Raw genomic sequence first — 57,671 nt, 5'->3', positions numbered from 1 at the left:
GGCCGCCGCATCCCCGACGACGTGGCGCTCATCGGCTACGACGACTCGGCCATAGCCCGCCACATGGATCCGCCCCTCACCAGCGTCCGCCAGCCCATCGAGGAGATGGGCCGCGCGATGATCGACCTGCTCCTCGGCGAGATCGCGGACCGCCGTCCGGCGATCTCCCGGGGCCTGGAGAAGCGACAGCTGGTGCTGCCGGCGGAACTGGTGGTGCGGGCGTCGTCGTAGGGCGCCCGGCTTTGTGGGGGCTTCCTGGGGAACGTCTGGCCTGCGGCTTCTGTCCTCCCGGCGCGGCCGGGTAGGGCAGGCTGGTGTCCATGGTCCTGCACCCCTTGCTCGGAGTCGATGAAGTGCCTGCCGTGGAACCGTACTTGGGCCGGGTGGGCGAGGTGTTCAGGGTGTTCGGGGATCAGGACTCGGGGTGTGTGTCGTACGGGGTGCGGCTGCTCGACGGCGCCCGGTGGTTCGTCAAGGAGGCGGTCGACGAACGCGGCCGCCGTTCACTCGACCGAGGATGGGCGTTTCACCGGGCCGTACGGCACACGGCGATCGTGCCGCAGGTCCACCGGATCGCCGTGCGCGGTGGCTGGGCGGTGGTCATGCCCTGGCGCTCGGGCGAGGTGCTGTACCACGCCATCGTGGGCGGACCGCGTGACCGTACGAGCCCCGGCAGCCCGATGTCCCGCTTCCGGTCCCTGCCCACCGCCGCCGTGCTGCGCGCCTTCGGCCGGGTCCTCGACGCGCACCTCGCCGTGGAGGCCGCCGGCCATGTCGCCGTCGACTTCTACGACGGCGCGCTGCTCTACGACTTCACCGCCGGCGCGGTCCATCTCATCGACCTCGACGAGTACCGGCCCGGCCCCTTCGTCCTCGACGACGAACGTCTGCCGGGCTCACGTCGCTTCATGGCCCCCGAGGAGTTCGTCCGCGGTGCCGTCATCGACACCCGTACGACCGTGTTCACCCTCGGCCGCGCCGCTCGGCTCCTGCTCGACGCGGGGGACGAGGAGCGCGCCTGGCGCGGGACCGGGCGGCAGCTGGCGGTCGTCGAACGAGCCACGTTTCCCGCCCCGGACGACCGCTTCGCCGACGTGCACCGCTTCGCGGCCGCCTGGCGCGCGGCCTGCGGGACCGGGGAGCGGTGAGGTCACCGTCGTACCGTCAGCTCCCAGCGGAGCTCGCCGTCCTGGAGGGTGCCGGTCGGGGAGAGTCCCGCCGCGGCGGCGACGGCGGCGGACGCGTGGTGGGCGGGGTGGACATGGGCGATCACCGTGCGGACGCCGAACGCGCCGGTCACCAGCGGGACCAGCGACCGCGCGGCCTCCGTCGCGTACCCCCGTCCCTGCCAGGGCGTGCCCACCACCCAGGCGACCTCGGCGGCCTCGCCCGAGACGGTCGCCTGGACGGTCCCGACCAGACACCCCTCCGTGCGCGCCCTGAGCACCCAGTTGCACCAGACGACGGCGGGGTCGGGAGAACCCGCGACGAGCCGTTCGTACCGTGACCGCAGTGCACCGGGAGAGGCCGGCGCCCCGCCGATGTAGGTGTGCAGCGCCGGATCGGACAGCACCTCGGCCATCTCCTCGGCGTGCTCGACCCGCAGCGGCACGAGATCGAGCCGAGAGGTACTGGCCCGGAGCGGCGCGACGGGGGAGTCGTGGTCCTCGGCCTTCACCGCACCTCCGTTCGCCCGCCGATCGCGGACCGATGGTCTCCTGGAACGCAATCAGCCGGTGACCTGTTCAACAGGTCACCGGCTGATTACTCAGGGTGAGTGACGGGACTTGAACCCGCGGCCACCTGGACCACAACCAGGTGCTCTACCAACTGAGCTACACCCACCGCGTCCGGTCTTCGGGATTTCCCTGACCGGCCGAGAAAAAGTGTACAGGGTCTGAAGGGGTGCTCGCGCACGCCTTTTTCCGGGGCCCACCAGGGCCCCGTGAAAGGCCTATTCGGCGGGCAGGACGTGCTTCGCCGCGATGGTGCGTGCGGTGTCCGAGTCGGGGCCGGGCTGCGGGACGAAGATCGCCTCGCGGTAGTAGCGGAGTTCGGCGATGGACTCGCGGATGTCGGCCAGCGCGCGGTGGTTGCCGTTCTTCTCCGGACTGTTGAAGTAGGCCCGCGGGTACCAGCGGCGGGCCAGCTCCTTGACGGAGGAGACGTCCACGATGCGGTAGTGGAGATAGTCCTCGAGCGTCGCCATGTCGCGCAGCAGGAAGCCGCGGTCCGTGCCGACGGAGTTCCCGCACAGCGGGGCCTTGCCCGGCTCCTTGACGTGCTCACGTACGTAGGAGAGGACCTGCTCCTCGGCGTCCGCCAGGGTCGTACCCCCGGCGAGCTCCTCCAGGAGACCGGAGGCCGTGTGCATCTGGCGCACCACGTCCGGCATCGTCTCCAGGGCCGCGTCCGGCGGGCGGATCACGATGTCCACACCTTCGCCGAGCACGTTCAGCTCCGAGTCGGTGACCAGTGCGGCCACTTCGATGAGCGCGTCATCCGACAGCGAGAGTCCGGTCATCTCGCAGTCGATCCACACCATGCGATCGTTCATGTGTCTCACCCTACGGCCCGCCCCGGTCGGGTGGACCCGCCCGTGCGCCCGCCGGGTCGGCGGATCGCGCCGGGGCCGGGCCCACGTGCGAAGAGGCCCGCACCCGAAGGTGCGGGCCCCGCGCGTCTTCCTGTCGCCCTGCTACGGCGCGCTGCGCTGCCCGGGCAGGCCGAGCCTGCCCGCGGCGTACAGCTCCGGGCGCTCCCGCATCGCCTCCGCGGAGAGCGACGCCGCCGCGGTGCGGCGGGTCTGCATCGGGACCGGGCCCGGGTGCTCGTGGTGCACCGACGGTGGCGGTCCGGCGTGGCCCGTCGGTCCGTCCGGCTCCGAGGAGCGGTCGGCCTGTGGCCTGCGGGCGCGGTACGCCGCCCGGTACGCCGCCGGGGACGAACCCAGCTGACGCCGGAAGTGACCCCGCAGCGCCACCGGCGAACGGAAGCCGCAGCGGCCCGCGACCTCGTCGACCGAGTAGTCGGAGGTCTCCAGGAGGCGTTGCGCCTGCAGGACGCGCTGAGTGATCAGCCACTGCAGGGGAGCGCTTCCGGTGAGCGAGCGGAACCGGCGGTCGAAGGTGCGGCGGCTCATGTAGGCGCGAGCCGCCAGTGTCTCGACGTCGAACTGCTCGTGGAGATGCTCCAGCGCCCAGGCGACGACCTCCGCGAGGGGGTCGGCGCCGATCTCCTCCGGCAGCGACCGGTCGAGATAGCGCTCCTGGCCTCCGCTGCGCCGCGGCGGGACCACCAGGCGCCGGGCGAGAGCGCCGGCCGCCTCGTTGCCGTGGTCCGTCCGCACGATGTGGAGACAGAGATCGATTCCGGCCGCCGTACCCGCCGATGTCAGGACGTCGCCGTCGTCCACGAAGAGCTCGCGGGGGTCGACGTGCACCGACGGATAGCGTTTGGCCAGCGTCGGCGCGTACATCCAGTGGGTGGTCGCCGGACGGCCGTCCAGTAAGCCGGCCGCGGCGAGCACGAAGGCGCCGGTGCACAGCCCGACTATGCGGGCGCCTTCCTCATGGGCACGGCGCAGTGCGTCGAGCGCCTCCTCCGGTGGTGGCGAGGTGATCGACCGCCAGGCGGGCACGACGACCGTGCCTGCCCTGGAGATCGCTTCCAGGCCGTGTGGTGCGGTGAGTTCCAGGCCCCCTGTGGTCCGCAGCGGGCCTTCCTCGCCGGCACACACCAAAAGGCGGTAGCGCGGCACGCCGGCGTCCTGGCGGTCAATCCCGAACACCGACAACGGTATGGAACTCTCGAAAATGGGGCCGCCGCTGAACAGCAGCACCGCGACGATCTCCTTGCGGCGTCGCCCGGACAGCTTCCGGGCCGCGGCTTCCGGCGCGGCAGTGGAGTCGTGGCTCATCCTGCTAAGCCCCCCTCGGTGGTCGCGGCTCCTCGGTTGTGTCGCTCCTGCACGTTTCCCCTCGGTCCTGCACGAGTCCCCCGCCGTAAGACAAGATCGAATCTACTGTGTCCCGTGGCGCCAAGGTGACCAGTTCGGTACTCCGCAGAATGTCGACATGGCAACTTGGCGTGAAGCATTCGATCACGAAGCGTTGCACTCGTGGGCCGTGCAGGGAAGTGCGCCTCGTGGCAGTGGCCAATCCACGTAGGGTGTGCGCGCCCTCCGTACCCCTTTCAGTGCAGGTGGAACGGGGGTTGGGGGGTCGTTCGAGCAAGGGATGCGCCACATCCAGAAGTTGGCTGAAAAGAAGCGTAAGCGTGCGCGCAAACCGGTCAGTCGACCGGCTTGTTCCCCGTACTGTGCCGACCGCCACGGTGAACTCCCGCGCCGCTTGCGCCGCGTGGGTCGGCCCCCGCCCCCGCTCCCGCTCCACTCCCGCGCCGGGCGGCTCCCTGGCCGGTCCTCCCGTGCCGTCCGCGCTGCTGCGGCGCCCGCTGCCGCACGCGCGGGCGGGACGCGTCCCGCTGCTCCTCGGCCAGGAGCGCCGCGCCCCGCTCGGACCGGCGCAGCAGGACCAGGCAGGCCCCGGTCACGGCCGCGAGACCGAGGGCCGTGCCGGCCGCGCCGGCGAGCGAGGTGCCGTACCAGAGGAGGACCACCGGGACCAGGACACAGCTGAACGCCGCCCAGCGGACCACATCGCTCACCGTGTCCGTCGCCGGCGGTGCCGGGGGACGCGATCCGGGGCGCGATCCGGACGGGGGCGTCGCGGGGGCGGCGGGGGAGGCCGAGGGAGCGGTGGAACGGGGGGCGTTGTCGGGTCCGGGCACGTGCTGCTCCCTGGTACTCACGTGCTGCTCCCTGGTGCTCCGGTGTTCTCCATGCTCTCCATGGCGGTGGCCGCGACCGGTTCAACGCGTGTTCGACCGGCCGGTCACTGCCCGGCCGGTGGTGGGTCTGTCCGGAAGAGGCGCGCGGGACCCCGTACGGCGATGGAAGTCCGGCCGCTGGTTGAACCCTGTGCAAACCGCCTGTACGGGGCAGCAACCATTGCGTTACGGGCGCCCTCTCGTGCATGCTCCCTGGAACGCCGTACAAGGCGCGCAGGATCTGGGCAGAGGAGGAGTGCCGCCGTACCCTTGGGGGTATGGGGTTGGGAAGATGTTTCCCAGACACAGCTCTGCCGATCGTTGTCGTCCCCACCACGAGGATCCAAACGCCGAGACACCCATGGCCGGTCACGAATTCTTCGATAACGCGGACCGCAAGCGCCCGCTCGCCGATCCCACGGCGGCCGAGCCCCTGGCGGCGGAAGAACCCCGCCAGCCCTGCGATCCCGCCTTCAAGCACGGCGTCGTCGTCGGTTTCGACGGTTCGACGTCCAGCGAGCGTGCCCTCGCCTACGCGATCGGGATGGCCCACCGCTCCGGCTCGGGCCTGATCATCGTCCATGTGGCCAACCGGTTGCCCACCACGGTGTGGGCGGGCTGTGAGCCGCCGGTCTTCGTCGACGTTCCCGACCACCGCACCGAGGTGCTGGGGCTGGAGCTCGCCTGCGCCGAATACCTCTCCGAGGTGCCCTGGATCCTGGTCGAGCGCGGCGGTGACATCTGCCACGAACTCGAAGAGGTGGGCCGGGAGTACGAGGCGGACGCGATCGTCGTCGGCTCCACGCACGGCATCGTCGGGCGCATCTTCGGCTCGGTCGCGGGCCGGCTGGCCAAGCGCGCCAAGCGCCCTGTCGTCGTCATTCCGTAGCGCGCGCCCGTCCCCGGTGGGACGAGCCCCTGGAACGGACGGCCTTCTGTGTGCGGTGAGTGAACCTACCCGCGCGTAGAGGTGTTTGTGCCTTTGTGAAGGGCATATACGGGACGCCGGTCCTTCAGCGGCGACCGGTACGACACAGGACGACCGCACAGCATGAAGGGAGCCCGCCGTGGACAACGACGTCTCTGCGGGAAGCACCACCACGATCGTCGGCCGACTCGCGCTCGGCGTCACCCTGCTGGCCTTCGGCCTCGGGTACACCGACCTGATCGACGGCGTGACGGCGGCCGACGCCGTATCACTGGCCCACTACGTAGGCGGCGTTGCGCTGTTCGTCGCCGGACTGCTCGCGTTCCGCGACCGTGACCCGGCCACCGGTACGGCCTTCACGGGTCTCGGCGCCCTCTGGTTCACCTGGGCCGTCTCGGCCGGTGGCCAGGTCTCCGACAACGCGGCGGGACTCTTCCTGCTGCTCTTCGCGCTCGTCGTCCTGTCGCTCGCCCTCGCGGGTGGCGACCTGCTCGGCCAGGGCACCTACGGGCTGTTCTTCGTCTCCCTGCTGCTCCTCGCCATCGGCCGGTTCGCGGACAACGCCGAACTCGCCAAGGCGGGCGGCTGGTTCGCCGTCGCGGCGGGCGCGGTCGCCTGGTACGCGGCGACGGCGGCTCTCGCCCACTGGCCCACGGCACTTCCACGACGCGCCGCCGGCCGGGGAGTGACGGCCACCGGCTGACATCGGCGCGGGCCGGAGTATTGGGCGGCTCCGGCCCTTCACGAACGATCCCCGTGCGCGGGTGGCGCGCACGGGGATCGTTCATGTCCGTTCAGTGGCAAGGGACTTGCCGGACGGGCTGCTACTCGACGGTGACCGACTTGGCCAGGTTGCGCGGCTTGTCGATGTCCCGGCCGAGCGCCAACGCCGTGTGGTAGGCGAGGAGCTGGAGCGGGATGCCCATCAGGATCGGGTCCAGCTCGTCCTCGTTCTTCGGGACGACGATCGTCTGGTCGGCCTTCTCCTGGTGCTGGTGCGCGACCGCGAGAATCTGGCCGCTGCGGGCCTTGATCTCCTCGAGGGCGGCGCGGTTCTTCTCCAGCAGGTCGTCGTCGGGGACGATCGCGACCGTGGGCAGCGCGGGCTCGATGAGCGCCAGCGGCCCGTGCTTGAGCTCCGAGGCCGGGTAGGCCTCGGCGTGGATGTACGAGACCTCCTTCAGCTTCAGGGAGGCCTCACGGGCCACCGGGTAGCCCCGGACACGGCCGATGAAGAGCATCGAGCGGGCCTCGGCGTACTGCGCGGCCAGCTTCTTGATCTCGTCCTCCTGCTCCAGGATCTCGGCGATCTGGGCGGGGAGCTTGCGCAGGCCCTCGATGATCCGCTTGCCGTCGCGGACCGACAGGTCGCGGGTGCGGCCGAGGTGCAGGGCGAGCAGCGCGAAGGCGACGGTGGTGTTGGTGAAGCACTTCGTCGAGACGACGCAGACCTCGGGGCCCGCGTGGACGTACATGCCGCCGTCCGCCTCACGGGCGATCGCCGAACCGACGACGTTGACCACGCCGAGGACCCGCGCGCCCTTGCGCTTGAGCTCCTGCACGGCGGCGAGGACGTCGTACGTCTCACCGGACTGGGAGACGGCGATGTACAGGGTGTCGGGGTCGACGACCGCGTTGCGGTAGCGGAACTCGGAGGCCGGCTCGGCGTCCGCGGGGATGCGGGCCAGCTCCTCGATCATCTGGGCGCCGATCATGCCCGCGTGGTACGAGGTGCCGCAGCCGAGGATCTTCACGCGGCGCACGGCGCGCGCCTCGCGGGCGTCCAGGTTCAGGCCACCGAGGTGGACCGTCGAGAACCGGTCGTCGATGCGGCCGCGCAGCACGCGGTCCACGGCCTCGACCTGCTCGTGGATCTCCTTGTGCATGTACGTGTCGTGGCCGCCCATGTCGTACGACGCCGCCTCCCACTCCACGGTGGTCGGCTCGGACGTCGTACGGGTGCCCTCGGTGGTGTACGTCCGGAAGTCGTCGGCCTTGAGCGTGGCCATCTCGCCGTCGTCCAGCGTGACTATCTGGCGGGTGTGGGTGACGAGCGCGGCGATGTCCGAGGCGACGAACATCTCCTTCTCGCCGATGCCGAGCACGACGGGGGAGCCGTTTCGCGCCACCACGATGCGGTCGGGGAAGTCGGCGTGCATGACCGCGATGCCGTAGGTGCCCTCTATGACGCGCAGCGCCTCGCGGACCTTGTCCTCCAGCTTCTCCTGCTGGGAGCGGGCGACGAGGTGGGTGAGGACCTCGGTGTCGGTCTCGGAGAGGAACTCGACGCCGTCGGCCTCGAGCTTCTTCCGCAGGTCGGAGGCGTTGTCGATGATGCCGTTGTGGACGACCGCGACCTTGTTGTCGCCGGACATGTGGGGGTGCGCGTTCACGTCGGAGGGGGCGCCGTGCGTGGCCCAGCGGGTGTGCGCGATGCCGGTGGTGCCGGCGAAGCGCTTGGGGACCTTGGCCTCCAGGTCCCGGACCCGGCCCTTGGCCTTGACCATCTTCAGGCCGGCCGACTTCGGGGACGTCACCACTATGCCCGCCGAGTCGTAGCCGCGGTACTCCAGGCGCTGAAGGCCTTCGAGGAGCAGCGGTGCCACGTCACGCCTGCCGATGTATCCGACGATTCCGCACATATACGTAAGGTTCCTCAGCCGTAGACGATGCGGCGCAGCTGCCTGAGCGAGAGCTCCGGCGGTGCGACCGCGCGGTATTTCAGGTCCGCCTCGATCCGTTCGAAGATCGACGCGTTCACCAGGCCCTGGGCCTGGAGTTCGCGGTGGCGGCGACGGACGTACTCCTCGGTCGTCTCGTCGAAGTAGGCGAGCACGTCCTGGACCACTCGCAGCGCCTCGCCCCGGTTCAGGGGGGTAGACCGCATCAAATGATCAACAAGTTCGTCGTGCACCCGTTGATCCTGGGGTACCGGAAGGCGATTCGCAAGAATCCTGCCCGATATCGGGCACGTGCGTGTTGAATCTCTTATGGGTCGCTGTTTGCAAGCTGTCCATCCGGTGTCTTGCCGCGCGTCGATTGCCCGGAGCAACTTCTGGAGCCATGGACACTCCACGCATGGGCGTACCCGAGCGGCTCGCCGAGAAGATGAGCATGGCCGAGCAGCACGAGTACCTCCGCGCCACGTTCTCGCGGCGCAACATGATCAGAGGCGGCGCCGTGACCATCGGTGCCGTCGCCGGCGGCGCCTTCGTGCCCGGCGTCGCACAGGCCGCCCTCCCGGCGCGGCGGACCTCCGCCCCGGCCTCGGCGGAGAAGGTCGACGGCGCCCTCGTCGCCCCCTTCGGCCGCCACCTCGCCTTCGGCAACGACCCGCGCACCGAGATGACCGTCTCCTGGCAGGTGCCGGCCGCGGTCGCCAAGCCCTACATCCGCATCGGCGCCCACCCCTGGGACCTCTCCCGCAAGATCGACGCCGAGGTCCGCACCCTGTACACCCCGGCCGGCGTGGGCGCGAGCGGCGACCACACCCAGTACTACCTGCACGCCAAGCTCACCCACCTGCGCCCCGGCAGGACCTACTACTACGGCGTCGGCCACGCGGGCTTCGACCCCGCCGCGCCCCATCTCCTGGGCACGCTCGGCACGTTCACCACGGCGCCCTCGCGCGCCGAGCCGTTCACCTTCACCGCCTTCGGCGACGAGGGTGTCGGCTACCACGGCCTCGCCAACGACGCCCTGCTGCTCGCCCAGAACCCCGCCTTCCACCTGCACGCCGGCGACATCGCGTACGCGGACCCGGCCGGCCAGGGCAAGACCGCCGACACCGGCTTCGACTCGCGCATCTGGGACCAGTTCCTCGCCCAGACCGAGACCGTCGCCAAGCAGGTGCCGTGGATGCCGGCGTACGGCAACCACGACATGGAGGCCTGGTACTCGCCCAACGGCTACGGCGGCGAGGAAGCCCGCTGGACGCTGCCGGACAACGGCCCCGACAAGGCCAGCCTGCCCGGCGTCTACTCCTTCGTCCACGGAAACACGGCGGTCATCTCGCTGGACGCCAACGACATCTCCTTCGAGATTCCGGCCAACCTCGGCATCTCCGGCGGCACCCAGACGACCTGGCTGGAGACCCAGCTCAAGAAGTACCGCGCCTCGAAGGACGTCGACTTCATCGTCGTCTTCTTCCACCACTGCGCGTACTGCACCTCCACGGCGCACGCCTCGGAGGGGGGCGTGCGACAGGAGTGGGTGCCGCTGTTCGAGAAGTACACCGTCGACCTGGTGATCAACGGCCACAACCACCAGTACGAGCGCACCGACGTCATCAAGAACAACGCGGTCACCAAGAAGCTGCCGATCGGCGGCACGGCGTACCCCGAGACCGACGGCGTCGTCTACGTGACGGCGGGCGCGGCCGGCCGCAGCCTCTACGCGTTCAGCGCCCCGCAGTCCTACGAGGGCCACGAGAACGAGGTCGAGTCCGTCGCCTCCTTCGTCAACCTCAAGGACGGCAGGCAGAACGAGACGGTCACCTGGTCGCGCGTGCGCTACCTCGACTACTCGTTCCTGCGCGTCGACGTCACCCCGGCCCCGAAGGGCCGCCTGGCCACGCTGAAGGTCCGCGGCATCGCCGAGACCGGTGAAGAGGTCGACCACTTCACGGTGGCGCGCCGGGCCAAGTAGGTCCCGGCTCCGCGGTACGCCCGGAAGGCGGGGCGTACCGCCTCCCTGGCCGGCGGCCGGCTCCCCCGAGCGGCGGTCCTCGAACGCGCCCGTTCCTACAGGCGCTTGAGGACCGCCTGCTTGGCCAGGGTGAACTCCTCGTCGGTCAGGACACCTTCTCTGTGCAGCTCGCCGAGTTCGCGCAGCCTGCGCAGCAGGGCGTCGTGGTCGGCCTCGGACGACGGCCCCGGGACCGCCGCCCGGGCCGGCTCCTCGGCCGGCGGCCGGTCCTCCACCGCCGCGGCCGGATGCGGCAGCCGCGCCTGCACGGCCGCCGCGACCAGCGCCATCAGTGGGTCCTTCTTGAAGCCCCACAGCTCCACGGAGTTGGGGTCGTACTTCGCCGGCGCCTTGGTCTCGGCGCCGCGCACGACGAAGCGCAGACAGCCGTTCTCCAGGCCGGCCGCCGGATGCCACTCGACGGCCGTGATGTCGCCGAGGGCGAGCGTGCGGGCGCCCGCCGCCGACTTCGCGTCCTCCGTCTTCCAGTTCCACTCCAGGCGTACGCGCTCGCCGTCGAAGCTCGCCGTGCCGTCACCGGCGGAGGCGGACAGCGGCACCGCCGGACCGGGGAGCAGGAAGCCGTCGACCGGGTCGGACGGCACCTGGTCGAGAAGGAGCGCGCTCCGCACCTCGTCCACGAAGTACTCGGCGACACCGAAACGGTCGGCCTCCACCGTGAGCTGGTACGGGTCGTTCGGCTCCGCGAGCCTGCCGCCCGTCGCCTGGAGCAGCGGATCGGCGCCGTCGCGCAGCCGGAGCCTGAGCCGCCCGGCCTTCCTGCCCTGCTCCAGCGAGACACTCGCCAACGCGCCGAGAGGCACGGTCAGTTCACCCAGTGCCTTGCGCAGCAGGCCGACGTTCTTGTCCCGCCCGGGGGTCAGTCGCAGAGCGTCGCCGTCGAAGATCCACGTGCCGTCCCGCTGGATGATTTCCGCCATGAGAGGGATTGTTTCACCGCGTCTGCGGGAGAGTGGTCTCGACCAATTCGAAGGGCACGGCGAAGGGCATGGCCAAGGGCAGGCCGCGGGCCTCCGCCGGCCACCGAAGGGAGCGCATGTGAGACAGCACCACAGAACGCCCCGCCTTCTCGGTACGCTGCTGCTCGTGGCGGCAGCCGGTATCTCCCTCGTCGGCGCGGCACCGCCCGCCGCGACCGTCACTCCGCTGGGCCGCGTCGTTCCGGCCCCCGCCTCGGTCGACCCGGGCGGGTCCCCGTACCGCATCACCGGTGACACCCGCATCCGCGTCGACGACTCGCGCGAGGCCCGCACGGTCGGCGCGTACCTCGCGGACATCCTGCGGCCCTCCACCGGCTACCGGCTTCCCGTCACCTCGCGGGGCGGGGGAGCGATCCGGCTCCGGCTCGGCGGCAAGGGACTGGGCACCGAGGGCTACCGCCTCGACAGCGGCCGGTCGGGCGTCACCATCACGGCCGGACGCCCCGCGGGCCTCTTCCACGGCGTCCAGACCCTGCGTCAGCTGCTGCCCGCCGCCGTCGAGAAGAAGTCCGTGCAGCCGGGGCCGTGGCTGATCGCCGGCGGCACCATCACGGACACCCCGCGCTACGGCTACCGCGGCGCCATGCTCGACGTCTCCCGGCACTTCTTCACCGTCCCCCAGGTCAAGCACTACATCGACGAACTGGCGCTCTACAAGGTCAACAAGCTGCATCTGCACCTGAGCGACGACCAGGGCTGGCGCATCGCCGTCGACGCCTGGCCGCGGCTGACGGCCCACGGCGGCTCCACCCAGGTCGGCGGCGGACAGGGCGGGTTCTACACCAAGGCCGACTACCGGGAGATCGTCCGGTACGCCGCCTCGCGCTATCTGGAGGTCGTCCCGGAGATCGACATGCCCGGACACACCAACGCCGCCCTCGCCTCGTACGCCGAGCTGAACTGCGACGGCGTCGCCCCGCCGCTCTACACCGGCACCGAGGTCGGCTTCTCCTCGCTGTGCGTGAACAAGCCGCTGACGTACGACTTCGTGGACGACGTGATCCGCGAGCTGGCCGCGATCACCCCGGGTGAATACCTCCACATCGGTGGCGACGAGGCCCACTCCACCAGCCACGCCGACTACGTGACCTTCATGGACAAGGTGCAGCCCGTCGTCGCCAAGTACGGCAAGAAGGTGATCGGCTGGCACCAGCTGACCGGGACCACCCCGGCGAAGGGCGCCATCGCGCAGTACTGGGGCCTCGACGACACCGGTGCCGAGGAGAAGGCGCAGGTCGCCCGGGCCGCGCGGAACGGGACCGGGCTCGTGCTGTCGCCCGCCGACCGGCTGTACCTCGACATGAAGTACACCGCCGACACCCCGCTCGGCCAGGACTGGGCCGGGCTCGTGGAGGTGCGCCGGGCCTACGACTGGGACCCGGGCGCCTACCTTCCGGGAGTGCCCGCGTCGGCCGTCAGGGGCGTCGAGGCGCCGCTGTGGACGGAGACGATCGTGACCTCCGCCGACATCGACGTCATGGCCTTCCCGAGGCTGCCCGGGGCCGCCGAACTCGGCTGGTCGCCCGCGTCCACGCACGACTGGGACACCTACAAGGTGCGGCTCGCCGCCCAGGGACCGCGCTGGGACGCCCTGGGGATCGGCTACTACCGCTCGCCCCAGGTCCCCTGGCCCGCGAGCTAGCCGGACCTGCCGACGGGCGCCCCGGAGGACCGTCTCCGGGGCGCCCGCCCGTCCTGGGGGGCTCCGGGGGCGTGTCCGCACCTCCCCGGAACCCGGTGCTCAGAACCCGGCGATCGGGTTCTTCAGCGTGCCGATCAGCTGGAGCGCTCCCGACGGGTCCGCCAGGTCCACCATCTGCCGGTTGTCGCGCAGCTGCAGCCGGTTGAGGCAGGACAGCGCGAACTCGGGCGCGAACATGTCGTACTGACGGAACTTGTCCTCGAGTTCGGGAGTCGCCTCCTGGTACGCGCGCACCGACTCGGCGACCGTCCGCCAGAACTCCTCCTCGCCGAGGATGCCCTCGTCCGCCAACTGGGCGGCCAGGAAGCGGAAGAAGCAGTCGAAGACGTCCGTGAAGATGGACAGCAGCTTCGTGTCCTCGGGGACCTCGACCCGGATCCGCTCGACCGCGGGCGGCAGCACCGCCTGCGGGTCCATGACCGCGATCTCCTCGGCGATGTCCTTGTAGACCGCCCGCCGCACCGCGCCGTCCTTGAGGACGAGGATGACGTTCTCGCCGTGCGGCATGTAGACGAGGTCGTACGCGTAGAAGCTGTGCAGGAGCGGGGTGAGGTAGGCGCGCAGATAGTCGCGCAGCCACTCGACCGGCGTCTGCCCCGACCGCTCGATCAGCGCTCCCGCGAACGAGGCGCCCTCGTGGTCGACATGGACGAGGGACGCCATCGTCGCCAGGGTCTCGCCGTCCTGGAGCGAGGGGACCGGACTCTCGCGCCACAGCGCGGCGAGCATCTTGCGGTACGGGGAGTAGCGGTCGGTGGCCGCCTCGTACTCCAGGTGCCGGTAGCCGACGGCCGCCCGCTCACGGATGATCGACAGACCGGTGGACTTCAGCACCGGGTCGTTCTCGACGAGCTGGGCCAGCCAGTCGTTGATGGCCGGGGTCGCCTCCATGTACGCGGCGGAAAGACCGCGCATGAAGCCCATGTTGAGGACGCTCAGCGCCGTCTTCACATAGTGCTTCTCGGGGCTGGTCGTGTTGAAGAACGTCCGGATCGACTGCTGCGCGAGGTACTCGTCGTCGCCCTCGCCGAGGCAGACCAGGCGCCGCTCGGCCACCTCGGCGGCGAAGGTCACGGACAGCTTGTTCCACCACTGCCAGGGGTGGACGGGGATGAGCAGGTAGTCCTCGGGGTCGAGACCCTGCTCGGAGAGCGTCCGGGCGAACCGGTCGACCGTCTCCGTGCCCAGCTCGTCCCGCACGAAGGACTCGTACGCGACGCCGACCCCGGCCGTGAAGGCGGCCCGCGAGCGGTGCGCCGCCAGCCAGACCAGCCGGATGGGGCTCGCGGTCTCGGGCGCGTAGGCGAGGTACTCGTGCACCCCGAAGCCGAGCCGCCCGTTGTTGGCGACGAAGCAGGGGTGGCCCTCGGTCATGCCGGTCTCGATGGCCTGGAACCCGGCGCCGGCCAGCTCGCGGACCGGGATCCGCGGCTTGGTCAGTTTGAAGCAGGTGCCGGAGAGCGTGGAGGAGATCTCCTCCAGGTAGACCGGCAGAACCTCGTCGCTCAGGCCGAGCGACTTCTTCAGCTCGATGAAGAAGTCCAGCGCGGACAGCGGGAGTTCGTTCCCGTCACGGTGCCGGGTGATCGAATCGGCGGCCACCTGCCAGTGGTCGAGGGAGCGCCGCACGGCGGTGAAGCGGTAGCGCGTCAGCCCGTCGTCGCCGCGGACCTCGTAGCGACCGTCCGGCAGACTCTCCGGGGTGATCAGCCGCTCGTGGGCGAACTCGGCGAGCGCCTTGCGGACGAGGAGGCGGTTGGCGAGTGCCCAGCGCTCGGGGGAGAGGTGGGCGACGCTGTCGGCGAGGGTCATGCCGCCACCGCCTTCGCGAACTGCTCGCGGGTGCAGAAGCTCAGCAGCGCCTTCTTCTCCGGCTTCTGGATCTCCCGCTCGGGCACGAAGCCGACGGCCTCGTTGAGGGCGTGCACGGCCGTGTTGCCCACATCGGGTTCGACGACGACCCGCTCGGTCGCCGGGTCGGCGAAGAGGCGCTCCATCACCGCGGTGATCACGGCCCGGGTGAATCCGTGCACGGGGGTGTCGCTCGGCGCGACCAGGAAGTGCATGCCGACGTCGCCCGGCTCCGGCTCGTACAGGCCGACGAGTTCGACGTACCGGGGGTCGTAGCGCTCCATCAGGAAGACGGGCTCACCGTCCAGCAGTCCGAGGAAGGCGTCGTGATGGTCACTGGCCGCGATGGCCATGTACTCGCGCTCCACGTCGTGCAGTTTCGCCTCCTGCATCATCCAGAAGGCGGCCTTGGGATGCGTCACCCATCCGTGCAGCGTGGGGGCGTCCTCGACGGGGTCGAGGGGGCGGACGGCGAAGGTGCCGATGGCGGTCGAGGTGGCGGTGGTCATACGGAGAACTCCTGGAACGCGATGGTCTTCTCGACCGGGTAGTACTCGGTGCCGAGCAGCTCGCGGATGATGTACGCGTTGCGGTACGGGCCCATGCCGAGGTCCGGCGAGGTGATCGAGTGGGTGTGGACGCCCGCGTTCTGCAGGAAGATCCCGTGCCCGGTGGTGTCGATGGCGTAGTTGCGGGCCACGTCGAAGTTGCCCTGGTCGTCGTAGCGCAGCCGGTCGCGGACCGGTGCGAGGAACTCGGGCTCGGCGTACCGGTAGCCGGTGGCCAGGATCAGGCCCGCCGAGCTCAGCTCGTAGTCCTTGCCCTGCTCCTGCTGACGCAGGCCGAGGGTGTACGTGTCCCCCTCGTGACGCACCGACTCCAGCGCGGAGTTGGTGAGGAGCCGGGCGGGGACCGGGCCGCCGAGGTTCTTCTGGTAGAGCAGGTCGAAGATCTCGTTGATCAGATCGCCGTCGATGCCCTTGAACAGACCCTTCTGCCCCGACTGGAGGCGGTAGCGGGTCGGTTCGGGCAGCGCGTGGAAGTAGTCGATGTACTCCGGGGAGGTCATCTCCAGAGTCAGCTTCGTGTACTCGAGGGGGAAGAAGCGCGGCGAGCGGGTGACCCAGTTCAGCCGGTAGCCGTGGACGTCGATCTCGCCGAGCAGGTCGTAGAAGATCTCCGCGGCGGACTGGCCGCTGCCGACGAGGGTGATCGACTCCTTGGCCTGCAGCTCCTGCTTGTGCTGCAGGTAGCGGGAGTTGTGGATGAAGTCGCCGCCGAGGTCCGCGCAGGCGTCCGGGATGTGGGGCGAGGTGCCGGTGCCGAGGACCAGGTGCCGGGCGCGGAACACCTCGCCGGCCTCCGTCCGCACGACGTACACCTCGTCCTCGTACGTCACCCGCGCGACCGTCGTGCCGAAGCGGACGCTGCTCAGCTTCGACGCGGCCCAGCGGCAGTAGTCGTCGTACTCGACACGCAGCGGGTAGAAGTTCTCGCGGATGTAGAACGAGTAGAGACGGCCGGATTCCTTCAGGTAGTTGAGGAAGGAGTACGGGGACGTCGGGTCGGCGAGGGTGACCAGGTCCGACATGAACGGGGTCTGGAGGTGCGCGCCTTCCAGGAACATTCCGGAGTGCCACTCGAAGTGCGGCTTCGTCTCCAGGAAGACGCCGTCCAGTTCGGCGATCGGCTCGGTCAGACAGGCGAGGCCGAGGTTGAAGGGCCCGAGCCCGATTCCCACGAAGTCGTAGGTCTTGTTCGTGGATTCAGCAAGCGCGGTCAAGGGACTCTCCCAGGTACTGCTCGGCGTGGCCGGCGATCAGATCGAGGACGGCGGCGATGTCGTCCGTCGTGGTCTCGGGGTTGAGCAACGTGAACTTCAGGTAGTGGCGTCCGTTGACCTTGGTGCCCGCGACGACGGCGTCACCGGAGGCGAACAGGGCCTTGCGGGCATACAGGTTGGCGCGGTCGATCTCGGCCGGGTCGGTGTCGGCGGCCGGGATGTGGCGGAAGACGAGGGTGGAGAGCGAGGGCTGCACGACGACGTCGAAGCGCGGGTCGGCGGCGAGCAGTTTCCAGCCCTCCGCGGCCAGGTCGCAGACCTCGTCGAAGAGTTCACCGATGCCGTCGGCGCCCATCACCCGCAGCGTCATCCACAGCTTCAGCGCGTCGAAGCGCCGGGTGGTCTGGAGGGACTTGTCGACCTGGTTGGGGATGCGCTCCTCGACCATGCGGCGCGGGTTGAGGTACTCCGCGTGGTAGGTGGCGTGGCGCAGCGTCGAGGCGTCCCGGACCAGCAGGGCCGAGGAACTCACGGGCTGGAAGAAGGACTTGTGGTAGTCGACCGTGACGGAGTCGGCCCGCTCGATGCCGTCGATGCGGTTCCGGTTCTTCAGCGAGGCGAGCAGTCCGCAGCCGTAGGCCGCGTCCACGTGCATCCAGGCGCCGAACTGGGAGCACAGTTCCGCGATCTCGGGCAACGGGTCGATGGAGCCGAAGTCGGTGGTGCCCGCGGTGGCGACGACGGCCATGGGGAAGAGGCCGTCCTGCTCGCAGCGCTCCAGTTCACGGGCGAGGGCGACGGTCTGCAGGCGCTTGTCGTGGTCGACGGGGATCGAGATGACGGCGTCGGCGCTCAGGCCGAGGAGTTTGGCCGACTTCCTGACGCTGAAGTGGCTGACCTCGGAGGCGAAGATGCGCAGGTCGGCGAGGTGGTCGGTTTTGGCCTCCTCGCGTGCCAGCAGCAGCGCCTGGAGGTTGGACTGACTGCCGCCGCTGGTGAACACGCCGTCGGCGGAGGGTCCGAAGCCCACGCGCTCGTTCGTCCAGTCGATGAGCTTGCGCTCGATCAGGGTGCCGCCGGCCGACTGGTCCCAGGTGTCCAGGGAGGAGTTGACGGCGGAGAGGACGGCCTCGCCGAGCACGGCCGGGATGACGACCGGGCAGTTGAGGTGGGCGAGGTAGCGCGGGTGGTGGAAGTAGATCGCGTCCCGGAGGTAGACCTCTTCCAGCTCGTCGAGGACGGCCGTGGTGTCGTGCAGGGGCCGGTCGAGGTCGATGCCGTCGATGCGGGGGGCGAGGTCGTCGACCGTGACACCCGTGAACGGGCGTTCGGTGGTGGCGAGTTTGGCAGCCACCCGCTCGACGCCTTCGGTCACGGAGCGGCGGTACCGGTCCGCGGTGGTGTCGTTGAGCAGGTGCGAGCGCATGTGGGGGTCCTCCGTGCGGGGGAGAGTCCGAGCGGGACAGGAGAAAGGCCGGAGTCGCGAGGTTCGACTTAGGTTAGCCTAACCTAAGATCACGTGCTTCGCCCTGCCCCCGTCTTTCGTGACGTACGCCTCGTTCCGGAGCGCCGGAGGGAGTGCCTCGGTCCCGCGAACTACTCGCCCTGCTCCCGCAGTTGCTCCTCGCTCAGCCCCTGCCGCCAGTAGCCCACGAAGGTGACCCGCCTGCGGTCGATGCCGCGCTCGCGCACGAGATGGCGGCGCAGTTCCTTCACGCGGCCGGACTCGCCCGCGATCCAGGCGTACGGGGCCTCGGTGGGCGGGAGTTGAGCGGCCCGCAGGGCGTCGAGGGCCGACGGGGCGCCCCCGGCGCCGTGCTCGTCCCGTACGAGCCAGGTGATCTCGGCGTCGGCCGCGGTCGCCAGATCCTGGATGTCGCCGGGGTGATGGACCTCCAGCCAGGCCCGGACGCGCAGGCCCGCCGGGAGCGATTCGAGGATCGCGGAGACCGCCGGGACGGCCGTCTCGTCGCCCCACAGGACGACGAGGTCGGTGTCCGCGGGCGGCCGGAAGCGGATGGCCCGGTTGTCCTCGACGGCCGGGCCGAGCAGCACGACACGGTCACCGGCCCGCGCAGCGGACGCCCAGCGCGAGGCGGGCCCCGCGGGGACGGCCGCGCCCGGCTCCATGCCGTGCAGCGCGAAGTCGATGTCGATCTCGTCGGGGTCGCGGCGCAGGGAGCGCAGGGTGTACGAGCGCATCACCGCCCGTACGTCGTCGGGCAGTTCACGCCAGCCCTGCCACCAGCCGTCGCCCAGTTCGACCGGCACGGCCGGTTCGCCCTGGCCGGGGTGCGGCAGGAAGAGGGACAGGGACTGGTCGCGTCCGTCGGAGTGGAACGCGCGCAGATCGGACCCCGCGAAGGTCACCCGGACCAGAGACGGGCCGAGCCGCCTCGTCCGTACGACCCGGAGGGAGAAGAAACGGAACGGGGCGGCTACGGCCGTCGTCATTAGTGCTCCTGAGTCATCGTCAGGCGGTCACGGAGGGGGTGTCAGGCGACCTTCTTCGCGTTCTCGATGGCCTCGGCGAGGTTGTCGAGGATCGGGGTGCACTTGTCGTACGACAGGATCGGCTCGGGCGTCCGGGCGATGACCTGGCCGGCCTTGACGGCGGGCAGCTTCTTCCAGGTGGCCTCGGTGATGTCGGCCGGCTGGATGGTCGAGGAGCGGTCGTCCATGATGATGACGTCGGCCGCGTACTTGTCGACGTTCTCCCAGCTCAGGTTCTCGAACCAGCCACCGCTGGCCTTCAGGGCCTTGGCGGAGGGCTCGACGATGTTCACGCCGAGCGCCTTGAAGTACTCCAGGTCGATGGAGAAGTTGGAGCCGGAGACATAGAAGATGTCCTGGCTCGCGCTGCCGGCGAGGACCTTGATCTCCGGGCGGGCCTTGGCGGCCTTGCGCAGCCGCTCGGCGGCGGTCTCGAACTTCTTCTTCGCCTCGACGATCTTCGCGGACTTCACGTCGGCACCGAGGGACTCGGCCAGTTCGAGCATCCGCTGGAGGGGCTTGGGCATCTGGATGTCGAAGACGGAGACGCCGACGCTCGGGGCCAGCTTGAGGATCTTGTCCTTGGACTCCTCGGGGACGTACCAGAGGGTGCCCGCGTCGTCGAACATCGTCGAGACCAGGACGTCGGGAGCGAGGCCCGCGTACTTCTCGATGTTGAACTGGCCCCACTCGTTGCCGAGGATCGTGAGCTTGCTGATGTCCATGTCGCCGGCCTGGACATCGGCCTTGCCGTCCTTGGTCCTGGTCGGGCCGAACACGCCCTTGACCTCGATGCCGTAGTCGAACAGTGCGGCGGCGACACCGGTGAAGGCGACGATGTTCGCCGGGGTCCTGTCCAGCTTCACCGTCGTGCCGCGGTCGTCCTTGAACGTCCACGGGCCGGACTTCTCGGCGGCCTTCGTCGAGTCCGAGCCACCGTTTTTCGAGGCGTCGTCGTCGCCGCAGGCGGCGAGGACGGCACCGAGGCCGAGGGCGCCGCCCGCGGCGAGGATGCCGCGACGGGTGAGGTGGGTGGCACGGGCGTTGGGCATGAGTGTGGCTGCTTTCGGCACGGGGCGGGAGCGCCCGCCGGACAAGTTCGAAGGTAGGTTAGCCTAACCTCATTACTTGTCCAGTGGGTGGGGGTGCGCCGTGATCGAAATCGCGGACCGCCTCTGGTCTGCGGAGATGCGCCGACGCTGCGGTTCCCGGCTCGGACCGGGAACCGCAGCGCCTCAACTCACCCGCCTCTGATGATCGGTTGGGGCAGGCGACGGCCCGTCAGGCCTTGCCCCCGGTGACCACCCAGTGGCCCTTGACCCAGTTGCCGACGGTCTCGTAGCCGGAGCGGAAGGAACCGAGCCAGGTCAGCTTCAGGCCCGCCTCGGCGGTGGACTTCACGGGCGTGTAGCTGCTCGCGTCCTCGTCCGGGCCGCCCGTGGTGTTCTTCGCGACGTACGGGAAGGGGTAGACGGGGCGCGTGGCGGTGGTGCTGCCGTCGCTGTCGACGGACCTGGTCGTCAGGCTGTCGGGGGCCTCGCCCTTGGTGACCCAGTCGGTCATCGCGGTCAGCGCGTCGAAGGTGTTCGGGCCCTGGCCGCCGCCGCAGTGCGCGACACCCGGGAGCAGGAACAGCCGGGCGAAGGCGCTGGTCGCCGCGGCGCCGCCCATGGCCTTCTGCACGGCCTGGTAGTACGCCATCGTGCCGACGGCCGGGATGTGCTGGTCGCCCAGGCCGTGCCAGAGGATCAGCTTCCCGCCGGCCTTCCTGAAGGCCGTGAGGTCGGGGTCGGTCGCGTCGTACATGCCCTCGCCGAGTGCCATGACCTTCTTGTAGTAGTCCGCGGTGAACTGGACGTCCTTGTACGTCAGGGTGGGCTGCGGGCTGTCGAAGATCTGGTACCGGAGGGTCTCGCGGACGAAGCTGATGTCGCCCGAGTTGCCGGTGGCCGTGGCCGGTGTGATGATCCCGGCCCAGTTCAGCTCGGAGCCGCGCAGCTGGTAACCCGGGTACAGCAGCCTGCCGTTCTCGTCCGTGGGACCGGCGTAGATCCGGCGCAGCGTCGTGACCTGGTCCGCCGTCAGGCAGTAGTCCGCGGACGTCGAGGTCTGCCCGGCCGCGCACCGGATGGCCGCCGGGTCCCAGGTGCAGCTCAGCGGGTCGGCGAGGATCCCGTCGGCGGGGGCGTCACAGCCCTTGAGGACGGCCTTGTGCAGGTCCGCGAGGTCGGCGTTGGTGATCGTGGCCGGGCCGCCGCGGACGTAGACGGACTGGGCGGTCCAGGCGTGCGAGAAGGTGTTCAGCGCGGTGAAGTTGTTGGCCGGTGCGCCGGCGATGATGCCGTCGAAGTCGGTCGGGTAGCGCTGGGCCTCGGTCAGCGCCTGGTGGCCGCCCTGTGAGCAGCCGTCGAAGTAGGAGTGGGTGGCGGACCGCCCGTAGTAGACCTTGACGATCGCCTTGGCCGCCTGCGCGAGCAGGTGGTCGGACTTGTAGCCGAAGTCCGCGCGCAGGGTCGGGTCGGTGGAGAAGAGTCCGCCGCCCTGGTAGTGGCCCTCGTCGCTGGAGGCCACGGCGAACGCGCCGCTGGTCAGCGGGACGCAACCGGCGGACGCGGGGGCGCTGTTCACGCTCGTGCTGCCGCAGAGGCCTCCGCAGCCGACCTGGAGGTAGTCGGCCTGCCAGCCGGTCTGGGGCAGCTTGATCTCGAAGTGGATCTGTGGGGCGATGACGCCCTTCACGTCACAGGCGGCCCAGTTGCCGAGCGTGTTGGCGGAGGCCGCCAGCTCCGTGGCCGAGGTGATCTCGAAGGGCACGCCCGGGACGGCGGCGGCCAGGTCCTGCGACGCGACACCCGCGCAGGGCAGGGCCGGTGCGATGCCGGAGGTCGTGTCGCCTGCCGCCGCGGCGGCGACCGCCGAGGCGGACGTCCGGGTGCTGTCGGCCGAGCCGTTGGCGAGCGCCACGCTCGCGCCGGTCGCGAGCGCGAGGGTGGCGGCGAGGGTCGCCATGAAGGTGGCTGATGTCCACCGGGGCCATCTGAGGAGCGTGCCCATGCTCGGTCTCCATTCGGTCGTCGGAGGGTGCGGGTGCGGGTGCGGAGAGGCGGGTATGCGGACGCAACCGTCCGCGGGCACGGCGAAGCCACGCCGGGCAGCGTGGACCGGACCGCGACGGCGGTCGGTACGGCGAGCGGGGAAGCGGTGCGCGGGGGCGCCCGGAGGGTTCGGATCGGGTCGGCCGCGCCCGTGGGGCGGGGCGGTGCGAGCGGGTGCCCGGGAGCGGGCTGCGGTGGACAACTCCGGGCTCGACGTGCGGTGAACGCCCGGTCTCTGCGCCGGACGGGGGTCGGGGACCGGCAGGGAGCGAGCGCCCGGGATCAGGTGCGAGCAGGGCCGGCGGTGCATGGGTTTGACGGTCGGTCAACTCGGCCCGGACGCTTCGCGCTCCGCTCGCACACGGGCGTCCGCACGGCGCCGACGCGCGACCGCGCTCCCCGGTTTCGGCCTCCTTCCGCGACTCCGGCTTTGCAGTGGCGGTACAGCGAAGGAACGTAGCCCGGCGTCTGCGGCGGCGCAATACCTGTCGACGGAATTGTCGACGATTTTGTCAGGGATCTTGGATCCCGGAGAACCACCAACCACGGTCCCCCGCCGAACGACCGCCTCCGGACAGGCCGTACGTACCGTCGGACGGACGGACGGACGGACGGACGGACGGCGAGCGCGCCGCGCCTCCTGCCGGGCGGGTGTCGGACGCGTTGCGCCACTGCTGGGCGGACGCCGGACGCCGGACGTGCCGCGTCTGGCGTCGGGTGGCATGGCGGGCGTGCCGTCCCTCCCGTCCGGCGGGTGCCGGACGCGTCGCGGCCACCGGCGGGCGGTGCCCGGCGGTGGCCGCGATGTGCTGCTCCTGCGAGAAGGGTCAGCCCGTGAGCCCCAACTCACGTGCGATCAGCATCCGCTGGACCTCGCTCGTGCCCTCGCCGATCTCCAGGATCTTGGAGTCGCGCCACATGCGGGCGACCGGGTACTCGTTCATGAAGCCGTAGCCGCCGTGGACCTGGGTGGCGTCGCGGGCGTTGTCGACGGCGATCGTGGAGGAGTAGAGCTTGGCGATGGCCGCCTCCTTCTTGAAGGGCTCGCCCGCCACGAGGCGGGACGCCGCGTCGCGCCAGCCGACGCGGGCCATGTGGGCCTTCATCTCCATGTCGGCGATCTTGAACTGGATCGCCTGGTTGGCGCCGATCGGGCGCCCGAACGCGTGCCGCTCCTTGGCGTACTTGACCGACTCGTCGACACAGCCCTGCGCGAGACCCGTGGCCAGCGCCGCGATGGCGATGCGGCCCTCGTCCAGGATGCGCAGGAACTGCGCGTAGCCGCGGCCCTCCTCGCCGAGCAGGTTGGCCGCGGGGACGCGCACGTCCGAGAAGGACAGCTCACGGGTGTCGGAGGCGTTCCAGCCGACCTTGGAGTACGGGGCGGCGACCGTGAAGCCCGGGGTGCCCGAGGGGACGATGATCGCGGAGATCAGCGGCTTGCCGTCGGGCTTGCGGCCGGTGACCGCGGTGACCGTCACCAGGCCCGTGATGTCCGTGCCGGAGTTGGTGATGAAGCACTTGCTGCCGTTGATGACCCACTCGTTCGTCTCGGGGTCGAGGCGCGCCGTCGTACGGGTCGCGCCCGCGTCCGAGCCGCCGTCCGGCTCGGTCAGGCCGAAGGCGCCGAGGATCTCGCCGGAGCAGAGACGGGGCAGCCACTCGGCCTTCTGGGCGTCCGTGCCGAAGAGGTGGATGGGCATGGCGCCCAGCGAGACGCCCGCCTCCAGAGTGATGGCCACGGAGGAGTCGACCCGGGCCAGCTCCTCCAGGGCGATGCCGAGGGCGAGATAGTCGCCGCCCATGCCGCCGTACTCCTCCGGGAACGGCAGCCCGAACAGGCCCATGCGGCCCATCTCCCGCACGATCTCGTACGGGAATTCGTGCCGCTCGTAGAAGTCGCCGATCTTCGGCGCCACGACGTCATGGGCGAACTCCTCGACCGTACGGCGGAGTTCTTCGAGTTCGGGGGAGAGGCGGTGGTCCAGGGACATGCGGATCACTCCTGGTGGGACTGAGTCGTTGTACCGAGTGCTTTGACGGTGCGGGACGGGCTGGGTCGGCCCAGTTGTCCGGCCATCCACACGCTCGTGGCGGTGAGGCGGCCGAGGTCGACCCCGGTGTCGATACCGAGGCCCTGGAGCATCCATACGAGGTCTTCGGTGGCGAGGTTGCCGGTCGCGGACTTCGCGTACGGGCAGCCGCCGAGGCCGCCCGCGGAGGCGTCGACGGTGCTGACGCCGTGCTGGAGGGCGGCCAGGGTGTTGGAGAGCGCCTGGCCGTAGGTGTCGTGGAAGTGCACGCCGAGCGCGCTGGTGGGCACGCCCTCCTCGTTCAGCTCGGCGAGCAGGGCCTGCACATGGCCCGGCGTCGCCACGCCGATGGTGTCGCCGAGGCTCAGCTCGTCACAGCCCATGTCCGTCAGGGCCTTGCTGACGCGGACGACCTGATGGACCGGCACCGGGCCCTCCCAGGGGTCGCCGAAGCACATCGAGATGTAGCCGCGGACCGTGAGGTTCGCGGCCTTGGCGCGGTTCACCACCGGTTCGAACATGGCGAGCGCCTCGTCGACCGTCCGGTTGAGGTTGGCCTTGGCGAAGGACTCCGTCGCGCTGGCGAAGACGGCCACGTGCCGGGCGCCGAGCGCCAGCGCCCGCTCCAGTCCGCGCTCGTTCGGGACCAGCACCGGAAGCGCCACCGGCAGGTCGGCCACCTGCGGGAACAGCTGCTCCGCGTCGGCCAGTTGGGGAACCCACTTGGGGTGGACGAAGCTGGTCGCCTCGATCGTGGCCAGCCCCGAGTCCGCGAGGCGCCGGATGAACTCCGCCTTGACCTCGGTGGGCACGGTGGCCTTCTCGTTCTGCAGCCCGTCCCGCGCGCCGACCTCGTAGATCCGCACCCGGGCGGGCAGGTCTTGGACGGGTACAGCCTGGGCCGGTACGGCCATCGGCAGGCCCAGTTCGGAAGTGCTCATGCCGTCTCCGCCTCCTCCACGGGGGTGATGACCGCCAGGACCTGGTCCATGGCGACCGTCGTGCCCGGTGTGACGTCCAGCTCGCTGACGGTCCCGGCGTGCGGCGCGGAGATGACGTGCTCCATCTTCATCGCCTCGACCACCAGCAGGCTCTGCCCGGCGGTCACCTCGTCGCCGACCGCGACCTTCACGACGGTCACCGTGCCCGGCATGGGCGCGGTCAGCGAGTCGGCACCGGCGTGCGCGGCGCCGGTGAGCGACGCGGCCACCGGGTCGTGATCGCGCACATGCCAGGCGTCGCCGTCGCGGCCGATCCAGTCGGCGGCGCGGTGGAAGGTGTGGCGCACCCCGTCGAGGGTCACCGCGACCCGGTCGGCGGTGACCGTGTGGGTGCCGCGCGGGGTGTACTCCACGGGGTCGAGGACCCGCAGGGAGAAGCCCACCGGCTTCGGTGTGCCGCCGAGCCGCCATCCGCTCGGCACGGAGAACGGGTCGGTCCAGCCCTCGCCCGCCGGGGCGAGCCCGGCGAGCCGGACGGCCGCGGCCGCCTCGTACACCTCCTCCGGCACCTCCGCCGGGACCAGCCCCGCTGCCTCCCGCTCGACCAGGCCGGTGTCCAGATCGCCCGCCACCACGTCCGGGTGGGCGAGCAGACGGCGCAGGAAGCCCGCGTTCGTCTGGACCCCGAGCGTGACCGTCTCGGCGAGAGCGGCCCTGAGCCGGCGCAGCGCCGTCGGGCGGTCGGGGCCGTACGCGATGACCTTGGAGAGCATCGGGTCGTAGAGGCTGCCGACCTCGGTGCCCTCGGACAGGCCCGAGTCGGTGCGCACTCCGTCGCCCTGCGGCTCGCTCAGGGCGAGCACGGTTCCGCCGGAGGGGAGGAAGCCGCGCGACGGGTCCTCGGCGCAGATGCGGGCCTCCACCGCGTGCCCGGTCAGGGTGATGTCCTGCTGTTCGTAGGGCAGGTGCTCGCCGGCGGCGACCCGCAGCTGCCACTCGACGAGGTCGAGGCCCGTGACGAGTTCGGTGACCGGGTGCTCCACCTGGAGACGGGTGTTCATCTCCATGAAGTAGTACGACGACGGGTCGCCGCCGGGGACGATGAACTCCACCGTGCCCGCGCCCCGGTAGCCGCAGGAGCGGGCCGCCTGGACGGCCGCCTCGCCCATCGCGGCCCGGGTGGCGGGGTCGAGGAGCACGCTGGGCGCCTCCTCGATGATCTTCTGGTGGCGGCGCTGGAGGGAGCACTCGCGCTCGCCCAGGTGCACGACCTGGCCGTGCCCGTCCGCCAGGACCTGGATCTCGATGTGCCGGGGCCGGTCGACCCAGCGCTCGACGAGAAGGGTGTCGTCGCCGAAGGAGGCCCGCGCCTCGCGCCGGGCGGCGGCGATCTCGTCGGCCAGGACCGAGGCGTCCCGCACCAGGCGCATGCCCTTGCCGCCGCCGCCCGCGCTCGGCTTCAGGAGCACCGGCACGCCGATCTCGCCGGCCGCCGCGATCAGCTCCGCGTCCGTCAGACCGCTGCCCGAGGAGCCGGGGACGACCGGGACCCCGGCCGCCTTCACCGTCTCCTTGGCGCGGATCTTGTCGCCCATGAGGGAGATCGCCTCGGGCGGCGGTCCGATGAAGACGAGACCGGCCTCCGCGCAGGCCCGCGCGAAGGCGGCGTTCTCGGCGAGGAAGCCGTAGCCCGGGTGCACCGCCTGGGCGCCGGTCCTGGCCGCCGCCTCCAGCAGCCGCTCCACCGACAGATAGCTCTCGGACGCGGGCGCCGGTCCGATCCGTACGGCCGTGTCGGCCTCCCGGACGTGCCGGGCGTCGGCGTCCGCGTCCGAGAAGACGGCCACCGAGCGCACGCCGAGCGCGCGCAGGGTACGGATGACCCGTACGGCGATCTCGCCCCGGTTGGCCACAAGCACCGTGTCAAACATGGGTCCCCTCACATCCGGAAGACGCCGAACTGGGGGTCACCCAGGGGCGCGTTGGCGCAGGCGGTCAAGGCGAGTCCGAGGACCTGCCGGGTCTCCATCGGGTCGATGACTCCGTCGTCCCACAGCCGGGCCGTCGCGTAGTAGGCGTTCCCCTGCCGCTCGTACTGCTGCCGGATCGGCGCCTTGAAGTCCTCTTCGTCCGCGGCGGGCCAGGACTCGCCGCGCGCCTCGATCTGGTCGCGCTTGACGGTCGCGAGGACCGAGGAGGCCTGCTCGCCGCCCATCACGGAGATCTTGGCTCCGGGCCACATCCACAGGAAGCGCGGCGAGTACGCCCGGCCGCACATCGAGTAGTTGCCCGCGCCGTACGAGCCGCCGATCACGACGGTCAGCTTCGGTACGCGGGTGCAGGCGACGGCCGTCACCATCTTGGCGCCGTGCTTGGCGATGCCGCCGGCCTCGTACTGGCGGCCCACCATGAACCCGGAGATGTTCTGCAGGAACACCAGCGGGATGCCGCGCTGGTCGCACAGCTCGATGAAGTGGGCGCCCTTCTGGGCCGACTCGGAGAACAGGATGCCGTTGTTGGCGACGATCCCGACCGGGTGCCCGTGGATCCGCGCGAAGCCGGTGACCAGGGTCTGCCCGAACTCGGCCTTGAACTCGGCGAAGCGCGAACCGTCGACCACGCGCGCGATGACCTCGCGCACGTCGTAGGGGGTGCGGGAGTCGACCGGCACCGCGCCGTACAGCCCGTACGGGTCGACCTTGGGCTCGGCCGGCGGCTCCACGGACCACGGGAGCGCCCCGCGCGCGGGGAGGGTGGCCGCGATGTTCCGGACGATCCGCAACGCGTGCGCGTCGTCCTCCGCGAGATGGTCGGTGACACCCGACACGCGCGCGTGGACCTCGCCGCCGCCCAGCTCCTCGGCCGTGACGACCTCGCCGGTGGCGGCCTTCACCAGCGGCGGACCGCCGAGGAAGATCGTGCCCTGGCCGCGCACGATCACGGCCTCGTCGCTCATCGCCGGGACGTAGGCGCCGCCCGCCGTGCAGGAGCCGAGGACGGCCGCGATCTGCGGGATCCCGGCGCCGGACATCCGCGCCTGGTTGTAGAAGATCCGCCCGAAGTGCTCGCGGTCGGGGAACACCTCGTCCTGCATGGGCAGGAAGGCGCCTCCGGAGTCGACGAGATAGATACAGGGCAGGCGGTTCTCCAGCGCGACCTCCTGGGCGCGCAGGTGCTTCTTCACCGTCATCGGGTAGTAGGTGCCGCCCTTGACGGTGGCGTCGTTGGCGACGACCACGCACTCGCGCCCGCTGACCCGGCCGATCCCGGCGATGACGCCGGCGGCCGGGGCCGCTCCGTCGTACATCCCGTCGGCGGCGAGCGGCGCCAGCTCCAGGAACGGGGAGCCGGGGTCGAGGAGGGTGTCCACACGGTCGCGGGGCAGCAGCTTTCCGCGCGCGGTGTGCCGCGCGCGTGCCTTCTCGCCGCCTCCGAGCCGCGCCGCGGCCAGCTTCTGGCGCAGCTCCTCGCCCAGCGCACGGTGTGCCGCCTCGTTGGCCCTCCAGGCCTCCGACGCGGGATCTGCCGCGCTCGTCAGCTCCGGTGCCTCTTGCATCCTGCGGTCCCCTCACCAGTGGTCGACCAGTTAATGAGCGTTAACGCATTTCCTTCAGGTTAACGACCGCTAACCTCCCTGTCTAGAATTGTTTTCATGGCCACCAGAACCGACGCCCCCACCCGTCGCGAGCAGATCCTCAAGGAAGCCGCCCGGCTCTTCGCCGAGCGCGGCTTCCACGGCGTGGGAGTGGATGAGATAGGAGCGGCGGTCGGCATCAGCGGCCCCGGGCTCTACCGGCACTTCGCCGGCAAGGACGCGATGCTCGCCGAGCTGCTGGTGGGGATCAGCGGGCAGCTGCTCACGGGCGGCAAGCGCAGGGTGGCGGAGTCCGGCGGGGGCGCGGAGGCGCTCCTCGACTCGCTCATCGAGGGGCACATCGACTTCGCGCTCGACGACCGCCCCCTGATCACCCTGCACGACCGCGAGCTGGACCGCCTCCGGGACAGTGACCGCAAGCTCGTGCGACAGCTCCAGCGGCAGTACGTCGAGCTGTGGGTGGAGGTGGTCCGCGAGGTGTACCCGGAGCTGACGGAGCCGGCCGCCCGGTCGGCCGTGCACTCGGTCTTCGGCCTGCTGAACTCGACTCCTCACCTGGGGCGGCCGGGCGCGCTCCCGGGGCGCGCGGGGACCGCCGAGCTGCTGCACCGGATGGCGCGGGGAGCCTTCGGCGCGGCGGCCGTGCCTCCCGGTGCGGCACCCGTGGCCCCTGAGGCTCCCGTGGCCCCTGAGGCTCCCGTGGTTCCCGGGGCGTGACGAGCGTCTCGGGGGGCGACCCCTGGACGGCGCTCGTGACCGACGGGTAACCTCGTATCTGAGCAAGCGCTTAGAAATGACCCAAGGTATCCAGGCGGAGGTGGCGGCGGTGCGCCGTACTGTGTTCAACGAGGACCACGAGGCGTTCCGGGAGACCCTGCGCGCCTTCATCGAGGCCGAGGTCGTCCCGGTCTACGACGAGTGGTTCGCCGCCGGCCAGGCGCCGCGCGACTTCTACTACAAGCTCGCCGAGCTCGGCGTCTTCGGCATCCGCGTGGACGAGGAGTTCGGCGGCGCCGGCATCGACTCGTACAAGTTCGAAGCCGTGATGTACGAGGAGACCGCGCGCGCCGGTGTCCAGTTCGGCGGCTCCGGTGTGCACGTGCTGCTCGGCCTGCCCTACATCAAGTCGCTCGCCACCGACGAGCAGAAGAAGCGCTTCCTGCCGAAGTTCGTCAGCGGCGAGGAGATGTGGGCCCTCGCGATGACCGAGCCGGGCACCGGCTCCGACCTCGCGGGCATGAAGACCACCGCCAAGCTCTCCGAGGACGGCACGCACTACGTCCTCAACGGCTCCAAGACCTTCATCACCGGTGGCGTCCACGCCGACCGCGTGATCGTCTGCGCCCGCACCTCCGCGCCCACCGCCGAGGACCGCCGCTTCGGCATCTCCCTCTTCGCCGTGGACACCAAGTCCGAGGGCTACTCCATCGGCCGCAAGCTGGACAAGCTCGGCCTGAAGACCTCCGACACCGCCGAGCTGGCGTTCGTCGACGTGAAGGTGCCCGTCGAGGACCTGCTCGGCGAGGAGAACAAGGGCTTCTACTACCTCGGCCACAACCTCGCCTCCGAGCGCTGGGGCATCGCCTTCGGCGCCTACGCGCAGGCCAAGGCCGCCGTCCGGTTCGCCAAGGAGTACGTCCAGGAGCGCACCGTCTTCGGCAAGGCCGTCGCGTCCTTCCAGAACACCAAGTTCGAGCTGGCCGCCTGCCAGGCCGAGGTGGACGCGGCCGAGGCCGTCGCCGACCGCGCCCTGGAGGCCCTCGACGCGGGTGAGCTGACGCCGGCCGAGGCCGCCAGCGCCAAGCTGTTCTGCACCGAGGTCGCGCACCGCGTCATCGACCGCTGCCTCCAGCTGCACGGCGGCTACGGCTTCATGAACGAGTACCCGATCGCCCGCCTGTACGCGGACAACCGGGTCAACCGCATCTACGGCGGTACCAGCGAGATCATGAAGACGATCATCGCCAAGGACATGGGCCTGTAAGGTCCGCGAAAAGACTGCACGGTACAACTGCCCCATGAGTGAGGCACTTGAGTCTCTCCTCGATCTGCTCGATCTCGAGCGGATCGAGGAGAACATCTTCCGCGGCCAGTCCCGGTCCGCCGTCGTTCCGCGCGTCTTCGGCGGACAGGTGGCGGCGCAGGCACTGGTCGCCGCCGGGCGCACGGTCCCCGAGGACCGGCTCGCCCACTCCCTGCACGCGTACTTCCTGCGCGTGGGGGACCCCGGCGCACCGATCGTGTACTCCGTGGACCGCATCCGCGACGGCCGGTCCTTCACCACCCGCCGGGTGGTCGCGGTCCAGCACGGACAGCCGATCTTCCATCTCTCCGCGTCCTTCCAGACGTACGAGGAGGGCATGGAGCACCAGGCCCCGATGCCGCCCGCGCCCGACCCGGAGACGCTGCCCACGGCCGCCGAACTGCTCCCGCTGTACGCCGACGTCCTGTCCGACGCCGACGTCGTGGAACGCATCCTGGAGGCCCGCGAGTCCGTCGACCTGCGCTATGTCGACGCGCCGCCGTACGGCACCGTCGGCGAGGTCCGTGAGCCGCGCTCCCAGGTGTGGTTCCGCACCAACGGCAAGCTCGCGGACGACCCCCTGCTGCACGTCGTCCTCGCCACGTACGTCTCGGACATGACGCTCCTCGACTCCATCCTGCTCGCCCACGGGCGCGGCGGCTGGGTGACCGGCGACGTCGTCGGCGCCTCGCTCGACCACGCGATGTGGTTCCACCGCCCGTTCCGCGCCGACGAATGGCTGCTGTACGACCAGGAGTCGCCGTCGGCGTCGGGCGGACGCGGCCTCGGCCAGGCCCGGATCTACACCCAGGACGGCAAGCTGGCCATCTCGGTGATCCAGGAAGGTGTGGTCCGCGTCCCGCGGTAGGCGGCCTTCCTCGGTAAGACTGAGGCATGACCGACACAGCGCAGGACGGCGGCGGCGAGAGCGTCTTCACGGTGGTCGTCGCCGCCGTCGCCAATCTCGGGATCGCCCTCGCCAAGGCGGTCGCCGGTGTCATCAGCGGATCCAGCGCCATGCTGTCGGAGGCGGCCCACTCCGTCGCCGACACCGTCACGGAGCTGCTCCTGCTCACCGCGCTCAAGCGCAGCGAGAAACCGGCGGACGAGGACCATCCGCTGGGCTACGGCCCCGAGCGCTACATCTGGGCCCTGCTCGCGGCCGTCGCCACCTTCGTCGGCGGCGCGGTCTTCTCGATCTACGACGGCATCCACACCCTGGTGGCCGGGGAGGAGCTCGGCGACCCGCTCGTGTCGTACATCGTGCTGGCCGTCGCCTTCCTCCTGGAGGGCTTCTCCCTGCGGACGGGGCTGCGGCAGGCCCGCGGCGAGGCCGCCCGCGTCGACGCCTCCTTCAAGACCTACCTCCGGCGCACCCCCGACACCGCCGTGAAGGCCGTCGTCATGGAGGACTCGGCGGCCCTGGTCGGACTGGTCTTCGCGGCGGGCGGCCTGCTCGGCGGACAGCTCACCGGATCGGGCGTCTGGGACGGCGTCGCCTCGCTGCTCATCGGGCTCCTGCTGCTCTACGTCGCCTGGGTGCTGGGCCGTTCCAACGCGGAGCTGCTGATCGGACGGCCGCTGCCCAAGTCGATGCGGGAGCGGATCCGGGCGGAGCTGCTGGCGGTGGAGCACGTGGAGGCCGTACTGGAGCTGATCACGCTCATGCAGGGACCGCGTGAGGCGCTCATCGCCGCCAAGGTCGACTTCCGGGACGCGTCGACCGCGGCCCAGATCGAGTGGGCCTGCGAACGGGCCGAGGACCGGCTCCGCACCGTGTTCCCCGCCGTGAGCAGGGTGTATCTGGACCCGACACCGGGGTACGCGCAGCGGCGGTCCGAGGGGTTGAACCCCTGGCCGTGAAAGGCGGTTGAGGCGGTCCGGCGCTGCGGGTTGGATGGCGGCCATGACCTATATGGAAGAGTCGTGGAGCCGGCGCCGGACACGCGTCCGGGAAGTCTTCCTGGAGACCGCGGGCACGGTCGTCGGGCTGCTCGCCGAACCCGCCGTCGCCGCGGCCTGGGAAAAGCCCAGCGCGCTGCGGGACTTCAGTGTCCAGGGACTGGCGGGGCACACCGTCTGGCCGGAACTCGCCCTGCCGGACCTGCTGGCGCGGCCGGTTCCGGAGGAGCCGGTGGTGTCGCTGCGGGAGTACTACCTGGAGCGGGTGACCTGGCTCGACGCCGGTGTCGACGGCGCGGTCAGCGTCCGTATCCGGCGCGGCGGGGAGGCGACGGCGGCGGACGGCCATGAGGCGCTCGTGGGACGGGCCCGGGAGGCGGTCGAACGGCTGCGGACCGAGCTGCACGGAACCCCCGCCGTACGGCCCGTCCGGATGCCGTCCTGGGGCGACTGGTCGCTCGACCTCGACGACTTCCTGCTCACCCGGCTGATGGAACTCGTCGTGCACGCGGACGACTTGGCGTACAGCGTGGGCCTGCCGGCACCGGACTTCCCCGAGACGGTGACCGCGCCGGTGGTCGACCTGCTCGCCCGCCTCGCGGTCCGGCGGCACGGGCCGCTCCAGGTGATCCGGGGACTCGCACGCGCCGAACGCGCCCCCGGATCGATCGCCGGGATCTAGGCGGCGCCGGGGCTCAGGCCAGGCCCGCCGCGTTGAGCAGATACGCCGTCATCGGGTCGTAGTGGCGCGGGCTGACGACGTGGTCGTCGAGCGGGACCACGACCTGGAGCGTGCCCTCCGACTCGGCGAGGAAGAGGGCCGGGTCGTTGCAGTCGGCGTAGCCGACGGAGTCCAGACCGTGCCGGCCCGCGTAACCGGCCCAGCCGTGGTCGGCCACGACCAGATCGGGCAGCGGGCGCCCCTCGCGCTCCAGGCCGGTGAGGATCGCGCGCATCGGTTCGCCCGAGTGCGTGTGCCACAGCGTGGCACCGTGCTCCAGGACCGCCACGTCCGCGAACTGCATGACATAGCCCTCGTCCGTCTGCAGCCCGTCCGGGATCACCATGATCTCGCAGCCGGCGGCGCGCAGGGCGGCGGCCGTGGCACGGTGCACGTCCAGCAGACCGCCGGGGTGGCCGGTCGCGAACAGCACCCGCTGCCGGTCCTCGGCCGCCTTGCGCAGCCGGGCCGCGAGGCGGTCCAGCGCGTCCACGGTCAGCTCGGGGTCGATGGTGTCCTGGCCGTACCGGTACTCCGGGTCGTCGTTGACGCCGACCCGCTCCGCCATCACCGCGAGCACGTCCTGCTCGTCGGTCCAGCGGTCGCCGAGTTCCAGGCCGAGCCACCAGTTGCGCTCGCCGTTCGCCAGCTTGCGGTAGTGGGAGAGGTTGTTCTCGCGGGGCGTGGCGACATCGCCCGCGATACGGGTCTTCACGAGATGGTCGACAAGTTCGGCGCGGCTGGGAGTCCCGGGTATCGGCATACGCCCATTGTGCCGGTGCGTTCCCGCCGAGGGCGCGGCTGTCCCGGTCGCTGGGATGTGCGTCACTCGGGTGTGCGGGACCCCGGGCGCGGCGGCGCCGGCCGGCGGGCGGTCGGCTCCGTGCCCGCACCGCGTGGTCCCGGCGGTCTCCGGCGGCGTCGGGGCCGGGACCGGCACGTCGTCGCGATGCCGGATCCCGGGTCTCCGGCTCAGTCGTCCCTGAGCGCGAACCACAACTCCATCCGTACGTCGGGGTCGTCGAGGTCCGTGCCCAGCAACGCCGCACAGCGGGCGATGCGTTGGCGGACGGTGTTGCGGTGGACCGAGAGGGCGACCGCGGTGCGGTCCCAACTGCCGTGCAGGGAGAGCCAGGTGCGGAGGGTCTCGGTGAGGGCGGGGGTCCCGGCGACGGGAGCGAGGAGGGCGTGGGCGTGGGCCTCGGCGTCCTCCGGGGGGACGAGGTCCGCGAGCGCGGGCCGGTGGCCGTGGCGGACCAGGGCTGCCCGGGTCGCGCGGGCGCGGGCCAGCGCGCGGGCCGCCTGGGTGTCGGCGGCCGCCCACGCGTGCGGGCCCGCGGGCGCGCTGACCCCGCAGGTCCAGCCCGGCTGCGCGGTGGGCTCGCGGTCGCCGGGGACGAGGACGCGCACGATGTCGTCGCCCACGTCGACCAGCGCTGAGCCCAGCGCGGCCGCCAGCGCGGACGCGGTGACGGCGTCCGGGGCGGGGCCGTCCCCGGCGGGGCGCGCGTGCACGACCACCCACCGCTCGCCGCCGAGAAGCGGAGCCACCGTCTCCGGCGCGGCCCCGAGCAGCAGCCGCACCAGGGCCGCCGAACGCGCGGCCCCGCTCCCGCTCTGGTGCTCCCCGGTGAGGAGGGAGAGCAGCACGGACGCGACGGAGGCGATCGTGTGGTCGCCGGGATCGCGGCGCGGCGCGGCGACCCCCAGGACGAAGCCCTGGCCGCTGCCGAGGGCGTAGGCCGCGAGGTGGACGCCGCCCACGGTGTCGGTGGCGGAGGCGGGAGTGGGGCCCTCGGAGGCTCCGGGCCGCACTACACCGGCGAGCTCGGCGAGCACCTCCTCAGGAGTCGCGGGGGCAGGGGGTGCGCCGAGGGGGTTGCCGGCCGAAGGCGCTCCGGGCGCGGATGTGCCGAGCGAGGGCGCTCCGGGCGAGGGCGCCCTGATCCGAGGCGCCGGGCCCGGGAGGGCGTCGGCGGAGCCGGGTCCGGTCGTCGGCGTTCCGGTCGTCGGCGTCCCGGGCGCGGGCGCCGGGTCCGTGGGCGTCCCGGACCGGGCCGTCCGGTCCGTGCCCGTCCCGGAACCGCCGGCAGGGCCCGCGCGTCCCTCGGTCTCAGGTGCGGCCTGCGGGAGCCGCGCCGGGCCGGCCGGCCCGGCGCAGTCCGGCGAGCCGGCCTCCGCCGGGGGCCGTGGCGTCGGGAGTCTCCCCGCGTGGGCCAGTTCCGTGCCCTCGGGGCCGTAGAGCGCGGCCCAGCCTCCCACCCGCCGGGCCAGCTGCCGGAGCACCGCCGGTACCGGATCGGGGCGGGCGGCGGCCGCCGCCAGGCTCTGCTGGGCCTCGGTCACCCGGCGGAGTTCGGCCAGCCGGGCCTGGGCCATGAGCTGCCACACCGCGCGCGCGACCCCGGAGAACGTCGTCTGCGGCGGGACCTCCAGCAGGGGCAGCCCGTACGTGTCGCAGGCCGCGACGAGGGCGCGGGGAACCGTGTCGTGGACCGGGGCCAGACCGAATCCCAGCGCCGCGCCGCCCGCCGCGACGATGCGGGAGACATAGCCGTCGAAGTAGTCCGCCAAGCTCTCGGTCTCGTTCGGGCCGGGGGTGTCCCCGTCGGAGCCGGCCGTCTCGGGCACGTGGACCCCCGCCGTCAGCAGCAGCTCACCGCCCAGCAGGTAGGGGTAGAGGTCGGCCATCTCCGACGTGTGCGCCCAGTGGATCACCGTGTCGGGCTCCGCGGGCCCGGCGATCAGGCGCAGGGCCAGGTCCTCGCGGGCGAGCAGCGCCGACAGCGGCACCGGAGGCGTCGGTGGTACGGCCGGGGCGGACGGTGACTGTGGGTCCGGCACGGTGGACGGTTCCTCCATCCCGTTCGGATCGAATGGATGAAACGTACACTTCGCAGTCGCTTTCCGGCCACCTAGTGTCGGTCCCGACCGGCAGCCGTGGGTACGGGCGGATGTCCCCGCGATCAGTTGCCGGCTCGTCCCCCACATCCCCGCACGACACGCCACAGAGCACCCCGAGGAGACCCATGGCCGTCGACTACGCAGTCATCGTCGTCTATCTGGCCGGCATGCTGGCCATGGGCTGGTGGGGCATGCGCCGCGCCAAGTCCAAGAGCGAGTTCCTCGTCGCGGGACGCAGGCTCGGTCCCGTCATGTACTCCGGCACCATGGCCGCCATCGTCCTCGGCGGCGCGTCCACCATCGGCGGTGTCGGGCTCGGCTACCAGTACGGGCTCTCCGGTGCCTGGATGGTCTTCACCATCGGCCTCGGCCTGCTGGCGCTCAGCGTCTTCTTCTCCGCCCGCATCGCCCGCCTGAAGGTCTACACCGTCTCCGAGATGCTCGACCTGCGCTACGGCGGCCGGGCCGGTGTCATCTCCGGTGTCGTCATGTGGGCGTACACCCTGATGCTGGCGGTCACCTCGACCATCGCCTACGCCACGATCTTCGACGTCCTGTTCGACATGAACCGCACGCTCGCGATCGTCCTCGGCGGCTCCATCGTCGTCGCCTACTCGACGCTCGGCGGCATGTGGTCGATCACCCTCACCGACATGGTGCAGTTCGTGGTCAAGACCGTCGGCGTGCTGCTCCTGCTCCTGCCCATCGCGGTCGTCAAGGCCGGCGGGTTCAGCGAGATGAAGGCCAAGCTGCCCACCGAGTACTTCGACCCGCTGGGCATCGGCGGCGAGACGATCTTCACCTACGTCCTGATCTACACGTTCGGCATGCTGATCGGGCAGGACATCTGGCAGCGCGTGTTCACCGCCCGCGGTGACAGGACCGCCAAGTGGGGCGGCACGGTCGCCGGTACCTACTGCCTGGTCTACGCCGTGGCCGGCGCCGTCATCGGCACCGCGGCCAAGGTCATGTACCCGAAGCTGCCCAGCGCCGACACCGCCTTCGCGACCATCGTCAAGGACGAACTCCCGGTCGGCGTGCGGGGCCTGGTGCTCGCCGCGGCCCTCGCCGCTGTGATGTCCACCTCCTCCGGCGCCCTGATCGCCTGCGCCACCGTCGCCAACAACGACATCTGGTCCCGGCTGCGCGGCGCCGTGAAGCGCGACGCGGAGGAGCACGACGAGGTCAAGGGCAACCGCGTCTTCATCCTCGTCATGGGCATCGCCGTGATCTGCACGGCGATCGCACTGAACAACGTCGTCGAGGCGCTGACCGTCGCCTACAACCTGCTCGTCGCCGGCCTGCTCGTCCCGATCCTCGGCGGTCTGCTGTGGAAGCGCGGCACGGTGCACGGCGCGCTGGCCTCCGTCGTCGTCGGCGGAGTCGCCGTCATCGGCCTGATGGCCACCTACGGCATCCTCGCGAACGAGCCCGTCTACTACGGACTCCTCCTCTCCCTGGCCTCGTACGTGATCGTCTCGCTGGCCACGCCGGCGACCGACGCCGCTGTGCTGGCCGCCTGGCGGGAGCGGCTCGCGGGCCGCGTCGCCGAACCCGTGTCCGAACCGGTCCCGGTTCACCAGTAGAGTCGTACTAGTTGTACTTAGTTGTACATACGCGACGAAGCGTAGGAAAGAAGGCAATACCCCATGAGCAGCAACGAGACGCCCCGCGGCCCCGTCGACTCGTCCCGCATCCCGCGGTATGCCGGTCCCGCGACCTTCGCCCGGCTGCCGCGCCTCGACGAGGTCGGCACCGCCGATGTCGCCGTGGTCGGTGTGCCGTTCGACTCCGGCGTCTCGTACCGGCCGGGCGCCCGCTTCGGCGGCAACGCGATCCGCGAGGCGTCCCGGCTGCTGCGCCCCTACAACCCGGCGCAGGACGCCTCCCCGTTCGCCCTCGCGCAGGTCGCGGACGCCGGTGACATCGCGGCGAACCCGTTCAACATCAACGAGGCCGTGGAGACGGTGGAGGCCGCGGCCGACGAGCTGCTCGGCACCGGCGCCCGCCTGATGACCCTGGGCGGCGACCACACCATCGCGCTGCCCCTGCTCCGCTCCGTCGCCAAGAAGCACGGTCCGGTCGCGCTGCTCCACTTCGACGCGCACCTCGACACCTGGGACACGTATTTCGGTGCCGAGTACACGCATGGCACCCCGTTCCGCCGCGCCGTCGAGGAGGGCATCCTCGACACCTCGGCGCTGTCCCACGTCGGCATCCGCGGCCCGCTGTACGGCAAGCAGGACCTCACCGACGACGAGAAGATGGGCTTCGGCATCGTCACCTCGGCGGACGTCTACCGCCGGGGCGCCGACGAGGTCGCCGACCAGCTGCGTCAGCGCATCGGCGACCGCCCGCTCTACATCTCCATCGACATCGACTGCCTCGACCCGGCGCACGCGCCCGGCACGGGCACCCCGGAGGCGGGCGGCATGACCTCCCGCGAACTCCTGGAGATCCTGCGCGGCCTCTCGTCCTGCAACCTGGTCTCGGCCGACGTGGTCGAGGTCGCCCCGGCGTACGACCACGCCGAGATCACCGCGGTGGCGGCTTCCCACACCGCCTACGAACTGACCACCATCATGTCCCGCCAGATCGCGGAGGCCCGAAGCAAGTGACCCACGACCACGACCTGGTGCTCCGTCCGTCGGCGGCACAGACGGAGGCCGCGCTCAACCCGCCCGTCGGCCGCAACGGCGGAGACCTGGTCGTGGAGACCCTCTCCGGTCTCGGTGCGACGACCGTCTTCGGGCTGCCGGGCCAGCACGCGCTGGGCATGTTCGACGCGCTGCGCCGTTCCTCGCTCCAGTACGTCGGCCTGCGCGTCGAGAACAACGCCGGGTTCGCGGCGGACGCCTACGGCCGGATCACCGGCGAGGCCGCGCCGCTGCTGCTCTCCACCGGCCCCGGAGCGCTGACCTCGCTCGCCGCGCTCCAGGAGGCGCGCGCCGCCTCGGCGCCCGTCCTCGCCATCAGCAGCCAGATCCCGACCGCGGGGCTGGGCGGCGGCCGGCACGGCTATCTCCACGAACTCCCCGACCAGCAGGCCTCGTTCCGTGGCGTGGTGAAGTCGGTCCACACGGTCCGTACGCAGTCCCAGATCCCCTCCGCGATCGCGGAGGCCTGGGAGTCGGCGCTGACCGCCCCGCACGGGCCGGTCTGGGTGGAGATCCCGCAGGACGTGCTGCTCTCCGAGACGAGCCTGCCCGTGGTCACGGCGATGGACGCGACCCCCGAGGACGTCGTCCCGCGCCCCGAACTGACCGCGCTCGCCGCCCACTTGCTGTCCTCGGCGGCCCGCCCCGCGATCATCGCGGGCGGCGGTGTCGTCCGGTCGGACGCGTCCGGCAAGCTGCGCGCGCTCGCCGAGAAGCTGAACGCTCCGGTCGTCACCACCTTCGGGGGCAAGGGCGCCTTCCCCTGGGAGCACCCGCTCTCCCTCCAGTCCTGGCTGGAGGACCGGTACACGACCGACTTCCTGGAGGACGCGGACGTCCTGCTGGTGGTGGGCTCGGGCCTCGGCGAACTCTCCTCGAACTACCACACGTTCAAGCCCCGCGGCCGGGTGATCCAGATCGAGGCCGACCTCGGCAAGCTGGAGTCCAACCACCCGGCGCTGGGCATCCACGCCGACGCGCGCCTCGCGCTGTCCGCGCTCCTCGAGACGGTGGAGGATCGCCCCGACCCGACGGCGGCCGACCGCGTGAGCGTCGTCCTCGCCCGGGTCGCGGAGCGCATCGCCTCCCAGGAACTCACCCTGGAGCAGGACGTGCTGGCGTCTGTACGCCGGGCCCTCCCGGACACGTCGCCGTCCTTCTGGGACATGACGATCCTGGCGTACTGGGCGTGGTCGGCCTTCGACCCGCGCGGCGCCAACACCATGCACTCCGCCCAGGGCGCCGGCGGCCTCGGCTACGGCTTCCCGGCGGCGTTGGGCGCGGCGGCGGCCGACCCCTCCCGCCCGGTCCTCGCGGTCTCCGGCGACGGTGGCGCGCTGTACTCCATCGCTGAACTGGCCACGGCGAAGCAGTGCGACCTCCCGGTCACCTGGCTCATCGTGGACGACGGCGGCTACGGCATCCTCCGCGAGTACATGACCGGCGCCTTCGGCCAGGCGACGGCCACGGAGCTGTCCCGCCCGGACTACGTGGCCCTCGCCGAGTCGTTCGGGGTGCCGGGTGTCCTCACGAGCCCCGAGACGCTGGAGGAGGACCTGGCCAAGGCCCTGGCCGCCCCCGGTCCGTCGGTGGTCGTCCTGCCCGCCCTGCTGCGGATGTTCGCGCCGACGCACCTGGGCTGAACGCTCGGGACGCGGTCGCGGGAACGCGAGAGCGCCGGGGAGCGTGCGACACGCTCCCCGGCGCTCTGCCGCGCGAGGCCGCTCAGCGCAGGGACGAGCCGAACAGCGCGTTCGTGTAGGGCGCCGAGAGGGTCTTCGGGCCGAACGCGAGGGCGGACGTGGTGGTCAGGCCGGTGGTGGTGCCGCGCAGGACCCAGACCGCGCCGGCGGAGGCGTTCTCCGCGGTCGAGGACGCGGCGAGGTCGGGGCGCCCGTTGCCGTCGACGTCCAGCAGCGCCGTGGCGGCGCCGAACCGGTCGTCGGTCTCGGCGACTCCGGGCACACCGGCGGTGTCCTGGTGGAAGACCTGCGTACCGGCACCCGTGACGCCGGAGGCGCCGCCGTGGACGAGGGCGACCGAGCCGGCGTCGACGACACCGGCGACGTCCTCGCCCGCGATGCCGAGCGCGATGTCCGCGTAGCCGTCACCCGTGACGTCGGCGACCGAGACGGCCGAACCGATCTCGTCGCCCTCCTCCTGGGCGCCGGGGAAGCCGGCCAGGTCCTGGTCGAAGGTCTGCACGTGATCGGTGAGGCCGGCGGCGGAGCCGTACGAGATCCGCACCGTGTCGTTCCAGCCGTCGGCGCCGGAGACGATGTCGTCGAACCCGTCGCCGTTCACGTCGCCGACGCCGGTGTTCAGGGTGATCCCCGTGCCGTCGCCCGGGGCACTGGCCCGCTTGAAGCCCGACGGGCTGCCGTACAGCAGCCGGTTGCCCCACGTCCCGTCACCGGTGTAGTGCCACTGGACGAGGTCGTCCCTGCCGTCGCCGTTGATGTCGCCGACCTGGCCGGAGACGACGGGACCGCTGACCGTGTCGCCGTCCTCCTCGCAGCCGTGACCGGTGGCACAGGAGGCGTCGTTCTCCTCGTATCCCCACCAGGAGGACTTGTCGAGGATGTTCAGGACGGCGGCCGGCTTGCCGGCGCGGGAGAAGGGGCCCTTCCACAGGGCGGCGGAGATGGGTATCGGGTCGTCGCCGGCGACGGACTGCGCGGAGAACAGGGCGAGGTCCGTGGTGCCGTCGCCGTCGAAGTCGCCGGCCGCCGGCGCGGCGCCGTAACCGGCGAGGGCCGTGCCCCCGGTGAGCCCGGAGGCGGAGCCCCACAGGACGACCGAGCCCTCCTTGCCGCCCGCGACCACGAGGTCGCTGTAGCCGTCCCTGTCCAGGTCGGCCCTGGTGAAGGACGCCCCGAAGCGCTGATTCGCGGTGGCGGAGCCCGGGACCCCGCCGGTGGAGCGGCTGACGATCTTCTTGTTCGCGGTGGACAGGCCGCCGGCGGAGCCGTACACGACGGCCACGTAACCGGCCCGGGCCTTGCCCGACACGGTCGCGGTCGGGGCGCCGACGACCAGGTCGGCGTAGCCGTCCCCGTTGAAGTCGTCCCGGGCCTCCGCCGATCCGGTGGCGGCCTGGGCGGTGGCGCCGGTGAGGGCCCAGGTGCCGATTCCTCCTGCCAGCAGCGCGGCGGCGGCCAGGGGCGCGGTCAACCGCGCGGAGCGGCTTCTGCGTCGTGCTCGGGACATCGGGTGCCTTTCGTCGTTCCGGTGGGACGCGGTGGTCCGGCGCGTCCACGCAGTGCGACTCGGGCGGGGCGTCACTGGTTGTACGCCCCGAGGCCATTCATTTGTCACCTTCCGGCGCCCGAGGGCCCCGACGGACGCCTGAACTCCCTTTACTACGGAGGGAGTTCAGGCGATCACTCTGCCTACCAGATCGCTTCCACCCATTCCGGGTGGTCGATGAACGGGTTGCGGTTGTGCTGGTAGGTGTCGTAGATGGCCTGGTTGCGCTTCTCCTCGAAGGCGCTCGGCGGGTCCTCGTCGTTCCACTGCTTCAGCACGGACAGCTTGCCGATGTACGGGGTGCTGCCGTTGTTGACCTTCTCGTCGGGCTCCAGGTTGGCGAAGCCGTCGTCGCCCTCGTAGCGGACCGCCATGTAGAGGATCATGCGGGCCACGTCGCCCTTGTCGGCGTCGCGCGGCTCGAACGAGTCGGAGTCGACGAGACTGCCACCGCCGTTGGCGACCGCGCTGCCGCCGTTGTCGAAGTCCAGATTGCCGCGGATGCTGTTGACCTGGACGTCCGCCGGGCGCAGATGGTGCAGATCCGTGCCGGGACCGGTCACCTCGCCGAAGTTGCCGTGCGACTTGGCCCAGGTGTGCTCGCGGTTCCAGTCGCCGACGTCGCCGCCGTTGAGGGACTTGCTGCGCGAGACGCCGCTGTACAGCAGGATCACGTTGCTGCTGTTGTTCGGGTCCTGGTCGGTGACCTTCAGCGCGTCCCAGACCGCGGAGTACGAGATCTTGGTCTGGCTGCTGATGATGGTGTGCAGCGAGGACTTCAGGGTCGTGCCGGTCTTGCCGACCGCGTTCTTGTAGTACGTGCTGTCGTACGCGGTCGTCGTGGCATTCGCGGGGGTCGCGGCCACGGTCGGCAGGGTGAGGCCGACGAGGACCGCGGAGGTGCTCAGCGCCAGGGTCTTCCAGCGGCGTATGTGCGTGGCGGGCATCGTGGGGTGTCCGTTCTACGCGGGTTGAATGGAGCGGGTAACCGGGAGGGTGACATGCACATGCGGTACTTGGGGTTAAGGAGAGGTGTCGGTTCCGTGTCGGGATTCAACAACTCGTGCAGTCCACGCGAGACATGACAGAACGAACGAGCGGCCCCTGACCGGACATGTGGTCAGGGGCCGCTCGGTGTCGGGCGGGTGGGTCAGCCGACGTCGGAGGCGTCCAGCCGGTAGAGCGTCGAGGCCGTCTGGCCGCCACTCTGCGCGCCGGATCCGGACCCGGACGAGGTGCCGGACGCGGACCCGGACTCCGAAGTGGAGCCGGACGAGGCGGACTTGTCGTACGCGCTCTCCTTCACCGCCGTGCCGTTCTTCTCCACCCACGTGGTGATCTGCGAGCTGAGCGTGTTGTTTCCGCCCATCCCGCCGCCCATGCCGCCGCCGAGCTGGATGTAGTGCAACTCGCCCTTGCGCACGAGCTCCTTGAGCTTGGCGAGGGTCATCGCCCTGTCGGAGCCGGTGAAGCCGAACATGGAGATGACGGGCTTGCCGGTGCTCACGATCAGCTGCGCCGCGCCCTGCGAATTCGACACCGCCAGCAGCCACTTGGCGCCGTCCTGGTGCTTCTCCAGATAGGAGACCAGGGCGGCGCTGGTGGTCCCGCCCATGCCGCCACCGCCCCCGCCGGGGCCGCTCGCGCCGCCGGGCCGCTCCGCGGTACCACCCGGGGTGCCGCCGTTCCCGCCCTCCGTCGGGCCGCCACCGGGGGACTCCCCGTTTCCGCCGCCCTGTTGGCCCGCGTCCTGGCCGCCGCCGGGGAAGCCGCCCTGGGGCTGCTCGCCGTTCCCGCCGGGTGCCTGGCCGCCACCGCCGGGCGCCTCGCCCCCTCCGGGGAAGCCACCCGCGGCTCCGCCCGCCTCGGTGTTCGGACCGCCCTGCGCGTCGCCGCCGGGTGCCTCGCCGCCGAAGCCGCCCCGGCCGCCGCCGGGACCGCCGCCGAAGCCTCCGCTGCCGGTGGTCGGCCCCGCCGTCGGGTTGGTGCCGCCCATGCCGCCGCCCATACCGCCACCGGCGGCCGCGGGTTCGGCGACGGCGTACGCCGCCGGGCCGGCGAGGGCCGCGACGACCGCGGCGGCCACGGACGCGGTGAGCAGCCGGGCACGGTTGCCGGAGCGGAAGAGGAACAGGCCGGCGATCGCCAGCGCCATGACCACCGCGACGGCCGGCCACAGCCAGCCGTTCCAGTCGGCGGCCCGGCGCAGCAGCACGACCGCCCAGATCGCGGTGACCGCGAGTCCGGCCGGCAGCACCCACCGCCAACGGGCGTCCTGGCCGCGGAAGGCGCGCAGCAGCAGGACACCGCCCGCGCCGGTCAGGGCCGCGATGCCGGGGGCCAGCGCGGTCGTGTAGTAGGGGTGCATGGTGCCCTCGGCCATGCTGAACGTCAGATAGTGCAGGACGGTCCAGCCGCCCCACAGCACCAGCGCGGCGCGCCGGGGGTCGGTGCGCGGCGCACGTCCGCACAGCACCAGGCCGCCGACGAGCGCGATGCCCGCGAAGGGCAGCAGCCAGGAGATCTGGCCGCCGAGGACGTCGTTGAACATCCGGCCGAGGCCGGCGGTCCCGGCGAAGGTGCCGCCTCCGCCGCCCCCGCCGCCTCCGCCGTTGCCCTCGCCGCCCAGCACCCGGCCCAGGCCGTTGTAGCCCATGATCAGGTCCCAGGCGGAGCCGTCCGTGGAGCCGCCGATGTACGGGCGCTCGTCGGCCGGTACGAGCGAGACGGCGGCCGCCCACCAGAAGCTCGCGACCGCCAGGGCCACGGTGGCGAGCAGCAGGTTGCGGACCTTCCTCGCCCAGCCGAGCCGGGAGGCGTACACGTACACGGCGAAGACGGCGGGCAGGGCGATGTACGCCTGGAGCATCTTGGTGTTGAAGGCGAGCCCGAAGCAGACCGCCGAGCCGAGCAGCGGCAGCAGCCGGCCGTCCCGGGTGGCCCGCAGGCCCAGGGCCGCGGCCGCGACCATCAACAGGACCAGGGTGGTGTCGGGGTTGTTGTCGCGGTTGATGGCGACCGTGATCGGGGTCAGCGCGAGGACCAGTGCGGCCACCGCGGCCGCCGGGTGGCCGAAGACCCGCTTCACGGAGGAGTGCAGGATCCAGATCGTGCCGAGCGCGGCGGCGACCATCGGCGCCATCATCTGCCAGGTCCCGAAGCCGAGGACCCGGCAGGACAGACTCATGATCATGAGAGCGAGCGGCGGCTTGTCGACCGTGATGAAGTTCCCGGCGTCTAGCGAGCCGAAGAACCAGGCCTTCCAGCTCTGGGTGCCGCTGAGCACCGAGGCGCTGTAGAAGCTGTTGAGGTCGGAGGCCGACAGATTCCAGGAGTAGAGGACTCCGGCCAGTACGAGGATCGCGAGCAGCGCGGGCAGCGACCAGCGCGGCGCGGCCGGCGCCGTCTCCGCGGGCTCCGCGTGCGCGGACGCCGTCGTCGGCGGCGGGGCGTGGGGAGTCGTGGGGGCGTCGGGCAATGGGTCAGTGGCAGACGTCACCACCGCACCATGACGCGAAGTGATGGGTGCGGACTGTGGCCTGCCTGGGGGTGAGCTGTGCGTCCGGCTCCGCCGCCGGATCACCAGGACATACGCCCCGCCCTCGGATCAGCGGGGTATCCGTCCCCGCCCTCGGGTCGCCGGGGCGCCTGCCCCCGCCCTCGGGTCGCCGGGGCGTTTGCCCCCGCCCTCGGGTCAGGGGGGTATCCGTCCCCGCCCTCGGGTCGCCGGGGCATCCGCCCCCGCCCTCGGGTCGCCGGGGCATCCGCCCCCGCCCTCGGGTCGCCGGGGCATCTGCCCCCGCCCTCGGGTCAGCGGGGTATCCGCCCCCGCCCTCGGGTCGCCGGGGCGTCTGCCCCCGCCCTCGGATCAGCGGGGCGTCTGCCCCCGCCCTCGGATCAGCGGGGCGTCTGCCCCCGCCCTCGGGTCAGCGGGGCGTCTGCCCCCGCCCTCGGGTCAGCGGGGTATCCGTCCCCGCCCTCGGGTCGCCGGGGCATCCGTCCCCGCCCCGGATGAACAGGGCATCCGCCCTCCGTCGCCGGATCACCAGGGCGTCCGCCCCTCGCCCCGGAGCACCCGGAGCACCCGGAGCACCCGAACCCCCGCCCCCGGAACACCCGGACTCCCGTCCCCAGAACACCCGTACAACTTTCGGACCCCCCTGTGAGTCATCTGGGGCGAGCGCGCCGGGGGCGCGTTCGTATCGCTTCAAGGGGATGGGAAGCCTCCATGACTCACCGGATATCCCGGGCTGCCCGTGTGCTCGCAACGAGCCTCGGTGCCGCGGTGATCGTGCCGATCGCGATCGCCGCGGCCCCGGCCGGTGCCGCGCCGGCGCCGACGGTCAGCTGTACGTCGAGCAAGGCCGGTCTGGCCGCCAAGCTGCAGACGGACATCACCGCGGCGCTCGCGAACCGCAGGGGCACCGTCGCGGTCGGACTGTACGACCGCTCGACGAACACGACCTGCACACTCCGCGCCACCACCTCGTTCGACTCGGCCAGCACGGTGAAGGTCACCGTCCTCGCCACGCTGCTGTGGGACGCGAAGAAGCACAACCGCTATCTGACGAGCACCGAGACCTCGCTCGCCACCAAGATGATCACCCAGTCGGACAACGCCTCGACCACCAAGCTGTGGAACCAGCTCGGTCTGACGAAGATCAAGGGCTTCCTGACCGCGGCCGGGATGACGAAGACCACACCGGGCACCGGGGGCTACTGGGGTCTCACCCAGATCAACGTCACCGACGAGCAGAAGCTGCTCAAGCTCGTCACCGCCAAGAACACGGTGCTGAGCGACAACTCCCGCGCGTACATCCTGAAGCTCATGGGCCAGGTCGTCTCCTCGCAGCGCTGGGGGACACCGGCCGGGGCGCCCTCGACGGTCGCCGTGCACGTCAAGAACGGCTGGCTCTCGCGCTCCTCGAACGCATGGCGGGTGCACAGCCTCGGCACCTTCAACGGGGGCGGCCGCGACTACATGATGTCGGTGCTCACCGTCGGCAGCAGCACCATGGACTACGGCGTCGCGACCATTCAGGCCGTCGCCAAGGTCATCCACAAGGACCTCGTGCCGATCACCGTCGCCCCCCAGCGGTTCACGCCTACCTCGCAGCCGACGGAGGCCTTCCCGGCCGTCCCGGCGGGCTGACCGGGTCCGGAGACCTGCGCCGTCACCTTCGTACACCTTTTCGTACTCCGTCGTCCGCCCGCCCGGCCACCTGGCCCGGCGGGCGGACTGCTGTCGCGTGGGCGGGCGGACGAATTGTTGCGGAGGGATGAAATCCGCTCCGTTCGGCGTTGGTGCCTTCCGGCGGAGTGAGATCTACGGAAGGCACCGGAGTGGCAGCGGAGCGGGGATGGGCACGGCGGCTCGCCGGGTACGCGTGGCGGTACCCGAAGGACGTGGTGCTCGCGCTCGGCTCCTCGCTGGGCGGCATGGCCGTGATGGCGGTGGTCCCGCTGATCACCAAGGTGGTCATCGACGACGTCATCAGTGATCACAGCCGCGGTATGGCCCCCTGGGCGGGCGCGCTGCTCGGCGCGGCCGTCCTCGTCTACGTCCTCACCTTCATCCGCCGCTACTACGGCGGCCGGCTCGCCCTCGACGTCCAGCACGATCTCCGTACCGACATGTACGGGACGATCACCCGGCTGGACGGGCGGCGCCAGGACGAGCTGTCCACCGGGCAGGTCGTGGGCCGCGCGACCAGTGACCTCCAGCTGATCCAGGGCCTGCTCTTCATGCTCCCGATGACCATCGGGAACGTCCTGCTCTTCCTGATCTCCCTCGGGATCATGGCCGCGCTGTCCCTGCCGCTCACCCTGGTCGCGCTGGCCGTCGCTCCGGCCCTGTGGTTCGTCGCCAAGCGCAGCCGCTCCAGGCTGCACCCGGCCACCTGGTACGCGCAGGCGCAGGCCGCCGCCGTGGCGGGGGTCGTCGACGGCGCCGTCAGCGGTGTCCGCGTGGTCAAGGGCTTCGGGCAGGAGGACCAGGAGACGGGCAAACTGCGCGAGGTCGGGCGGCGGCTCTTCGCGGGGCGGCTGCGGACCATCCGGCTGAACGCGAAGTACACCCCGGCCCTCCAGGCCGTGCCCGCCCTCGGCCAGGTCGCGATGCTCGCGCTCGGCGGCTGGCTGGCGGTGCGCGGGCAGATCACGCTGGGCACCTTCGTGGCGTTCTCCACGTACCTCGCGCAGCTCGTCGGACCGGTGCGGATGCTGGCCGTCGTCCTCACCGTCGGGCAGCAGGCCCGCGCCGGCGCCGAGCGGGTTCTCGAGCTCATCGACACCGAGCCGTCGATCAAGGACGGCACCAAGACCCTGCCGGCCGACGCGCCCGCCACCGTCGAGTTCGACGACGTGTCCTTCGGGTACGAGGAGGGCCGGCCGGTCCTGGACGGGCTGAGCTTCGAGATCCGGCCCGGCGAGACCCTCGCCGTCGTCGGTTCGTCCGGCTCCGGCAAGTCGACGGTCTCGCTGCTGATGCCGCGCTTCTACGACGTGACGCACGGCGCCGTCCTCATCGGCGGGCACGACGTCCGCGAGCTGACCACGGAGTCCCTGCGCGCCGCGATCGGGCTCGTCCCCGAGGACTCCTTCCTCTTCTCCGACACCGTGCGGGCCAACATCGCCTACGGCCGCCCCGACGCCACCCAGGACGAGATCGAGACCGCGGCCCGCGCCGCCCAGGCCGACCGGTTCATCGCGGAGCTGCCCGGCGGCTACGACACCACGGTCGGCGAGCACGGACTCACCCTCTCCGGAGGGCAGCGCCAGCGCGTCGCGCTCGCCCGCGCGATCCTCACCGACCCGCGCCTGCTCGTCCTCGACGACGCCACCTCCGCCGTGGACGCCCGGGTCGAGCACGAGATCCACGAGGCGCTGAAGCACGTCATGGAGGGCCGCACCACCCTGCTGATCGCCCACCGGCGCTCCACCCTCAACCTCGCCGACCGCATCGCCGTTCTCGACGGCGGCCGGCTCGCCGACATCGGCACCCACGACGAGCTCCAGGCCCGCTCCGCGCTCTACCGGCGGCTGCTCACCGACCCCGACGAGCTGGGCGGCGTCTCCCCGGGACACGCCCTGCCGGCGGCGCCGCAGGAGGACACCTCCGTACGCGACGAGCTGGACGCCGAGTTCGACGCCGAGCGCGGGGTGACGCCGCACCTGTGGACCGGCGACCGCGAGCCCAGGGACAACGCGCTCGCCGGGATGCCCGCCACCCCGGGACTCCTTGCGCAGGTCGAGGCGCTGCCCCCGGCCACCGACGTCCCGGACGTCGACGAGGCCCGCGCGGTCGCGGCCGAGGAGTCCTACGGACTGCGCAGACTGCTGCGCGGCTTCGGGGCCCCGCTGCTCATCAGCCTCGCCCTGGTCGCCGTCGACGCGGTGATGACGCTGCTGCTGCCGATCCTGATCCGGCACGGCATCGACGACGGAGTCACCCGGCTCGCGCTCGGCGCGGTGTGGGCGGCGGCCGCGCTCGCGCTGGTCACCGTGCTGGTCCAGTGGGCGGCGCAGATCGGCGAGACCCGGATGACGGGCCGGACCGGCGAGCGGGTCCTGTACGCGCTGCGCCTGAAGATCTTCGCGCAGCTCCAGCGCCTCGGCCTCGACTACTACGAGCGGGAGCTCACCGGCCGGATCATGACCCGGATGACGACCGACGTCGACGCGCTGTCGACGTTCCTGCAGACCGGGCTGGTCACCGCGTTCGTCTCCGTCGTCACCTTCTTCGGCATCATGGCCGCCCTGCTGGTGATCGACGTGCAGCTGGCACTGGTCGTCTTCGTGACGCTGCCGCCCCTGGTCATCGGCACGTTCTTCTTCCGCCGGGCGAGCGTCAAGGCGTACGAACTGGCCCGTGAGCGGGTGTCGGTGGTCAACGCCGATCTCCAGGAGTCGGTGTCCGGGCTGCGGATCCTCCAGGCGTTCCGGCGCGAGGACGCGAGCGGGCGGCGGTTCGCGGAAGGCAGCGACAGCTACCGCAGGGCCCGGATCCGCGGGCAGTGGCTGATCTCCGTCTACTTCCCGTTCGTCCAGCTGCTGGCCTCGGGGGCCGCGGCGGCCGTGCTGATCGTGGGCGCCCACCGGATCGACTCCGGCACGCTCACCACCGGCGCGCTGGTCGCCTACCTCCTCTACATCGACCTGTTCTTCGCGCCCGTGCAGCAGCTCTCGCAGGTCTTCGACGGCTACCAGCAGGCCACCGTCTCGCTGGGCCGCATCCAGGAACTGCTCCGGGAGCCGACGTCGACGAAGGCGGCCGACGAGCCGCTGGAGGTGCCGTCGCTGCGGGGCGAGATCGCCTTCGAGGACGTCGGCTTCGCGTACGGACGGGCGGACGAGGCCGAGGAGGCGCTCAGCGCGGTGTCGTTGCGCATCCCCGCCGGGCAGACCGTCGCGTTCGTCGGGGAGACCGGCGCGGGCAAGTCGACGCTGGTGAAGCTGGTCGCGCGGTTCTACGACCCGACGGGCGGGCGGGTGACGGTCGACGGCACGGACCTGCGCGACCTCGACATCACCGCCTACCGGCACCGGCTCGGTGTCGTCCCCCAGGAGGCCTACCTCTTCCAGGGCACCGTCCGCGACGCCATCGCCTACGGCCGTCCGGGTGCCACCGACGCCGAGGTGGAGGCCGCCGCCCGCGCGGTCGGCGCCCACGACATGATCGCCACGCTGGACGGCGGCTATCTCCACGAGGTCGCCGAACGCGGCCGCAACCTCTCCGCCGGCCAGCGCCAGTTGATCGCGCTGGCCCGCGCGGAGCTGGTCGATCCGGACGTCCTGCTCCTCGACGAGGCGACGGCCGCGCTGGACCTGGCGACGGAGGCCCTGGTCAATCAGGCCACGGACCGGCTCGCGGGCCGCCGTACGACGCTGGTGGTCGCCCACCGGCTGACGACGGCCGCCCGTGCGGACCGGGTCGTGGTGATGGACCACGGCCGCGTCACCGAGGACGGCACCCACGACGAACTGCTCCGGCTCGACGGCCGTTACGCCGCGTTGTGGCGGACGTTCGTGGGCGCCCCGGAACCCGAGGAGCCCGTCAGCTCCTCTGCTTGATGTCGGAGATCTTCTTCGTCGCCAGATCCGACTGCACCGTCAGATAGGTGTACGTCGGATGCTGGGCCGAGCCCCAGGTCAGCCGGACCGTCGACCACGTGTGCCCGGCGCCGCTGTCGCCCGGTGTCACCTTCCAGGCGCGCGGCACGTCCTGGGCGCGCAGCACCCCGTCGGCATGTTGGCGGTTCTCCCAGGTCGTCAGGCGGGAGCGGAGTCCCGACGTCAGGTAGAAGGACCGCAGCTGGGTGCTGAGGCGGCCCGAGCCGGAGTCGGTCACGGCGTCGATGTAGGAGCCGTAGAAGTCGGCCACGCGGTCGTAGGCGGGGCCGTTGCTCCCGCTGCGGGCGGGCGGCGGGGCGGTGGAACTCGCGACGGCCGGTACGGAGGCACCGGCGGTGATCAGAAGGGCCGCGGCGACGAGTGCGCGGCTGGTCGTGCGGGAGGGCTTGATGCCGGACATGAACTACCGCCTTTCGTTTTCTGATCAGTTGGACTCCGGGTAAACAGGCACGGTTGCCCTGAAAAAGGAAAAAACCTCGCACGAGTGAAGCGAGGATCGACAGAGGTGTCCCCGCAGTGCGCAACCATCCGCCGTACGTCCTGCGTCCGTACACCAGTACGCTGATTGCTGCGGGAGGGACGACAGTGGACAGTGGTGCGATACGCCGACGGCTGGCGCTCGGCGTGGCCGTGCTGACCGCGTCCGGGCTGCTCGCGCTCGCGAGCCCGGGGAGCGCCCAGGCCGCCGCCTCCTCCTGCTCGGGCCGCAAGGTCCGCACCCTGCCCTTCACGACCGGTTCCGTGCACGTGTACAAGCGCGGCGGCTATGTCTGCGCCGTGACCTTCCCCAAGGCGCACGGCTCCCGCAAGCGGATGTCCGTCAGCGTGCAGGCGCGGGGCGGCCGGCCGGTGATCGACTCGGGGCACTTCGCCCATCACGCGGGCCCGGTGACCGTGTACGCGGGCCACCGCTGCGTCCGGATCAAGGGCTCGGTCGGCTCGGGCTCGATGAGCTCCGGCTGGATCCTCTGCTGAGCCGTACGCCCGCGGAATCCCTCGCGTCCCGACGCCGCCGGCCGGTCCGGCATCCTCCGCCGCTTCACCGAAAGTCCACAGCGTTGGCCCAAGAACCCCTGGTGTCACGGGAGTTGCTCCGCTAGGTTCCGGCGGACATCTGCGTATTCCCAGGGGAGGGTGCATGCGCAAGGCGCTCAGATGGCTGCTGGCGCTCACCGTGCTGATAGGCACGATGAGCACGGCCGGGGCGGCCACCGCCGCTCAGCCGGAGGCCACCGCCACGACCGGTACCACCGGTACCGCCGGCACGACCGACGAGGACATCCTGGACCGGCTTCTCGCGATCCCGGGCATGAGCCTGATCCAGGAGAAGCCGTACACCGGCTACCGGTTCTTCGTCCTGAACTACACCCAGCCGATCGACCACCGGCACCCGTCCGAAGGCACGTTCCAGCAGCGCATCACGGTGCTGCACAAGGACACCGCGCGTCCGACGGTCTTCTACACCGGCGGCTACAACGTCTCCACCACCCCGAGCCGACGCGAGCCGACCCAGATCGTGGACGGCAACCAGGTCTCGATGGAGTACCGCTTCTTCACGCCGTCCCGGCCCGACCCGGCCGACTGGTCCAAGCTCGACATCTGGCAGGCGGCCAGCGACCAGCACCGCATCTTCCAGGCGTTGAAGCCGGTCTACGGCAAGAAGTGGATCTCCACCGGCGGCTCCAAGGGCGGCATGACCGCCACGTACTACGAGCGCTTCTACCCGCGCGACATGGACGGAGTCGTCGCCTATGTCGCGCCCAACGACGTCGTCAACGACGAGGACTCGGCGTACGACCGCTTCTTCGCGGGTGTCGGCACCAAGGAATGCCGCGACAAGCTGAACGCCGTGCAGCGCGAGGCCCTGGTGCGCAGGGAGCCGCTGGAGGAGAAGTACGCGGCGTACGCCGCCGAGAACGGCTACACCTTCACCACCGTCGGCAGCCTCGACAAGGCGTACGAGGCGGTCGTCCTCGACTACGTGTGGGGCTTCTGGCAGTACAGCCTGCTGGCGGACTGCGAGGCGATCCCGGCGGACGCCAAGTCCGCCACCGACGACGAGATCTGGACCTCCGTCGACACGATCTCCGGCTTCTCCTTCTACACCGACCAGGGCCTTGAGCCGTACACCCCGTACTACTACCAGGCGGGCACCCAGCTGGGCGCGCCGACGATCCACTTCCCGCACATCGAGAAGAAGTACCTCCGCTACGGCTACCAGCCCCCGCGGAACTTCGTGCCGCGCTCCATCCCGATGAAGTTCCGGCCGTCGGCGATGCGTGACGTGGACGGCTGGGTCCGCCACCACGCGCACCACATGCTGTTCGTCTACGGCCAGAACGACCCGTGGGGCGCCGAGCGCTTCCGCCTCGGCTCCGGGGCGCGCGACGCGTACGTCTTCACGGCGCCGGGCCTGAACCACGGCGCCAATGTCGCGGGGCTCGTCGCCGACCAGAAGGCGCTCGCCACCGCCCGGATCCTCGACTGGGCGGGTGTCGCCTCCGCGACGGTCCAGGCGAACCCGTCGGCTGCCAGGCCGCTCGCGACGTTCGACGCGAAGCTGGACCGGCGTGACGCCGAACGCGACATGACGTTGCGTCCGTAGCGTCCCGGCTGCGTCCGCCCCCGGCTCACAGCGGGCGGGCGCAGCCCACCGGCCTGGTACCGCCGAGTTCGACGTAGAGCTCCGTGGCGGACGGGCACTGGGAGCGGGCCGTGACCGCCGACGTCACCCTGTACTCCGGGCGCTTCCTGCCGGTGCCGTCGCACGCCGTCTCCCGGACCTGCCCGCGGCCCGCGCCGTAGACGCAGTCGCCGACGACGGTGCGGGGACCTCCGCCGCCGCCCGGGTCTCCGGGGTGCGGGGGTTCGAGCTTGCGCATGCAGGCGTAGCCCCGCGGGACGGCGCCGTCGCCGTCCTCGTCGGAGGCCGGCCCGGACTCGCTGATGTGCAGGACGAAGTCCGTGGTCGCCGGGCAGGACGGGCCGTCCGTGACCTTGCCTTCGTAGCGGGCGACCACCCGGGCGGCGGCCCGTTCACTGGTGCAGGGCACCTCCGTGAAGCTGGTCGTGCCGAAGGAGCTGCACTCGTCGCGGGCGAGGAAGACCGATCCGTAGCCGGAGGGGCGCGTCGAGACCGGGGCCGGGCCGGGTTCGGCGCCCGAGCCGGACCAGCGGTCGCAGCCCGCGAGGGCGGCCGAGGCCAGCAGCAGAGCGCACACCATTCCCCCGGAACGCCGACACACCGAGCTGGCCCGCATGGCTTCCCCCCAACCCCCGGCCCAGCGTGACCCGCCGGGGCGGGCACACGCCAGACACGCGGCTTCCTTTGGCTCACTTGGGGGTGGAGCGCGGGGTGGGCTGCGTACGGCTAGTACGTCAACCCGTACCCGATCGGATACAGCACCTGCGCCGGGTCGTCCGCCCGCTGCACCGGAACCGGCAGCTTGCCCCGCGGGTCGACCCGGCCGGCGATCACCCGGGCGGCGGCGCGCAGTTCGACGTCGGTCCAGGAGTAGGCGGCCAGACAGGCGCCGACGCCGGTGAGCTGGGCGACGTCGTACGGATTGCGGATGGCGACGGCGATCACCGGGACACCCGTGGCGACAAGGCCCTCGACCAGGGTCTTCTGGGACCCGGTCGCCGTCACGTTGTACGTCCCGACGACCACCGCGTCCGCGTCGGCCGCCGCCGCCACGGCCTTGGCGATCGTCGCCGCCGACGGTGCCGTACCCGTGGACAGGGCCGTCGCCGTGAAGCCCAGCTCGGTCAGCGCACCGGCGAGAACGGTGGTGGGCGGCCCGTCGGACAGTGAGGGGGAGGCGGGATCGGCGCCCACCACCAGCACCTTCGGTGTGCGCCGCCGGGACAGCGGGAGCAGCCCCTCCTTGTTGACCAGCAACGTGGTCGTGCGCTCCGCGATCCGGTCGGCCGCCCTGAGGTGCGCCGGGGTGCCCACCACACGGTCGACGCCCGCGTCACGGACGTAGGGGTCGGTCAGCAGCCCGAGCTTCGACTTGAGCCGCAGGACACGCAGGATCGACTCGTCGAGGCGGGCCTCGGTCAGCTCGCCGCCGCGTACGGCGTTCAGCACCGCGTTCCACGCGACGTTCAGGTCGGGCGGGTTGAGGAGCTGGTCGACACCGGCCTTGAGGGCGAGGACGGGGACGCGGTCGTCGCCGTACTTCGTGCGGACGCCCTCCATGCCCAGCGAGTCCGTCACCACGACCCCGTCGTAGCCGAGTTCCCCGCGCAGGATGCCGGTGAGGATCGGGTGCGAGAGGGTCGCGGGGTCGCCGGCCGGGTCGAGCGCCGGGACCATGATGTGCGCGGTCATGATCGAGTCGATGCCGGCGCGGATCGCCGCCCGGAAGGGCACCGCGTCGAGGGTCGACCACAGATCGCGGCTGTGGGTGATGACGGGGAAGCCGAAGTGGCTGTCGACGGCGGTGTCGCCGTGGCCGGGGAAGTGCTTGGCCGTGGCCGCGACCCCCGAGCCCTGATAGCCCTTCACCTCGGCCGCCACCAGGCCCGCCACCGCGTCCGGGTCGGCACCGAAGGAGCGGACACCGATCACCGGGTTGGCCGGGTTGACGTTCACGTCGGCGACGGGGGAGTAGTCCTGGCGGATGCCGAGCGCGCGCAGTTCGGCGCCGCCGACGCGGCCCACCTCCCGGGCGTCGGCCCGCGAGCCGCCCGCGCCCAGCGCCATGGCGCCCGGGAACAGCGTCGCGGGCTTGCCCACCCGAGCCACTATCCCGTGTTCCTGGTCGGTGGAGATGAGCAGGGGCAGCCCGCGCGGCTGCTCCAGCGAAGCCCGCTGGATCCCGTTCGACAGCGCGGCGATCTGATGCGGATCGCGGGTGTTGTGCGCCCAGGCGAAGTAGATGATCCCGCCGACGCGGTACTTGGCGATGAGCTCGGCGGCCGTGCGGACGCCGATCTCCTTGAGGTTGGCGTCGATGTCGGCCTGGTCGGGCGCGGTGGCCGAATGGCCGTACACCCGCATCACGAACAGCTGGCCGACCTTCTCCTCCAGGGTCATACGGGAGATGAGGGCGCGCAGTGCCTTGTCGCCGTGCGGGCCGGCTCCGGCCGCCTGGGCGGGGGAGCCCGCGGCCAGCGCGGCCGTGACGCCCGCGGTGGCGGCGAGAACCGTACGCCGGGAGGGTCTTGACGGTCTGTCCGGCTCGGCTGGTCCGGACGGTCTTGCGGTGCTTCCCGTGCTGGAGTCGCGCACAAGCGCTCCTTCCCTCGTGAAGGAAACTTCCGAGGAGTCACGAATATCCGGGAAGTTTCTTCCAGTCAAGGGTGTGCACAGTATCCGGGAAGGGGCCGTCACCGGCGCAGTTGGAGGGGGGCGCGCCGGTGACGGCGTGCTGCCGGCCGCAGGCGGCGGAGAGGATTGGTCAGCGATCGCAGCCAGCAGCGAAGCCGACACCGCACTGCGGTGACTCATCCGGCAGCATGCGGATGGGACGAAGCGGGAGGGGCCCGGGTTCCCCGGATCCGGGGGATCGCCGGAAGTCGGTGCGGCTGAGGTCGATGAGGACGGTGGGCCTTCTCAAGCGTGCGCCGACACCGTCGGCCAGTGTGATCGGAGGGTGCGGACCGTTTCGGCGATGGCCGGGCGGCGCGCCGCCCCGGAGCGCCACAGCGCGTACAGGCGGCGGACCGGGAGGGGGTCCAGCGGTACTTCCACCACGCCGGTGGGCAGGGGGCCCCGGCCGAGGCGCGGGATGAGGGCGATGCCGAGGCCGGCGGCGACGAGGGCGACGAGGGTCGGGTTCTCCTCGGCCTGGTGGACGATGTCCGGCTCGTGGCCCGCCTCGCGCAGCGTGCGGACCAGCCAGTCGTGGCAGACCCGCCCCGGTGGCTGGCAGATCCACCGCTCACCGCCCAGCTCCTCCCGCCGTACGGAGGACCGCCCGGCGAACGGGTGCCCGGCGGGTACCAGCAGATCGCAGAGGTCGTCCCCGATCACCGCCTGCTCCACCCCCGGCGGGGCGGGCAGCGGGGCGATGTCCCAGTCGTGCGCGACGGCCATGTCGACCGCGCCCTTGGCGACCAGGTCGACGGACAGATGCGGGTCGACCTCGGTCAGGCGGGTGTCCAGGGCCGGGTGCCGCGCGGCCAGATCGGCCAG

45 protein-coding genes and 1 tRNA gene (2 of these 46 running past the window's edge) are annotated in these 57,671 nt (G+C 71.3%); 18 read left to right on the top strand and 28 right to left on the bottom strand.

The window, feature by feature from the left end:
• Together OG788_RS18265 and OG788_RS18260 are read left to right on the top strand one after the other, a co-directional pair.
• Positions 1–231, top strand: partial view of a LacI family DNA-binding transcriptional regulator gene (locus tag OG788_RS18265; protein ID WP_356748247.1) — the 3' end only. The gene continues 825 nt to the left of window position 1, outside the view; only the last 231 of its 1,056 coding nucleotides appear in the window; the start codon falls outside the window, past its left edge; it ends in the stop codon at positions 229–231.
• Positions 232–320: 89 nt separating this feature from the next.
• Positions 321–1,148: a serine/threonine protein kinase gene (locus OG788_RS18260; protein WP_406372076.1), complete on the top strand. Its 828-nt coding sequence runs from the start codon at positions 321–323 to the stop codon at positions 1,146–1,148.
• A gap of 2 nt (positions 1,149–1,150) precedes the next feature.
• Here the strand turns inward: OG788_RS18260 and OG788_RS18255 are convergent, their stop codons facing one another.
• The 5 genes from OG788_RS18255 to OG788_RS18235 all read right to left on the bottom strand — a co-directional run bounded on the left by OG788_RS18255 (position 1,151) and on the right by OG788_RS18235 (position 4,668).
• Positions 1,151–1,678, bottom strand: coding sequence for a GNAT family N-acetyltransferase (locus OG788_RS18255; RefSeq protein ID WP_406372074.1), 528 nt, complete (start codon positions 1,676–1,678; stop codon positions 1,151–1,153).
• Positions 1,679–1,772: 94 nt separating this feature from the next.
• Positions 1,773–1,845, bottom strand: a tRNA-His gene (locus tag OG788_RS18250).
• Between the two features lie 109 nt (positions 1,846–1,954).
• Positions 1,955–2,557, bottom strand: a complete 603-nt coding sequence (gene orn / locus OG788_RS18245; protein ID WP_406372072.1) for an oligoribonuclease — start codon at positions 2,555–2,557, stop codon at positions 1,955–1,957.
• Between the two features lie 141 nt (positions 2,558–2,698).
• On the bottom strand, positions 2,699–3,919 hold the full coding sequence (locus tag OG788_RS18240; RefSeq protein WP_406372070.1) for a helix-turn-helix domain-containing protein: 1,221 nt from the start codon (positions 3,917–3,919) through the stop codon (positions 2,699–2,701).
• 374 nt (positions 3,920–4,293) lie between these two features.
• Positions 4,294–4,668, bottom strand: a complete 375-nt coding sequence (locus OG788_RS18235; protein WP_406376785.1) for a hypothetical protein — start codon at positions 4,666–4,668, stop codon at positions 4,294–4,296.
• A 523-nt stretch (positions 4,669–5,191) separates the two neighbouring features.
• Between OG788_RS18235 and OG788_RS18230 the strand changes: the two genes are divergently transcribed.
• Both OG788_RS18230 and OG788_RS18225 read left to right on the top strand, forming a co-directional pair.
• Positions 5,192–5,719: a universal stress protein gene (locus tag OG788_RS18230; protein WP_266759060.1), complete on the top strand. Its 528-nt coding sequence runs from the start codon at positions 5,192–5,194 to the stop codon at positions 5,717–5,719.
• A gap of 178 nt (positions 5,720–5,897) precedes the next feature.
• Complete coding sequence (locus tag OG788_RS18225) at positions 5,898–6,461, top strand: GPR1/FUN34/YaaH family transporter (protein WP_406372069.1); 564 nt, start codon at positions 5,898–5,900, stop codon at positions 6,459–6,461.
• A gap of 121 nt (positions 6,462–6,582) precedes the next feature.
• Here OG788_RS18225 and glmS read toward each other — a convergent pair whose 3' ends face one another.
• Both glmS and OG788_RS18215 read right to left on the bottom strand, forming a co-directional pair.
• Positions 6,583–8,400 (bottom strand): glutamine--fructose-6-phosphate transaminase (isomerizing), encoded by a 1,818-nt coding sequence (glmS, locus tag OG788_RS18220; RefSeq protein WP_351542068.1) that lies wholly within the window; start codon positions 8,398–8,400, stop codon positions 6,583–6,585.
• 14 nt (positions 8,401–8,414) lie between these two features.
• Entirely contained in the window at positions 8,415–8,672 is a 258-nt protein-coding gene (locus OG788_RS18215) for a hypothetical protein (RefSeq protein ID WP_351542069.1), read from the bottom strand.
• A 164-nt stretch (positions 8,673–8,836) separates the two neighbouring features.
• On the opposite strand from OG788_RS18215, the gene OG788_RS18210 reads away from it, so the two are divergent.
• Positions 8,837–10,405, top strand: a complete 1,569-nt coding sequence (locus OG788_RS18210) for a purple acid phosphatase family protein (protein ID WP_406372067.1) — start codon at positions 8,837–8,839, stop codon at positions 10,403–10,405.
• 95 nt (positions 10,406–10,500) lie between these two features.
• On the opposite strand, the gene OG788_RS18205 is transcribed toward OG788_RS18210, so the two are convergent.
• Positions 10,501–11,385, bottom strand: coding sequence for a DUF4429 domain-containing protein (locus tag OG788_RS18205; RefSeq protein WP_406372065.1), 885 nt, complete (start codon positions 11,383–11,385; stop codon positions 10,501–10,503).
• 118 nt (positions 11,386–11,503) lie between these two features.
• Between OG788_RS18205 and OG788_RS18200 the strand changes: the two genes are divergently transcribed.
• Positions 11,504–13,087, top strand: coding sequence for a beta-N-acetylhexosaminidase (locus OG788_RS18200; RefSeq protein ID WP_406372063.1), 1,584 nt, complete (start codon positions 11,504–11,506; stop codon positions 13,085–13,087).
• Positions 13,088–13,186: 99 nt separating this feature from the next.
• Here OG788_RS18200 and OG788_RS18195 read toward each other — a convergent pair whose 3' ends face one another.
• The 11 genes from OG788_RS18195 to OG788_RS18145 all read right to left on the bottom strand — a co-directional run bounded on the left by OG788_RS18195 (position 13,187) and on the right by OG788_RS18145 (position 28,899).
• Positions 13,187–14,959 carry an IucA/IucC family protein gene (locus OG788_RS18195; protein WP_406372061.1) on the bottom strand — a complete coding sequence of 591 codons (1,773 nt, stop codon included), beginning with the start codon at positions 14,957–14,959 and terminating at the stop codon, positions 13,187–13,189.
• Complete coding sequence (locus tag OG788_RS18190) at positions 14,956–15,507, bottom strand: GNAT family N-acetyltransferase (RefSeq protein ID WP_406372059.1); 552 nt, start codon at positions 15,505–15,507, stop codon at positions 14,956–14,958. The genes OG788_RS18195 and OG788_RS18190 overlap by 4 nt, the downstream gene beginning before the upstream one ends.
• On the bottom strand, positions 15,504–16,781 hold the full coding sequence (locus OG788_RS18185; RefSeq protein WP_406372057.1) for a lysine N(6)-hydroxylase/L-ornithine N(5)-oxygenase family protein: 1,278 nt from the start codon (positions 16,779–16,781) through the stop codon (positions 15,504–15,506). The genes OG788_RS18190 and OG788_RS18185 overlap by 4 nt, the downstream gene beginning before the upstream one ends.
• Positions 16,765–18,207 carry a lysine decarboxylase DesA gene (gene desA, locus OG788_RS18180; protein WP_406372055.1) on the bottom strand — a complete coding sequence of 481 codons (1,443 nt, stop codon included), beginning with the start codon at positions 18,205–18,207 and terminating at the stop codon, positions 16,765–16,767. Before desA ends, OG788_RS18185 begins: the two co-directional genes overlap by 17 nt.
• A gap of 170 nt (positions 18,208–18,377) precedes the next feature.
• On the bottom strand, positions 18,378–19,235 hold the full coding sequence (locus OG788_RS18175; RefSeq protein WP_406372053.1) for a siderophore-interacting protein: 858 nt from the start codon (positions 19,233–19,235) through the stop codon (positions 18,378–18,380).
• A gap of 41 nt (positions 19,236–19,276) precedes the next feature.
• Positions 19,277–20,326 carry an ABC transporter substrate-binding protein gene (locus OG788_RS18170; RefSeq protein WP_406372051.1) on the bottom strand — a complete coding sequence of 350 codons (1,050 nt, stop codon included), beginning with the start codon at positions 20,324–20,326 and terminating at the stop codon, positions 19,277–19,279.
• A 229-nt stretch (positions 20,327–20,555) separates the two neighbouring features.
• Positions 20,556–22,328 (bottom strand): tannase/feruloyl esterase family alpha/beta hydrolase, encoded by a 1,773-nt coding sequence (locus OG788_RS18165; RefSeq protein ID WP_406372049.1) that lies wholly within the window; start codon positions 22,326–22,328, stop codon positions 20,556–20,558.
• A gap of 868 nt (positions 22,329–23,196) precedes the next feature.
• A complete protein-coding gene (locus OG788_RS18160; RefSeq protein ID WP_406376784.1) occupies positions 23,197–24,357 on the bottom strand; it encodes an acyl-CoA dehydrogenase family protein in 1,161 nt (386 codons plus the stop codon).
• Between the two features lie 11 nt (positions 24,358–24,368).
• Positions 24,369–25,343, bottom strand: coding sequence for a hydroxymethylglutaryl-CoA lyase (locus OG788_RS18155; RefSeq protein ID WP_406372047.1), 975 nt, complete (start codon positions 25,341–25,343; stop codon positions 24,369–24,371).
• Positions 25,340–27,274, bottom strand: coding sequence for an acetyl/propionyl/methylcrotonyl-CoA carboxylase subunit alpha (locus tag OG788_RS18150; RefSeq protein ID WP_406372045.1), 1,935 nt, complete (start codon positions 27,272–27,274; stop codon positions 25,340–25,342). Before OG788_RS18150 ends, OG788_RS18155 begins: the two co-directional genes overlap by 4 nt.
• Positions 27,275–27,282: 8 nt before the next feature.
• Positions 27,283–28,899 (bottom strand): carboxyl transferase domain-containing protein, encoded by a 1,617-nt coding sequence (locus OG788_RS18145; RefSeq protein WP_351542081.1) that lies wholly within the window; start codon positions 28,897–28,899, stop codon positions 27,283–27,285.
• Positions 28,900–28,995: 96 nt separating this feature from the next.
• On the opposite strand from OG788_RS18145, the gene OG788_RS18140 reads away from it, so the two are divergent.
• The 5 genes from OG788_RS18140 (at position 28,996) to OG788_RS18120 (ending at position 33,545) form a co-directional block, all read left to right on the top strand.
• A complete protein-coding gene (locus OG788_RS18140) occupies positions 28,996–29,655 on the top strand; it encodes a TetR/AcrR family transcriptional regulator (RefSeq protein ID WP_406372043.1) in 660 nt (219 codons plus the stop codon).
• Between the two features lie 109 nt (positions 29,656–29,764).
• A complete protein-coding gene (locus OG788_RS18135) occupies positions 29,765–30,922 on the top strand; it encodes an acyl-CoA dehydrogenase family protein (RefSeq protein WP_351542083.1) in 1,158 nt (385 codons plus the stop codon).
• 34 nt (positions 30,923–30,956) lie between these two features.
• Positions 30,957–31,829 (top strand): acyl-CoA thioesterase II, encoded by an 873-nt coding sequence (gene tesB / locus OG788_RS18130; protein WP_351542084.1) that lies wholly within the window; start codon positions 30,957–30,959, stop codon positions 31,827–31,829.
• A gap of 26 nt (positions 31,830–31,855) precedes the next feature.
• Entirely contained in the window at positions 31,856–32,824 is a 969-nt protein-coding gene (locus OG788_RS18125) for a cation diffusion facilitator family transporter (protein ID WP_406372040.1), read from the top strand.
• 43 nt (positions 32,825–32,867) lie between these two features.
• Positions 32,868–33,545 (top strand): maleylpyruvate isomerase N-terminal domain-containing protein, encoded by a 678-nt coding sequence (locus tag OG788_RS18120; RefSeq protein ID WP_406372038.1) that lies wholly within the window; start codon positions 32,868–32,870, stop codon positions 33,543–33,545.
• 13 nt (positions 33,546–33,558) lie between these two features.
• Here the strand turns inward: OG788_RS18120 and OG788_RS18115 are convergent, their stop codons facing one another.
• Together OG788_RS18115 and OG788_RS18110 are read right to left on the bottom strand one after the other, a co-directional pair.
• On the bottom strand, positions 33,559–34,347 hold the full coding sequence (locus OG788_RS18115; protein ID WP_351542087.1) for a phosphatase: 789 nt from the start codon (positions 34,345–34,347) through the stop codon (positions 33,559–33,561).
• A 209-nt stretch (positions 34,348–34,556) separates the two neighbouring features.
• On the bottom strand, positions 34,557–36,446 hold the full coding sequence (locus OG788_RS18110) for a helix-turn-helix domain-containing protein (protein WP_406372036.1): 1,890 nt from the start codon (positions 36,444–36,446) through the stop codon (positions 34,557–34,559).
• 167 nt (positions 36,447–36,613) lie between these two features.
• On the opposite strand from OG788_RS18110, the gene OG788_RS18105 reads away from it, so the two are divergent.
• The 3 genes from OG788_RS18105 (at position 36,614) to OG788_RS18095 (ending at position 40,788) form a co-directional block, all read left to right on the top strand.
• Positions 36,614–38,074 carry a sodium:solute symporter gene (locus OG788_RS18105; protein ID WP_406372035.1) on the top strand — a complete coding sequence of 487 codons (1,461 nt, stop codon included), beginning with the start codon at positions 36,614–36,616 and terminating at the stop codon, positions 38,072–38,074.
• Positions 38,075–38,137: 63 nt separating this feature from the next.
• A complete protein-coding gene (gene speB / locus OG788_RS18100) occupies positions 38,138–39,106 on the top strand; it encodes an agmatinase (RefSeq protein WP_261703555.1) in 969 nt (322 codons plus the stop codon).
• Positions 39,103–40,788, top strand: a complete 1,686-nt coding sequence (locus tag OG788_RS18095; protein ID WP_406372033.1) for a thiamine pyrophosphate-binding protein — start codon at positions 39,103–39,105, stop codon at positions 40,786–40,788. Before speB ends, OG788_RS18095 begins: the two co-directional genes overlap by 4 nt.
• An 82-nt stretch (positions 40,789–40,870) precedes the next feature.
• Here OG788_RS18095 and OG788_RS18090 read toward each other — a convergent pair whose 3' ends face one another.
• From OG788_RS18090 to OG788_RS18080, 3 genes are all read right to left on the bottom strand, one after another.
• Positions 40,871–42,355, bottom strand: a complete 1,485-nt coding sequence (locus OG788_RS18090) for an FG-GAP-like repeat-containing protein (protein WP_406372031.1) — start codon at positions 42,353–42,355, stop codon at positions 40,871–40,873.
• Between the two features lie 182 nt (positions 42,356–42,537).
• A complete protein-coding gene (locus OG788_RS18085) occupies positions 42,538–43,341 on the bottom strand; it encodes an endonuclease I family protein (RefSeq protein WP_406372029.1) in 804 nt (267 codons plus the stop codon).
• Positions 43,342–43,544: 203 nt separating this feature from the next.
• Entirely contained in the window at positions 43,545–45,893 is a 2,349-nt protein-coding gene (locus OG788_RS18080; protein ID WP_406372027.1) for a glycosyltransferase family 39 protein, read from the bottom strand.
• Positions 45,894–46,622: 729 nt separating this feature from the next.
• On the opposite strand from OG788_RS18080, the gene OG788_RS18075 reads away from it, so the two are divergent.
• Together OG788_RS18075 and OG788_RS18070 are read left to right on the top strand one after the other, a co-directional pair.
• On the top strand, positions 46,623–47,546 hold the full coding sequence (locus OG788_RS18075) for a serine hydrolase (RefSeq protein WP_351542095.1): 924 nt from the start codon (positions 46,623–46,625) through the stop codon (positions 47,544–47,546).
• Positions 47,547–47,737: 191 nt separating this feature from the next.
• Positions 47,738–51,466, top strand: a complete 3,729-nt coding sequence (locus OG788_RS18070; RefSeq protein ID WP_406372025.1) for an ABC transporter ATP-binding protein — start codon at positions 47,738–47,740, stop codon at positions 51,464–51,466.
• Here the strand turns inward: OG788_RS18070 and OG788_RS18065 are convergent.
• On the bottom strand, positions 51,450–51,926 hold the full coding sequence (locus tag OG788_RS18065) for a hypothetical protein (protein ID WP_351542096.1): 477 nt from the start codon (positions 51,924–51,926) through the stop codon (positions 51,450–51,452). The two genes, OG788_RS18070 and OG788_RS18065, sit on opposite strands and share 17 nt — an antisense overlap.
• 185 nt (positions 51,927–52,111) lie before the next feature.
• On the opposite strand from OG788_RS18065, the gene OG788_RS18060 reads away from it, so the two are divergent.
• On the top strand, positions 52,112–52,501 hold the full coding sequence (locus OG788_RS18060) for a hypothetical protein (protein WP_356748376.1): 390 nt from the start codon (positions 52,112–52,114) through the stop codon (positions 52,499–52,501).
• Positions 52,502–52,664: 163 nt separating this feature from the next.
• The gene (locus OG788_RS18055) at positions 52,665–54,131 is read left to right on the top strand and encodes a S28 family serine protease (RefSeq protein WP_406372023.1); all 1,467 of its coding nucleotides are present in this window, start codon (positions 52,665–52,667) and stop codon (positions 54,129–54,131) included.
• Between the two features lie 25 nt (positions 54,132–54,156).
• Here the strand turns inward: OG788_RS18055 and OG788_RS18050 are convergent, their stop codons facing one another.
• From OG788_RS18050 to OG788_RS18040, 3 genes are all read right to left on the bottom strand, one after another.
• On the bottom strand, positions 54,157–54,786 hold the full coding sequence (locus OG788_RS18050; protein WP_406372022.1) for a hypothetical protein: 630 nt from the start codon (positions 54,784–54,786) through the stop codon (positions 54,157–54,159).
• Positions 54,787–54,896: 110 nt separating this feature from the next.
• Complete coding sequence (locus tag OG788_RS18045; protein WP_406372020.1) at positions 54,897–56,765, bottom strand: glycoside hydrolase family 3 protein; 1,869 nt, start codon at positions 56,763–56,765, stop codon at positions 54,897–54,899.
• 324 nt (positions 56,766–57,089) lie between these two features.
• Positions 57,090–57,671, bottom strand: partial view of a LysR family transcriptional regulator gene (locus tag OG788_RS18040; RefSeq protein WP_406372018.1) — the 3' portion only. The gene runs 330 nt beyond the window's last position; only the last 582 of its 912 coding nucleotides appear in the window; the start codon falls outside the window, past its right edge; it ends in the stop codon at positions 57,090–57,092.

This window comes from Streptomyces sp. NBC_00647, from assembly GCF_045207245.1.
Classification (GTDB): Bacteria; Actinomycetota; Actinomycetes; order Streptomycetales; family Streptomycetaceae; genus Streptomyces.
Note: the sequence above shows the minus strand (reverse complement) of the source record. Positions and strands in the feature narration are given on the sequence as shown.

Excerpts from the sequence above, each read along its gene's own strand:
- OG788_RS18260 (WP_406372076.1), top strand. The coding sequence starts at position 321 with ATGGTCCTGCACCCCTTGCTCGGAGTCGATGAAGTGCCTGCCGTGGAA.
- orn (WP_406372072.1), bottom strand. The coding sequence starts at position 2,557 with ATGAACGATCGCATGGTGTGGATCGACTGCGAGATGACCGGACTCTCG.
- OG788_RS18240 (WP_406372070.1), bottom strand. The coding sequence starts at position 3,919 with ATGAGCCACGACTCCACTGCCGCGCCGGAAGCCGCGGCCCGGAAGCTG.
- OG788_RS18230 (WP_266759060.1), top strand. The coding sequence starts at position 5,192 with ATGGCCGGTCACGAATTCTTCGATAACGCGGACCGCAAGCGCCCGCTC.
- glmS (WP_351542068.1), bottom strand. The coding sequence starts at position 8,400 with ATGTGCGGAATCGTCGGATACATCGGCAGGCGTGACGTGGCACCGCTG.
- OG788_RS18210 (WP_406372067.1), top strand. The coding sequence starts at position 8,837 with ATGGGCGTACCCGAGCGGCTCGCCGAGAAGATGAGCATGGCCGAGCAG.
- OG788_RS18205 (WP_406372065.1), bottom strand. The coding sequence starts at position 11,385 with ATGGCGGAAATCATCCAGCGGGACGGCACGTGGATCTTCGACGGCGAC.
- OG788_RS18195 (WP_406372061.1), bottom strand. The coding sequence starts at position 14,959 with ATGACCCTCGCCGACAGCGTCGCCCACCTCTCCCCCGAGCGCTGGGCA.
- OG788_RS18190 (WP_406372059.1), bottom strand. The coding sequence starts at position 15,507 with ATGACCACCGCCACCTCGACCGCCATCGGCACCTTCGCCGTCCGCCCC.
- desA (WP_406372055.1), bottom strand. The coding sequence starts at position 18,207 with ATGCGCTCGCACCTGCTCAACGACACCACCGCGGACCGGTACCGCCGC.
- OG788_RS18175 (WP_406372053.1), bottom strand. The coding sequence starts at position 19,235 with ATGACGACGGCCGTAGCCGCCCCGTTCCGTTTCTTCTCCCTCCGGGTC.
- OG788_RS18170 (WP_406372051.1), bottom strand. The coding sequence starts at position 20,326 with ATGCCCAACGCCCGTGCCACCCACCTCACCCGTCGCGGCATCCTCGCC.
- OG788_RS18165 (WP_406372049.1), bottom strand. The coding sequence starts at position 22,328 with ATGGGCACGCTCCTCAGATGGCCCCGGTGGACATCAGCCACCTTCATG.
- OG788_RS18155 (WP_406372047.1), bottom strand. The coding sequence starts at position 25,343 with ATGAGCACTTCCGAACTGGGCCTGCCGATGGCCGTACCGGCCCAGGCT.
- OG788_RS18150 (WP_406372045.1), bottom strand. The coding sequence starts at position 27,274 with ATGTTTGACACGGTGCTTGTGGCCAACCGGGGCGAGATCGCCGTACGG.
- OG788_RS18145 (WP_351542081.1), bottom strand. The coding sequence starts at position 28,899 with ATGCAAGAGGCACCGGAGCTGACGAGCGCGGCAGATCCCGCGTCGGAG.
- OG788_RS18140 (WP_406372043.1), top strand. The coding sequence starts at position 28,996 with ATGGCCACCAGAACCGACGCCCCCACCCGTCGCGAGCAGATCCTCAAG.
- tesB (WP_351542084.1), top strand. The coding sequence starts at position 30,957 with ATGAGTGAGGCACTTGAGTCTCTCCTCGATCTGCTCGATCTCGAGCGG.
- OG788_RS18125 (WP_406372040.1), top strand. The coding sequence starts at position 31,856 with ATGACCGACACAGCGCAGGACGGCGGCGGCGAGAGCGTCTTCACGGTG.
- OG788_RS18120 (WP_406372038.1), top strand. The coding sequence starts at position 32,868 with ATGACCTATATGGAAGAGTCGTGGAGCCGGCGCCGGACACGCGTCCGG.
- OG788_RS18115 (WP_351542087.1), bottom strand. The coding sequence starts at position 34,347 with ATGCCGATACCCGGGACTCCCAGCCGCGCCGAACTTGTCGACCATCTC.
- OG788_RS18110 (WP_406372036.1), bottom strand. The coding sequence starts at position 36,446 with ATGGAGGAACCGTCCACCGTGCCGGACCCACAGTCACCGTCCGCCCCG.
- OG788_RS18105 (WP_406372035.1), top strand. The coding sequence starts at position 36,614 with ATGGCCGTCGACTACGCAGTCATCGTCGTCTATCTGGCCGGCATGCTG.
- speB (WP_261703555.1), top strand. The coding sequence starts at position 38,138 with ATGAGCAGCAACGAGACGCCCCGCGGCCCCGTCGACTCGTCCCGCATC.
- OG788_RS18090 (WP_406372031.1), bottom strand. The coding sequence starts at position 42,355 with ATGTCCCGAGCACGACGCAGAAGCCGCTCCGCGCGGTTGACCGCGCCC.
- OG788_RS18085 (WP_406372029.1), bottom strand. The coding sequence starts at position 43,341 with ATGCCCGCCACGCACATACGCCGCTGGAAGACCCTGGCGCTGAGCACC.
- OG788_RS18075 (WP_351542095.1), top strand. The coding sequence starts at position 46,623 with ATGACTCACCGGATATCCCGGGCTGCCCGTGTGCTCGCAACGAGCCTC.
- OG788_RS18065 (WP_351542096.1), bottom strand. The coding sequence starts at position 51,926 with ATGTCCGGCATCAAGCCCTCCCGCACGACCAGCCGCGCACTCGTCGCC.
- OG788_RS18055 (WP_406372023.1), top strand. The coding sequence starts at position 52,665 with ATGCGCAAGGCGCTCAGATGGCTGCTGGCGCTCACCGTGCTGATAGGC.
- OG788_RS18050 (WP_406372022.1), bottom strand. The coding sequence starts at position 54,786 with ATGCGGGCCAGCTCGGTGTGTCGGCGTTCCGGGGGAATGGTGTGCGCT.